The 57671-nt window shown below is 63.5% G+C and carries 59 protein-coding genes and 4 tRNA genes (2 of these 63 only partly in view); 36 read left to right on the top strand and 27 right to left on the bottom strand.

What is annotated here, in order from left to right; translation table 11 throughout:
- The 7 genes from CH294_RS23065 to CH294_RS23035 all read right to left on the bottom strand — a co-directional run.
- Positions 1-951: the 5' portion of a sugar porter family MFS transporter gene (locus CH294_RS23065; protein WP_037153145.1), read on the bottom strand. 447 nt of this gene lie to the left of the window's left edge; only the first 951 of its 1398 coding nucleotides appear in the window; it begins with the start codon at positions 949-951; its stop codon lies off the left edge, out of view.
- Between the two features lie 160 nt (positions 952-1111).
- Positions 1112-1858, bottom strand: coding sequence for an SDR family oxidoreductase (locus tag CH294_RS23060; RefSeq protein ID WP_037153148.1), 747 nt, complete (start codon positions 1856-1858; stop codon positions 1112-1114).
- Between the two features lie 95 nt (positions 1859-1953).
- Positions 1954-2814 (bottom strand): RNA polymerase sigma factor SigJ, encoded by an 861-nt coding sequence (sigJ, locus tag CH294_RS23055; protein ID WP_094739146.1) that lies wholly within the window; start codon positions 2812-2814, stop codon positions 1954-1956.
- Positions 2815-2911: 97 nt separating this feature from the next.
- Complete coding sequence (locus tag CH294_RS23050; RefSeq protein WP_094739145.1) at positions 2912-5017, bottom strand: 3-hydroxyacyl-CoA dehydrogenase NAD-binding domain-containing protein; 2106 nt, start codon at positions 5015-5017, stop codon at positions 2912-2914.
- Positions 5014-6240 carry an acetyl-CoA C-acyltransferase gene (locus CH294_RS23045; protein ID WP_094739144.1) on the bottom strand — a complete coding sequence of 409 codons (1227 nt, stop codon included), beginning with the start codon at positions 6238-6240 and terminating at the stop codon, positions 5014-5016. The genes CH294_RS23050 and CH294_RS23045 overlap by 4 nt, the downstream gene beginning before the upstream one ends.
- Before the next feature lie 72 nt (positions 6241-6312).
- Entirely contained in the window at positions 6313-7608 is a 1296-nt protein-coding gene (locus tag CH294_RS23040) for a ribonuclease D (protein ID WP_094704958.1), read from the bottom strand.
- 40 nt (positions 7609-7648) lie between these two features.
- Positions 7649-8248, bottom strand: a complete 600-nt coding sequence (locus CH294_RS23035; RefSeq protein ID WP_032403309.1) for a DUF3000 domain-containing protein — start codon at positions 8246-8248, stop codon at positions 7649-7651.
- 125 nt (positions 8249-8373) lie between these two features.
- Here CH294_RS23035 and hemE point away from each other — a divergent pair, with 125 nt between their 5' ends.
- The 5 genes from hemE to CH294_RS23010 are packed head-to-tail and all read left to right on the top strand — an operon-like array spanning position 8374 to position 14552.
- Entirely contained in the window at positions 8374-9447 is a 1074-nt protein-coding gene (gene hemE, locus CH294_RS23030; RefSeq protein WP_094739196.1) for a uroporphyrinogen decarboxylase, read from the top strand.
- Complete coding sequence (locus tag CH294_RS23025) at positions 9444-10799, top strand: protoporphyrinogen oxidase (protein ID WP_037153161.1); 1356 nt, start codon at positions 9444-9446, stop codon at positions 10797-10799. The genes hemE and CH294_RS23025 overlap by 4 nt, the downstream gene beginning before the upstream one ends.
- A 4-nt stretch (positions 10800-10803) precedes the next feature.
- The gene (gene hemQ, locus CH294_RS23020) at positions 10804-11499 is read left to right on the top strand and encodes a hydrogen peroxide-dependent heme synthase (protein WP_032377758.1); all 696 of its coding nucleotides are present in this window, start codon (positions 10804-10806) and stop codon (positions 11497-11499) included.
- Positions 11496-12200 carry an HAD family hydrolase gene (locus CH294_RS23015; RefSeq protein ID WP_032403311.1) on the top strand — a complete coding sequence of 235 codons (705 nt, stop codon included), beginning with the start codon at positions 11496-11498 and terminating at the stop codon, positions 12198-12200. Before hemQ ends, CH294_RS23015 begins: the two co-directional genes overlap by 4 nt.
- 30 nt (positions 12201-12230) lie before the next feature.
- Positions 12231-14552, top strand: a complete 2322-nt coding sequence (locus CH294_RS23010; RefSeq protein ID WP_170944822.1) for a molybdopterin-dependent oxidoreductase — start codon at positions 12231-12233, stop codon at positions 14550-14552.
- Here CH294_RS23010 and CH294_RS23005 read toward each other — a convergent pair.
- The 6 genes from CH294_RS23005 to CH294_RS22975 form a co-directional block, all read right to left on the bottom strand.
- Complete coding sequence (locus CH294_RS23005; RefSeq protein WP_170944821.1) at positions 14530-14988, bottom strand: MaoC family dehydratase; 459 nt, start codon at positions 14986-14988, stop codon at positions 14530-14532. The genes CH294_RS23010 and CH294_RS23005 overlap by 23 nt on opposite strands.
- A 293-nt stretch (positions 14989-15281) precedes the next feature.
- Positions 15282-16493: a toll/interleukin-1 receptor domain-containing protein gene (locus CH294_RS23000; protein WP_094739143.1), complete on the bottom strand. Its 1212-nt coding sequence runs from the start codon at positions 16491-16493 to the stop codon at positions 15282-15284.
- A 280-nt stretch (positions 16494-16773) separates the two neighbouring features.
- Positions 16774-17205, bottom strand: coding sequence for a peptide-methionine (R)-S-oxide reductase MsrB (gene msrB, locus CH294_RS22990; RefSeq protein WP_094739141.1), 432 nt, complete (start codon positions 17203-17205; stop codon positions 16774-16776).
- A 27-nt stretch (positions 17206-17232) separates the two neighbouring features.
- Positions 17233-18471, bottom strand: a complete 1239-nt coding sequence (locus CH294_RS22985) for a glycosyltransferase family 87 protein (RefSeq protein WP_094739194.1) — start codon at positions 18469-18471, stop codon at positions 17233-17235.
- 114 nt (positions 18472-18585) lie between these two features.
- Positions 18586-20160, bottom strand: coding sequence for an alpha/beta fold hydrolase (locus CH294_RS22980; RefSeq protein ID WP_094739140.1), 1575 nt, complete (start codon positions 20158-20160; stop codon positions 18586-18588).
- A gap of 46 nt (positions 20161-20206) precedes the next feature.
- A complete protein-coding gene (locus CH294_RS22975; protein ID WP_094739139.1) occupies positions 20207-20995 on the bottom strand; it encodes a pyrimidine reductase family protein in 789 nt (262 codons plus the stop codon).
- A gap of 34 nt (positions 20996-21029) precedes the next feature.
- Between CH294_RS22975 and zapE the strand changes: the two genes are divergently transcribed.
- On the top strand, positions 21030-22043 hold the full coding sequence (gene zapE / locus CH294_RS22970; protein WP_094739138.1) for a cell division protein ZapE: 1014 nt from the start codon (positions 21030-21032) through the stop codon (positions 22041-22043).
- A 7-nt stretch (positions 22044-22050) separates the two neighbouring features.
- Here the strand turns inward: zapE and CH294_RS22965 are convergent, their stop codons facing one another.
- From CH294_RS22965 to CH294_RS22950, 4 genes are read right to left on the bottom strand one after another with little or no spacing between them, the layout of a single operon-like run.
- Positions 22051-22578, bottom strand: coding sequence for a GNAT family N-acetyltransferase (locus CH294_RS22965; RefSeq protein ID WP_094739137.1), 528 nt, complete (start codon positions 22576-22578; stop codon positions 22051-22053).
- Positions 22575-23027, bottom strand: coding sequence for a ribosomal protein L7/L12 (locus CH294_RS22960; protein WP_037153171.1), 453 nt, complete (start codon positions 23025-23027; stop codon positions 22575-22577). Before CH294_RS22960 ends, CH294_RS22965 begins: the two co-directional genes overlap by 4 nt.
- 16 nt (positions 23028-23043) lie before the next feature.
- Positions 23044-23739, bottom strand: coding sequence for an alpha/beta fold hydrolase (locus CH294_RS22955; RefSeq protein ID WP_094739136.1), 696 nt, complete (start codon positions 23737-23739; stop codon positions 23044-23046).
- Positions 23732-24022: a hypothetical protein gene (locus tag CH294_RS22950; protein WP_249305457.1), complete on the bottom strand. Its 291-nt coding sequence runs from the start codon at positions 24020-24022 to the stop codon at positions 23732-23734. The genes CH294_RS22955 and CH294_RS22950 overlap by 8 nt, the downstream gene beginning before the upstream one ends.
- 287 nt (positions 24023-24309) lie before the next feature.
- Between CH294_RS22950 and CH294_RS22945 the strand changes: the two genes are divergently transcribed.
- From CH294_RS22945 to CH294_RS22910, 7 genes are all read left to right on the top strand, one after another.
- Positions 24310-24930 (top strand): hypothetical protein, encoded by a 621-nt coding sequence (locus tag CH294_RS22945; protein WP_094739135.1) that lies wholly within the window; start codon positions 24310-24312, stop codon positions 24928-24930.
- A 47-nt stretch (positions 24931-24977) separates the two neighbouring features.
- A complete protein-coding gene (locus tag CH294_RS22940; RefSeq protein ID WP_094739134.1) occupies positions 24978-25538 on the top strand; it encodes a hypothetical protein in 561 nt (186 codons plus the stop codon).
- Positions 25539-26083: 545 nt separating this feature from the next.
- On the top strand, positions 26084-26335 hold the full coding sequence (locus CH294_RS22930; RefSeq protein WP_094739133.1) for a hypothetical protein: 252 nt from the start codon (positions 26084-26086) through the stop codon (positions 26333-26335).
- Positions 26336-26581: 246 nt separating this feature from the next.
- Complete coding sequence (locus CH294_RS22925) at positions 26582-27199, top strand: hypothetical protein (RefSeq protein WP_094739132.1); 618 nt, start codon at positions 26582-26584, stop codon at positions 27197-27199.
- Positions 27199-28695 carry a hypothetical protein gene (locus tag CH294_RS22920; RefSeq protein ID WP_141216537.1) on the top strand — a complete coding sequence of 499 codons (1497 nt, stop codon included), beginning with the start codon at positions 27199-27201 and terminating at the stop codon, positions 28693-28695. The genes CH294_RS22925 and CH294_RS22920 overlap by 1 nt, the downstream gene beginning before the upstream one ends.
- A 494-nt stretch (positions 28696-29189) precedes the next feature.
- A complete protein-coding gene (locus tag CH294_RS22915; RefSeq protein ID WP_094739130.1) occupies positions 29190-29444 on the top strand; it encodes a hypothetical protein in 255 nt (84 codons plus the stop codon).
- A gap of 10 nt (positions 29445-29454) precedes the next feature.
- On the top strand, positions 29455-30264 hold the full coding sequence (locus tag CH294_RS22910) for a hypothetical protein (protein ID WP_094739129.1): 810 nt from the start codon (positions 29455-29457) through the stop codon (positions 30262-30264).
- 370 nt (positions 30265-30634) lie between these two features.
- On the opposite strand, the gene CH294_RS22905 is transcribed toward CH294_RS22910, so the two are convergent.
- From CH294_RS22905 to CH294_RS22880, 7 genes are all read right to left on the bottom strand, one after another.
- Positions 30635-30937 carry a hypothetical protein gene (locus CH294_RS22905; protein ID WP_094739128.1) on the bottom strand — a complete coding sequence of 101 codons (303 nt, stop codon included), beginning with the start codon at positions 30935-30937 and terminating at the stop codon, positions 30635-30637.
- A gap of 104 nt (positions 30938-31041) precedes the next feature.
- On the bottom strand, positions 31042-31209 hold the full coding sequence (locus CH294_RS27295; protein ID WP_141216536.1) for a helix-turn-helix domain-containing protein: 168 nt from the start codon (positions 31207-31209) through the stop codon (positions 31042-31044).
- A gap of 592 nt (positions 31210-31801) precedes the next feature.
- Positions 31802-32119: a helix-turn-helix transcriptional regulator gene (locus tag CH294_RS22895; protein ID WP_094739126.1), complete on the bottom strand. Its 318-nt coding sequence runs from the start codon at positions 32117-32119 to the stop codon at positions 31802-31804.
- Positions 32116-32262, bottom strand: coding sequence for a hypothetical protein (locus CH294_RS27580; protein ID WP_170944820.1), 147 nt, complete (start codon positions 32260-32262; stop codon positions 32116-32118). Before CH294_RS27580 ends, CH294_RS22895 begins: the two co-directional genes overlap by 4 nt.
- A 174-nt stretch (positions 32263-32436) precedes the next feature.
- Positions 32437-32511 (bottom strand) — tRNA-Val (locus CH294_RS22890).
- 37 nt (positions 32512-32548) lie between these two features.
- A tRNA-Cys gene (locus CH294_RS22885) sits at positions 32549-32619 on the bottom strand.
- Positions 32620-32636: 17 nt separating this feature from the next.
- Positions 32637-32708, bottom strand: a tRNA-Gly gene (locus tag CH294_RS22880).
- Between the two features lie 242 nt (positions 32709-32950).
- On the opposite strand from CH294_RS22880, the gene CH294_RS22875 reads away from it, so the two are divergent.
- The 9 genes from CH294_RS22875 to pdxS all read left to right on the top strand — a co-directional run bounded on the left by CH294_RS22875 (position 32951) and on the right by pdxS (position 41101).
- A tRNA-Val gene (locus tag CH294_RS22875) sits at positions 32951-33022 on the top strand.
- 116 nt (positions 33023-33138) lie between these two features.
- Positions 33139-33540 (top strand): TIGR02611 family protein, encoded by a 402-nt coding sequence (locus CH294_RS22870; RefSeq protein WP_032403651.1) that lies wholly within the window; start codon positions 33139-33141, stop codon positions 33538-33540.
- Positions 33541-33641: 101 nt separating this feature from the next.
- Positions 33642-35702, top strand: coding sequence for a threonine--tRNA ligase (gene thrS, locus CH294_RS22865; RefSeq protein WP_094610464.1), 2061 nt, complete (start codon positions 33642-33644; stop codon positions 35700-35702).
- A gap of 1 nt (position 35703) precedes the next feature.
- A complete protein-coding gene (locus CH294_RS22860) occupies positions 35704-36246 on the top strand; it encodes an HIT domain-containing protein (RefSeq protein ID WP_032403320.1) in 543 nt (180 codons plus the stop codon).
- Positions 36247-36271: 25 nt separating this feature from the next.
- Positions 36272-36955, top strand: a complete 684-nt coding sequence (gene pgsA / locus CH294_RS22855) for a phosphatidylinositol phosphate synthase (protein WP_032403321.1) — start codon at positions 36272-36274, stop codon at positions 36953-36955.
- A complete protein-coding gene (locus CH294_RS22850) occupies positions 36952-37857 on the top strand; it encodes a phosphatidylinositol mannoside acyltransferase (RefSeq protein ID WP_094739125.1) in 906 nt (301 codons plus the stop codon). Before pgsA ends, CH294_RS22850 begins: the two co-directional genes overlap by 4 nt.
- Positions 37854-38978: a glycosyltransferase family 4 protein gene (locus CH294_RS22845; protein WP_094739124.1), complete on the top strand. Its 1125-nt coding sequence runs from the start codon at positions 37854-37856 to the stop codon at positions 38976-38978. Before CH294_RS22850 ends, CH294_RS22845 begins: the two co-directional genes overlap by 4 nt.
- The gene (locus tag CH294_RS22840) at positions 38978-40003 is read left to right on the top strand and encodes an NUDIX domain-containing protein (protein ID WP_032403324.1); all 1026 of its coding nucleotides are present in this window, start codon (positions 38978-38980) and stop codon (positions 40001-40003) included. Before CH294_RS22845 ends, CH294_RS22840 begins: the two co-directional genes overlap by 1 nt.
- A gap of 156 nt (positions 40004-40159) precedes the next feature.
- Positions 40160-41101 carry a pyridoxal 5'-phosphate synthase lyase subunit PdxS gene (gene pdxS, locus CH294_RS22835; protein ID WP_032403325.1) on the top strand — a complete coding sequence of 314 codons (942 nt, stop codon included), beginning with the start codon at positions 40160-40162 and terminating at the stop codon, positions 41099-41101.
- Positions 41102-41108: 7 nt separating this feature from the next.
- Here pdxS and CH294_RS22830 read toward each other — a convergent pair whose 3' ends face one another.
- The gene (locus CH294_RS22830) at positions 41109-41771 is read right to left on the bottom strand and encodes a hypothetical protein (RefSeq protein WP_249305456.1); all 663 of its coding nucleotides are present in this window, start codon (positions 41769-41771) and stop codon (positions 41109-41111) included.
- Between the two features lie 38 nt (positions 41772-41809).
- Here CH294_RS22830 and CH294_RS22825 point away from each other — a divergent pair, with 38 nt between their 5' ends.
- The 12 genes from CH294_RS22825 to CH294_RS22770 all read left to right on the top strand — a co-directional run bounded on the left by CH294_RS22825 (position 41810) and on the right by CH294_RS22770 (position 55016).
- Positions 41810-42661, top strand: coding sequence for an acyl-CoA thioesterase II (locus CH294_RS22825; RefSeq protein ID WP_032377771.1), 852 nt, complete (start codon positions 41810-41812; stop codon positions 42659-42661).
- Positions 42658-43260, top strand: a complete 603-nt coding sequence (pdxT, locus tag CH294_RS22820) for a pyridoxal 5'-phosphate synthase glutaminase subunit PdxT (RefSeq protein ID WP_032403326.1) — start codon at positions 42658-42660, stop codon at positions 43258-43260. The genes CH294_RS22825 and pdxT overlap by 4 nt, the downstream gene beginning before the upstream one ends.
- A 108-nt stretch (positions 43261-43368) precedes the next feature.
- A complete protein-coding gene (locus CH294_RS22815; protein WP_094739123.1) occupies positions 43369-44127 on the top strand; it encodes a YebC/PmpR family DNA-binding transcriptional regulator in 759 nt (252 codons plus the stop codon).
- Positions 44128-44233: 106 nt separating this feature from the next.
- Positions 44234-44851, top strand: a complete 618-nt coding sequence (gene ruvC, locus CH294_RS22810) for a crossover junction endodeoxyribonuclease RuvC (RefSeq protein ID WP_032403327.1) — start codon at positions 44234-44236, stop codon at positions 44849-44851.
- Positions 44848-45453 carry a Holliday junction branch migration protein RuvA gene (gene ruvA / locus CH294_RS22805; protein ID WP_032377775.1) on the top strand — a complete coding sequence of 202 codons (606 nt, stop codon included), beginning with the start codon at positions 44848-44850 and terminating at the stop codon, positions 45451-45453. Before ruvC ends, ruvA begins: the two co-directional genes overlap by 4 nt.
- Positions 45454-45507: 54 nt before the next feature.
- Positions 45508-46536, top strand: a complete 1029-nt coding sequence (ruvB, locus tag CH294_RS22800) for a Holliday junction branch migration DNA helicase RuvB (protein WP_057478785.1) — start codon at positions 45508-45510, stop codon at positions 46534-46536.
- Between the two features lie 138 nt (positions 46537-46674).
- Positions 46675-47085 (top strand): preprotein translocase subunit YajC, encoded by a 411-nt coding sequence (gene yajC / locus CH294_RS22795; RefSeq protein ID WP_032403330.1) that lies wholly within the window; start codon positions 46675-46677, stop codon positions 47083-47085.
- Positions 47086-47248: 163 nt separating this feature from the next.
- Positions 47249-49015: a protein translocase subunit SecD gene (secD, locus tag CH294_RS22790; RefSeq protein ID WP_094739122.1), complete on the top strand. Its 1767-nt coding sequence runs from the start codon at positions 47249-47251 to the stop codon at positions 49013-49015.
- 1 nt (position 49016) lies between these two features.
- Positions 49017-50198, top strand: coding sequence for a protein translocase subunit SecF (gene secF / locus CH294_RS22785; protein WP_032403331.1), 1182 nt, complete (start codon positions 49017-49019; stop codon positions 50196-50198).
- Positions 50199-50230: 32 nt separating this feature from the next.
- Positions 50231-51928: an ABC transporter substrate-binding protein gene (locus CH294_RS22780; RefSeq protein WP_230592488.1), complete on the top strand. Its 1698-nt coding sequence runs from the start codon at positions 50231-50233 to the stop codon at positions 51926-51928.
- Positions 51925-52464 carry an adenine phosphoribosyltransferase gene (locus CH294_RS22775; RefSeq protein ID WP_032403333.1) on the top strand — a complete coding sequence of 180 codons (540 nt, stop codon included), beginning with the start codon at positions 51925-51927 and terminating at the stop codon, positions 52462-52464. The genes CH294_RS22780 and CH294_RS22775 overlap by 4 nt, the downstream gene beginning before the upstream one ends.
- A gap of 218 nt (positions 52465-52682) precedes the next feature.
- Positions 52683-55016 carry a RelA/SpoT family protein gene (locus tag CH294_RS22770; protein WP_032403654.1) on the top strand — a complete coding sequence of 778 codons (2334 nt, stop codon included), beginning with the start codon at positions 52683-52685 and terminating at the stop codon, positions 55014-55016.
- A 67-nt stretch (positions 55017-55083) separates the two neighbouring features.
- Here CH294_RS22770 and CH294_RS22765 read toward each other — a convergent pair whose 3' ends face one another.
- Together CH294_RS22765 and CH294_RS22760 are read right to left on the bottom strand one after the other, a co-directional pair.
- Positions 55084-55884 carry a peptidylprolyl isomerase gene (locus tag CH294_RS22765; RefSeq protein ID WP_094739121.1) on the bottom strand — a complete coding sequence of 267 codons (801 nt, stop codon included), beginning with the start codon at positions 55882-55884 and terminating at the stop codon, positions 55084-55086.
- Positions 55881-56744 carry a peptidylprolyl isomerase gene (locus CH294_RS22760; protein WP_032377781.1) on the bottom strand — a complete coding sequence of 288 codons (864 nt, stop codon included), beginning with the start codon at positions 56742-56744 and terminating at the stop codon, positions 55881-55883. The genes CH294_RS22765 and CH294_RS22760 overlap by 4 nt, the downstream gene beginning before the upstream one ends.
- A 191-nt stretch (positions 56745-56935) precedes the next feature.
- Between CH294_RS22760 and CH294_RS22755 the strand changes: the two genes are divergently transcribed.
- Complete coding sequence (locus CH294_RS22755) at positions 56936-57628, top strand: MBL fold metallo-hydrolase (RefSeq protein ID WP_032403334.1); 693 nt, start codon at positions 56936-56938, stop codon at positions 57626-57628.
- 2 nt (positions 57629-57630) lie between these two features.
- On the top strand, positions 57631-57671 hold the 5' end (the start) of the coding sequence (gene hisS / locus CH294_RS22750) for a histidine--tRNA ligase (RefSeq protein WP_094705278.1). It continues 1231 nt past the right edge of the window; the window shows 41 of its 1272 coding nt (coding positions 1-41); the start codon lies at positions 57631-57633; its stop codon lies off the right edge, out of view.

Genomic DNA, 57671 nt, shown 5'->3' with positions numbered 1-57671 from the left:
GATGGCGACGAATGTCATCGAAACGTTGATGATCGAGGTGATGACCGAGGTGACGAACGACTGGTTCTCGCTGAACCCGACCGACTTCCACAGTGTCGTCGAGTAGTAGAAGATGGCGTTGATTCCGACGAACTGTTGCAGGATCGCCATCGTGATGCCGACCCAGACAATGGGTTGCAAACCGAATTTCGGTCCACGAATGTCGCCGAACGACGACGTGGACTCCCGGCGCAAGGTCAGACGGATTTCCTTGACTCGCTCGTTCGGGTTCACTTCTCCGGAGATCTCACCGAGAATGCGAGCCGCTTCCTCGTCGAGGTGTTTGCCGACGAGGTATCTCGGTGACTCCGGAATCAGTGTGGCGAGAAAGCCGTAGACGAGCGCGGGTGCCACGCCGACGAGGAACATCCATCGCCAGGCTTCCAGACCGAACCACAGATCGTTGGACGGCCCGCCGGCCGCGTTCTGCAGTACCGCGTCCGAGAGGAGCGCGGCGAAGATGCCGACGGTGATTGCCAGCTGTTGCAACGATGCCAATCCGCCTCGATAGCGAGCCGGCGCGATTTCCGAGATGTACGCCGGTGCGATCACCGACGCGATGCCGATGCCGAGTCCGCCGATCACTCGCCAGAGCATCAGATCCGGGACGCTGAAGGCGAACCCGGAGCCCACGGACGAAATCGTGAACAGTGCGGAACCGAGCAACATCACCTTCTTGCGGCCCCAGCTGTCCGCGAGGCGGCCGGCGAACCAGGCACCGACCGCACAGCCGAGAAGCGCGATCGCTACCGCGAAACCGGTGACGAACGACGACAGTGCGAAGTTTTCCTGGATGGAATCGACCGCGCCGTTGACAACGGACGAGTCGAACCCGAACAGGAAGCCGCCGACGGCAGCGGCAATGGTGACTCCGATAACTTTGGCGGTGTACCGATCGGTTGATTGCGTCATCGCGTGACCCAGCTTTCGAGGTGAACCAGCGTCCATGGTGGTCGTTCGCCATCATCGTCCTCGCGCTCGAGACATGGGAGCGAAATGAGCTTCCGTTTCGACTCCGGACGGTTTCGGCCCATGAAAAGGGTGAAATGTCCGATATTCGGCGAGATGCGGCTCAGCCCGTCCGGACGGCCAACCATTGATCGAAGGTCTGTCGACCGTGATCCGAATCGGTTGTGGTGACCAGCGTTCCGTCTCGCATTGCGCGACCGTATGCGCCGGGAATCGGAATCTCGAGCACCAGGCCTCGGGCACCGACGGCCCGGGCGTCGCGCCGCACCATCTCGGCCATGCGTTCTTCACGTGGTCCACCGAGGTCTGCGACTCGGCCGGCCGGGGGCTGCTCTGCCAGGTCGATCAACCGTTCGGCCACCTCTCGTGCGGCGATCGGTTGCGAGACCATCTTCGGGATGACGCTCACCGGACCGAACGACATCTGTGCGCGGATCTGGCCGGCGAATTCGTGGAACTGGGTGGCTCGAAGAATCGTCCACGGCACGGTTCCGGCGCGAACAATCCTTTCCTGCTCCACTTTTCCGGCGTAGTACGCGTGCGGGGCTCGGTCGATTCCCACAATGGACAGCGCCAGGTGATGACCGACACCGGCCTCGGTCTCGGCCGTCAGTAGGTTGCGGGTGACGGCGGCGAAGAACGCCGTCGATTCTTTTGCCGAGATCGTCTGTGTCGACGCGACGTCGATCACCGCCTCGATGCCGGACAATGCGTCGGACAGTCCTGAGCCGCTCACGAGATCTATGCCCGCCGATCGCGACAGCACGACCACGTCGTGTCCGCGTTCACGAGCGACCTCGACGACATGCACTCCGACGGTTCCTGTTCCACCCGCTACGGCTAGCTTCATCGCGTCTCCACCTGTTCATCGATCGAGTGTCGGACCTGCCGAGTGGCGGGTCTCGACTGTATGACGATGCAGCCTCGGAGAATGTATGGCGGGGGTCAGGTCCAGTGTCGGAGTTTGTCCGGATTGCGCACGATCCAGATGTCGGCCACCACCCGGTCCGCAGTGTCGAACCCGACGACGCCGAACACGCCGCCGCCGCGTCGGATCACGATGCCGGACAGGCCGTTGACGGACTCGATGCACCATTCCAGGTCGGTGGACTTGGCGGTGATGCCGCGGACGAAACGAGCGACTCGGTCGGAGCCCACAACAGGATTGCGGGCCGCCGAGACTCGCCCGCCTCCGTCGCTGATCAGGGTGACATCGGGGGCAAGCAACGAGACGAGCGTGGCAAGGTCTCCGTCTCCCGAGGCCATCGCGAAGGCGCGGACGACGCGATCGTGCTCGATGGGGTCGGCGGAGGTGAGGTGGCGGCCGTGCACGTGTTGTCGAGCGGCTGTCGCGAGCTGGCGGCACGCAGCAGGGGAGCGGTCGAGCACGGCCGCGATGTCGTCGAACGGAACTGCGAACGCATCGTGCAGGACGAATGCGACTCGCTGCGCTGGACCGAGCGATTCGAGAACGACGAGTAAGGCTAGATTCACCGAATCCTGTTGTGCGATTTGGTCGGCAGGGTCAGCGGCCGTCGAATTCACCGAGTGCAGACCGGAAACTGGTTCCGGCAACCACTGGCCGACGTAGCTCTCGCGGCGAACGCGGGCCGAGCCGAGCATGTCGAGACAGATCCGGCCGACGACGCGGGTGAGCCACGCGGCGGGAACGTCGATGGCGTCGCGTTCGGCATCGGTGAGTCGGTACCACCGGACCATGGCCTCGGAAGCAGCGTCTTCGGCGTCGCTGTAGGACCCCAACATTCGATAGCCGATGCCGATCAGCCGACTGCGCTCGTTGTTCATCGGATCGCACCATAGCGCGAGCGAACGATGCCGAGTTCGAGGTCATGGACGAAAATCCGGAGAAATCCGTCCACAACCTCGAACTCGACGGGCGGTTCTAGACGCTGGCTACGCCCGGAGCCAGGAAGCGCTGACCGGTTGCGGCCTCGGATGCACCGCTGCGGTCCAGGTACGGGGTGATGCCGCCGTTCCAGAATCCGAAGCCGCCGCCGAGGAGCAGGCAGAGGTCGATATCCTCGGCAGCCGCGACGACGCCCTCGTCGAGCATGATCCGGATCTCGTCGGCGAATGCGTTGCGGGTGCGTTCGAGCACCTGCTCGGCAGTGGACGGCGAATCTCCCTGTGGCCACAGTGCAGCCACCTCGGGATCGACAACCTGGCCCTCGGGGCCGTACGTCCACACGCCCGGCTTCTTCGCCTCGACGAGTGCACGGAATCCGGGGGAGTCCTTGAACCGCTCCGGGTATGCCTCGCCGAGAGTTTCCGCTGTGTGCAGTGCGACCGCAGGGCCGACGAGAGCCAGCAGGGTTAGCGGGCTCATCGGCATGCCGAGTTCGCCCACCGCGCCGTCGGCGACGTCGAACGGCGTGCCCTCGTCGATGGCACTGATGATCTCGTTGGACGCGCGGGTGACGAGACGATTGAAGACGAATCCGGGGAGATCGGCCGACAACACGGCCGACTTCTTCAGTGTCTTGGCCGTCGCGAATGCCGTTGCGAGAGTGGCGTCGTCGGTCTTCTCGCCCTTGACGACCTCGAGCAGCGGAAGAACGGCCACGGGGTTGAAGAAGTGGAAGCCGACGACCCGCTCTGGGTGCTTCAGATCGGCCGCCATCTTCGTGATCGACAACGAGGAGGTGTTGGTCGCGAGAATCGTTTCGGCAGAGACGAATTCCTCGACCTCGGCGAACACCTTCTTCTTGACGTCGAGGTTCTCGAAGACTGCCTCGATGACGAAGTCGGTGTTCGCGAAAGCGGATTTGTCGATCGAACCGGACACCAACGCCTTCAATCGGTTTGCGGCATCGGGGGACAGGCGCTTCTTGCCGAGCAGCTTGTCGATCTCGCCGTGGACGTAGCCGACACCCTTGTCGATGCGCTCCTGATCGATGTCGGTGAGGATCACCGGCACCTTCAGCTGCCGCACGAACAGCAACGCGAGCTGGCTGGCCATCAGGCCGGCACCGACGATGCCGACACCGGAGATCTTGCGGGCGAGGGACTTGTCGGGTGCACCGGCAGGCCGCTTTGCGCGCTTCTGCACCAGATCGAAGGCGTACAGCCCGGCACGTAGTTCGTCCTTGACCAGCAACGTGGACAGGGCCTCGTCCTCGGCCGCGAAGGCCGTGTCGAGCGAGGCGGAGTCGGTGATGTCGGTGCTTTTGGCGAGCTCGAGCAGCTCGACCGCGGCGACGGGGCCGGGGGCGAAGTTGTTGGTCTTGCCGGCCACGATTCCCTTGGCGCGGGCGATGGCGTCGTCCCAGGCTTGCCCGCGGTCGATCTCGGGACGGTTCGGAACGATCTCGCCCTTGATGACCTGAGCAGCCCACGCGAGGGACTGCTCGAGGAAGTCGGCTCCGCCGAAGAGGGCGTCGGCGATGCCGAGATCGAGTGCCTGCTGCGGCTTGAGGACGCGGTTCTGGTTCAGTGCGTTCTCGATGACGACGGTGACGGCGTTCGAGGCTCCGATGATGTTGGGCAGCAACTGGGTTCCGCCCCATCCCGGTACCAGGCCGAGGAAGGCCTCGGGCAAACCGAGTGCGGCAGCGTTCTCCGCGACGGTCCGGTAGTGCGAGTGCAGTCCCACTTCGAGGCCACCGCCGAGTGCGGCACCGTTGATGAAGGCGAACGTCGGAATCGTGGACTCGCGCAGGCGACGGAAGACCTTGTGCCCGAGCTGCCCGATCTGCAGCGCCTCGTCCTTGGTCTTGATGTTCGGCACGCCGTTGAGGTCGGCACCGACTGCGAAGATGAACGGCTTGCCGGTGACGGCGATGGCCACCGGGTTCGCTGCGAAGGCCTCGTCGAGGGCCGCGTCGAACTTGGCCAGCCCGCCGGGGCCGAAGGTCGACGGCTTGGTGTGATCGAAGCCGTTGTCGAGCGTGACGAGGGCGATGGAGCCCTCGAGCCCCGGTACGGAGACGATCTTGGTGAACGCGTTCGTGACTACCTCGTCGCTGAACGCTGTGGTGATGTCACTCATTTGGCTGCTCCCGAGTAGTCAGCGTGGTTGGGGTTCTCCCAGATGACGGTGCCGCCCATGCCGAGACCGATGCACATGGTCGTCAGGCCGTAGCGGACGTCGGGCTGCTGAGCGAACTGGCGGCTCAGCTGGGTCATCAGGCGGACGCCCGAGGACGCGAGGGGGTGGCCACACGCGATGGCACCTCCCCACTGGTTGACGCGGGGATCGTCGTCGGCGATGCCGTAGTGCTCGAGGAAGGCGAGCACCTGGATGGCGAAGGCCTCGTTGATCTCGAACAGGCCGATGTCTTCGATGCTCAATCCCGTTCGGCCGAGCAGCTTTTCGGTCGCGGGGACAGGTCCGATGCCCATGACGGCCGGGTCGACGCCTGCGAAGCTGAAGCCGACCATCCGCATGCCGATGTTCAGGCCGAGTTCGTGCGCGGTGTCCTCGCCGGCGAGGATCGCGGCGGTGGCACCGTCGTTGAGTCCCGCGGCGTTGCCTGCGGTGACGCGGCCGGCAGGGCGGAACGGCGTCTTGAGCTTGGCGAGGTCTTCGACGGTGGTGCCGGGACGAGGCGGCTCGTCCTCGGTGGCCAGGCCCCACCCGGCGGCGGACTTGGTGGCGACGGGCACGAGAGTGTCGGCGATGAAGCCGGCCTTCTTCGCTGCGTCGTACTTGTTCTGGCTCGCGACGGCGTAGGTGTCGGTGCGGTCCTTGGTGATGCTCGGGAACCGGTCGTGCAGGTTCTCGGCGGTGTTGCCCATCACCAGGGCGCTGGGATCGACCAGCTTGTCGGCGAGGAAGCGCGGGTTGGGGTCGACGCCCTCACCCATCGGGTGGCGGCCCATGTGCTCGACGCCACCGGCGATGACGACGTCGTACTGGCCGAAGCCGATGCCCGATCCGGTGGTGGTCACCGAGGTCATTGCACCCGCACACATGCGGTCGATGGCGAATCCGGGGACGCTGCGGGGGAGTCCGGCGAGCAGGGCGGACGTGCGGCCGATGGTCAGCCCTTGGTCACCGGTCTGTGTGGTCGCGGCGATGGCGACCTCGTCGATACGTTCGGGAGGGAGGTTGGGGTTCTTGCGAAGAAGTTCGCGGATTGCCTTGACGACCAGGTCGTCTGCGCGAGTGTCGGCGTACATGCCCTTGGGGCCTGCTTTGCCGAACGGGGTACGGATGCCGTCGACGAAGACAACATTCCTTTGTGAGCTGGTGGACGCGGGTACAGACACGCTTTTCGATCCTCCCGACAGATGCGGACGACTCGCCCGGGTGCCCGGACGCGCCACCTACTGTAGCGGGTATTACCCGCCGGTAACTTGGGAAGGGTGCAGTGCCTTCGCCAGAACCGGTACCACCAGCGAGCGTTGCCAGGGCCGCGCCCCTCCCTCGGTCAGCCGACTGTCGATCAGCTCTCCGGGATCGAGGCCTTCGTCGTCGGGAGTCCGCCAATCCCACACCAATCGACGGAGCAGATCCGGCATCAGGAGGTTCTCGACCGGAACCGACACCGACTCGCTGAGGTCGGTCATCGCCGCTCGTACGTCGGCGAGCCTGGCCGCCGCGTCAGGATCGCGACGCGCCCATCGATTGACCGGGGGCGGGCCGTCGAAAGACGCTGCCATGGAGGGCAACTCGGAGGTCGGTAGGGCCCGCGCACGCGTGAGCGCCGACGCCCACAGGCGGGAAGATCGACGCTGGCGAGGACCGCCGAAGACCGGTAGTTGCTCGAGCTCGCGCGAGGTCTTCGGATCGGCAGTTGCCGCCGCCACGATCGCCGAGTCCGGCAACACCCGGCTCGGCGCCACGTCACGTTTGGCCGCCAATTCGTCTCGGGTGGTCCATAGTTCGCGGACGGCCGCGAGCGTGCGGGGAGACTTGATCGCGTGAATCCCGGATGTCCGACGCCACCTGTCGGTCTTGGGTTTGGGCGGTCCGAGAGAGAGGATGTGGGCAAATTCCTGTGCCGCCCAGTCCGTTTTGCCTTGTCGTTCGAGCTCCGCGGCCATTTCGTCGCGAAGCTCGAGCAGAACTTCGACGTCGAGCGCGGCGTAGTTGAGCCAGGTGTCGGGCAGGGGACGAGTGGACCAGTCGGCAGCGCCGTGGCCCTTCTGTAGCGCCAGTCCGAGGGTGCGTTCGACGATGGCGCCGAGGCCGACGCGTTCGAATCCGGCGAGACGGCCGGCGAGCTCGGTGTCGTAGAGCGTGGCGGGGACCAGGCCGAGTTCGGCCAGCCCCGGGAGGTCCTGATCGGCGGAGTGCAGCACCCATTCGAGCGGGTTGATCACCTCGGCGAGAGGCGCGAGGTCGCCGGTGACCGGGATCGGATCGAGCAGAACGGTGCCCGCTCCGCGGCGACGAAACTGCAGCAGGTAGGCGCGCTGGGAGTACCGAAAGCCCGACGCGCGTTCGGCATCGACCGCGAGAGGCCCGTGACCTGCGGCGAGGAGCTTCGCGGCCGCGAGAACGGCGTCCGGTGTGTCCACGACATCGGGCACACCGTCAGCCGGGGCAAGCAACGGAACGGCGACCGGCTCGTTGACCTGCTCGTCCGACGTGGCGTCGTCCGACGTGGCGTCGGGGGAACTCTCGGCTGACATGGACAGTGACTCTAAGCCCTACGGTCGGTGGGTCCGGAGACTATGTCCGGCTGGAACTGCGTCGACCGAGGGTCGTGATGCCCGCGGGCGGCAGACCTGCCGCGTACGCGAGAACCTCGCAGAAGGCCTCGACGTGTGTCGAGAGGTCCTCGGACGTCGCGGTCCAGGACGCGCGAAGTTCGAGCTGATGGGCCTTGGGGGGACCGGCGATGTCGCCGTAACGCACCGAGCTGGTCGAGGTGACGGTGCCGCCGAGTGCGTTGAGCGGCTCCGACCGTGACTCCAGTGCGTCGACCAGCCAACTCCACCCGACCTCGGGAAGCAGGGGATCGTCGGCCAGCGATTCGTCGACGTCCGCTTGAATGTAGGCAACCAGTCGAAGAGTGCCGTTCCAGGCTTCTGCACCGTCGGGGTCGTACAGCAGGATCAGGCGGCCGAAGGCGTCACCGTCACTCTGTTCGTCGACCTGGTCGGAATCGGGATGCTTGACCTCGGCCCCGATCGCATAGCTGTAGGGGGCGAGACGCTGCGGCGGCCGGATCGGACCGATTTCGATCGCCGGGTGTACCTGGGCCCGATGCATCGCGTCGATGGCGGCGCGGAAAGGCGCAGGTTCGGCGGTGGATTCGGGTTCGGTCACGTGATCGGACGTTAGACGCGTCACGTTGTCCGGCGGCGGAGGCGCGCCGAGCCGTGATGGAACCGAAGTGGGTGTGTCGCCCTTGGTGGCAGAAGCTTTCCTGACGCGTGGCAGCATGGAACTCGATGAACGCCGAAGCACACACCACAGCCCCCGCCCGTCGAGAACTCCCGGACGCGCCGTTCTTGGCCGCGATCGCCGGTGAAACGCCCTCGCGTCGGCCGGTGTGGTTCATGCGTCAGGCCGGCAGGTCTCTCCCCGAATACCGAAAGATCCGCGCCGGCATCGGCATGCTGGATTCGTGCTTCCGGCCGGATCTGGTGGCCGAGATCACTCTGCAACCTGTCCGTCGACACGATGTGGACGCGGCAATCCTGTTCTCGGACATCGTGGTTCCGCTCAAGGCTGCCGGTATCGATCTCGACATCGTTGCCGGTACCGGTCCGGTCGTGGCTCAGCCGGTGCGTTCGGCGGCCGATGTTGCGGCACTCCCCAGGTTGACCGCCGATCAGGTCGAGCCGGTGGCCGATGCGGTGCGGATCCTCACCAGGGAGCTCGCGGGCACGCCGCTCATCGGGTTCGCCGGAGCGCCGTTCACCCTCGCGTCCTACCTGGTCGAGGGTGGCCCCAGTCGCAATCACGAGAAGACCAAGGCGCTGATGCGCTCCGACCCGGCGACCTGGCATGCCCTGCTCGACGCGCTGGCGACCACAACGATCACATTCCTGCAGGCTCAGTTGGCCGCCGGAGTGGACGCGGTGCAGGTGTTCGACTCGTGGGCGGGTGCGCTGTCGCTCGCCGACTACCGCGAGTACGTGCTGCCGCACTCGACGCGAGTGTTCGACGCCGTGTCCTCGGCAGGCGTTCCCAAGATTCATTTCGGGGTCGGTACCGGCGAGTTGCTCGGTGCGATGGGTGAGGCCGGCGCCGATGTGGTCGGTGTCGACTGGCGGATTCCGCTCGACGACGCCGTGCACCGAGTCGGTGGCGGCAAGGTCTTGCAGGGAAATCTCGATCCGGCGGTGCTGTTCGCCGGCTGGGATGCCGTCGAGGCCGAAGTTCGACGTATTGCCGCCGAAGCCGACCGCGCGGTGGCGGCCGGTGCGCGGGGGCATGTGTTCAATCTCGGACACGGCGTGTTGCCCGACACCGATCCCGAGATTCTGACCCGGGTGGTCTCGTTGGTGCATTCGTTGTGACGCTGCGGCGCTACGCCGTGGTCGGCGGCGGGATCTCCGGCCTCGTCGCGGCGTATCGCCTCCGGCAGGCCTGTGGTCCCGATGCGGAGATCACTCTCGTCGAGGCATCCCCTCGCCTCGGTGGCACCCTGCGGACCACCGAGGTCGGTGCCGAGTCGCTCGATGTCGGCGCGGAAGCGTTCATCGGTCGTCGTCCGGAAGTACCGGCTCTGCTCGCCGAACTCGGCCTGTCGGATCAGCTGGTGCACCCGTCGTCGGCGCGTCCGCTGGTCTTTTCGGGCGGCCGAACGCATGCGCTCCCGCTGGGCACCTTGATGGGTATCCCGTCCTCTGCCGATTCCGTGCGGGATCTGGTGGACCCGGAGGAACTGCACCTCATCGAGACCGAAACAACACGGCCGTTCACGTGGACCGCGGGCTCGGACGTCAGCGTGGCCGATCTCGTGGGCAGCCGCTTCGGCTCTCAGGTCGTGAGCCGTTCGGTCGACCCGCTGCTCGGCGGCGTGTACTCCGGCTCGGCGAGCTCGATCGGCGTCCGGGCTGCCCTTCCGACGTTGGCAGCCGCATTGGACGGCGGGGCAGCGAGCCTCACCGAGGCAGTGCTGGCGGCATTGCCCACGCCGTCGCCCGGACCGGTGTTCGGCGGCCTGCGCGACGGCTATGCGGTGCTGCTCGATGCGCTGATCGCCGCGACCGATGCCCGGACGATCGTCGACGCAGGCATCGGCGAGGTACGCCGTGAGGCGAACGGCTGGTACGTCGATCGCGTGGGCGTCGTGGACGGACTGGTCTTGGCGGTACCCGCGCCCGTCCTCGGTCACCTGATCGCCGCGGTGGCACCCGAGGCCTCGCGGGCGGCACGCAGTATCGAGCTGGCGTCGTCGGTGGTCGTAGCGCTGGCCTTTCCGAAAGCGACCGAGCTGCCTCAGAATTCGGGCATTCTCGTGGCCACGGACGCAGGCCTCGATGTCAAAGCGTTCACATTGTCGAGCCGGAAGTGGCCACACCTGGGGGAGCGTGACGCGGTATTGCTGCGGGCCTCGCTCGGCCGGTTCGGCGACTCCACGGCCTCGGACCGATCCGAGGCCGAGTCGATCGAGACGGCGCTGCGGGATCTGCGAACGGTTGCGAACATCGACACCCCACCACTGGCCGCGACAGTGCAGCGCTGGCCGGGCGGTCTGCCGCAATATGCGCCCGGGCATCTCGATCGCGTCGCCGCCGTGGAGTCCGGTGTTGCCGACCTCCCCGGCCTCGAGGTCACCGGAGCCTGGCAGCGCGGTGTCGGTGTACCCGCATGTATTGCGTCCGCCACCACCGCTGCCGCCCGTCTGGTCGAGGTGGCACGATAGGGCCATGGCACGCCTCGATTACTCAGCGCTCAATTCGACACTCCGCTATCTGATGTTCTCGGTCTACAAGGTCACGCCCGGTGTGCTGGGCGACGATCGGGCCGCAGCAGCCAAGGAGGCGAAAGTCTTCTTCGAAGGTCGTGAAGACAAGGGCGTCGCAGTGCGGGGCGTGTACGACATCGCCGGCATGCGCGCCGACGCCGATTTCATGGTCTGGACTCATGCCGAGCGCATCGAGGACCTGCAAGCCACCTATTCCGACTTCCGGCGCACCACCGCGCTGGGAAAGGCAAGCACTCCGGTCTGGAGCAACACCGCACTGCACCGCCCGGCGGAGTTCAACAAGAGTCACGTTCCGGCCTTCATCGCGGGTGAGGATCCGGGTGCGTACATCTGCGTCTACCCGTTCGTCCGGTCGATCGACTGGTATCTGCTGCCCGACGACGAGCGCCGCACGATGCTCGCCGACCACGGCAAGGCCGCGCGTGACTACAAGGACGTGCGCGCGAACACCGTGCCGTCGTTCGCACTGGGCGACTATGAGTGGATTCTGGCCTTCGAGGCTCCCGAGTTGGACCGCATCGTCGATCTGATGCGGGATCTGCGTGCCACCGAGGCGCGACGGCACGTGCGTGAGGAGACCCCGTTCTTCACCGGCCCGCGGGTCGAGGTGGACGCACTCGTCGAATCACTGCCGTGACCACGACGGGCACATCGACGATCGAGGCCGTCCTGTTCGACTTCTCGGGCACGCTGTTTCGGCTCGAGGAGGATCCCACCTGGTTCGACGGCATCCATGACGCAGACGGCACCCCGGTCGACGGTGCCGGAGCCGCGGAACTGATGCGGCGTATGACCGCGCCGGTAGGCGAGACAGTCGAGTTCGACGATGCAACGCGTCATGCCTGGCGAAACCGAGACCTCGATCCGGCACTGCACCGGCAGGCCTATCTGCACGTGCTCGAGCAGTCCGGTGTCACGGACCGTGCGCAGGCGGAATCGGTTTACGGGCGGGTGATCGATGCCGATTCGTGGACGCCGTACCCGGATACCGAGTCGGTCCTGAAAAAGCTTGCTGCCGAGTCGATTCGGGTCGGTGTGCTGAGCAACATCGCCTTCGACATCCGTCCTGCGTTCGTCGATCGCGGTCTCGATCGGTACGTCGACGAGTTCGTGCTCTCGTTCGAGGTAGGTCACGTCAAACCGCAGCCCGAGATCTTCCGGCACGCAGTCGCGAGCTTGGGCGTCGACCCTTCGGTGACATTGATGGTGGGCGACAGCGCCGAGGCCGACGGTGCGGCGAGGGAGATCGGGTGCAGCTTCGCGCTCGTCGATCCCGTACCGACGGTCGAGCGTCCGGATGCACTGCTGGCAGCGTTGAGCGCGTTCGGAATTCGATGACCGGGGTAGTTCGATGACCGGAGTAGTTCGATGACCGGAGTGGCCGGCGTCCAGCACATGGGCCACTGGGGCATGTTTCGTGCCGAGTCGGACGGACGCGATGTCACCGCTGTTCATCCCGAGGTCTCGGACAGCAATCCTTCCCCGGTGTTGGGTAACCTCGTCGGGTCGGTGACCCACCGATCGCGCATTACCTCACCCGCGGTACGCAGAGGCTGGCTCGAGCGCGGCCCGGGGCCGACCGACGACCGTGGCAGCGACGAGTTCGTCGAGGTGTCGTGGGACGAGTTGACCGAGCTCCTGTCCAACGAATTGCGCAGAGTTGTCGGCACTTACGGCAACAGCGCCATCTACGGCGGCTCGTACGGGTGGGCGAGTGCCGGACGCTTCCATCACGCGCAGAGTCAGGTGCATCGATTCCTCAACTGCATCGGCGGTTACACCCGATCGGTGCACAGCTACTCACTGGGTGCGACCGGTGTCATCATGCCGCACGTACTCGGTGCGCACTGGAAGATGTTCTCGCGCTCCACGTCCTGGAACGTGATCGCCGCGCACACCGACCTACTCGTGGCCTTCGGCGGCGTTCCGGTGAAGAACACCGGTATCAATCACGGCGGTACGTCGGACCATCCGACGGTCGATTCGCTCGACGCGATGCGTGGACGCGGCGGACAGATCGTCTCGGTCAGTCCGCTGCGCAACGACATGAGCGGCGACGCTCGATGGATCGCGCCGCGACCCGGAACCGACGTGGCGATGATGTTGGCTCTCGCATTCGTGCTCGCCGACGAAAAGTTGCACGACACAGCCTTTCTCGACACGTATTGCGAGGGCTATCCGGAGTTCGAGCGGTACCTGCTCGGCGTCTCGGACGGCACACCCAAGACCCCGCAGTGGGCGTCGACGATCTGCGGCATCGAGGCTGCGGTGATCGCGGATCTCGCGCGGGAGATGGCGTCGAAACGCACGATGGTCACCGTCACGTGGTCACTGCAACGGACGCAGCACGGCGAGCAGGCCCCGTGGATGGGCATCACGCTGGCATCGATGTTGGGTCAGATCGGCGTGCCCGGTGGGGGATTCGGACACGGCTACGGCTCGATGAACGAGCCCGGTCTGGCCCCGGTTCCGTATCCGTTACCGACTCTGCCGCAGGGAATCAATCCGGTGCCCGATCTGATTCCGGTGGCGGCGGTCTCGGACATGTTGCTCGATCCCGGTGGCCAATTCGACTACGACGGTCAGCGATTGACGTACCCGGACATCAAGGTCGTCTACTGGGCCGGCGGCAATCCGTTCCACCACCACCAGGACCTCGGACGGCTTCGTCGTGCTCTCGGCAGACCCGACACCGTCGTGGTACACGATCCCTACTGGACACCGATGGCCAAGCACGCCGACATCGTCGTCCCGTCGACCACGTCACTGGAACGGTCCGATCTGAGCTGCACACGCAACGATCCGTTGCTGGTCGCCATGGAGCCGGCCGCCGCCCGGTACGCGGACGCTCGCGACGACTACGACACGTTCGCCGAGCTGGCCACGAAACTCGGTGTGGGGGAGCAGTTCACCGAGGGGCGTACCTCGGAGCAGTGGCTGGAGCATCTGTACGGGCAGTGGCGCGGATATCTACGCGCGGGTGGCGTCACGACCCCGGAGTTCGAGGCCTTCCGGCGTGAGGGTTCGTTCCGAATGCAGACCGAGGACGATCTGACGTTCCTCCACGACTTCCGAACAGACCCGGTGGGGAACGCCCTGCGTACCCCGAGCGGCAAGATCGAGATCTTCTCGGCAACGGTTGCGGGCTTCGACTACGACGACTGCCGAGGGCATCCGATGTGGTTCGAGCCGCAGGAGTGGCTCGGCGGGCCACGCGCCCAGCAGTTTCCGTTGCACCTGATCGCCAATCAGCCACGCACCAGGCTGCACAGTCAGCTCGATCACGGCGCGGTGAGCCGACACTCGAAGATTCAGGGCCGAGAGCCGATACGAATGCACCCGTCCGCGGCGGCGGCCAGGGGAGTGTCGGACGGCGATGTCGTGCGGGTGTTCAACGACCGTGGCTCGTGCCTGGCCGGTGTCGTTGTCGACGACGCGATGCTGGAAACGGTGGTCCAGCTGTCCACGGGTGCCTGGTACGACCCGCTCGATCCAGCTGATCCCGGCTCGATGTGCAAGCACGGCAGCGTGAACGTACTCACCGCGGATGACGGGGCGTCCTCGCTGTCGCGTGGATGCACAGGACAACATGTGCTGGTGGAGATCGAACGCTACGACGAACCACTGCCGCCGATCACCGCGTTCGATCCACCAGTTCGATCAGGGGTCAGAACACGACCCGAGAGATGATCTCGGCGACCAGCGCCGGCTTGTCCTCGCCCTCGATCTGCAATGTTCCCGCTGTCACTATCTGCAGTGCTCCGCCGGATACCTCTTCGACGGAGACGAGGGTGGTCTGCAGGCGCACGTGGGCTCCGACCTTCACCGGGTTGATGAAGCGAACCTTGTTGGAGCCGTAATTGATTCCGAGCTTGGTGTTCTCGATCGTGTAGATCTGCCAGTTGAGCATCGACACCAGGGACAGGCTCAGGAATCCGTGTGCGATCGGCGCGCCGAACGGGCTTTCCTTCTTCGCCCGCTCGACATCCACGTGAATCCACTGGTGATCGCCGGTCGCGTCGGCGAAGGTGTTGACCCGTTCCTGGGTGATCTGCAGCCAGTCACTGGTGCCGAGGTCTTCGCCGACGGCCGCTTTGATCTGCTCTGGTGAGGTGAAAGTGCGCATGTTCACAGTATGGAGCAAGCAGAGCGGATCAGGATGCAGGCTTGAGTAGAAACGAATCGGTCGATGCTACGAGCCGGACTTCTTCAAGGTGTCAGTTCTGGCTACGCAAGTAGACATAAATGGCTGTATCATTGGCCAATGAGTATATCTTAATTGGCTTATCTCCAGCAGCAACCCCTAAGTTTGCCGATTAAGGTTTGCTGGGATGGGCCCATTCATGCTTAGCAAGCGCTTTAGGATAGGAGAAAGTTCCCTTTCTAAAAGCCACTTCTTCTCGACTATTTTGCCCTAATTTATTGCGATTCTGGCAGCACATCCAACTCGTTAACAATTTGTGCCTGCTCATCCTGGAGTTCGATCTTGTCAATTCTACGAACCCAATCGTCGAACAATTGTTGGCCATCAAGGAAGCTTTGCGCGCCTTCGGCTAGTGTCTTGAGTGGCCTACGGACATCCCTACTCATCTTAGCAACGTCTTTTACGGTGTCTTGGAATCCCTGTACTGATTCGATGGAAACTCGACCAGAATCGGCCAGGCTTCTTGCGCCGTTAAGGAAACTCTGGACCTGTTGACTAGTGCGTTCGGCCGCTTCGCGCTCACTTATATTCGTGAGGATAACACTCATCAAGCCGTTCATGGTGAACGCTTGTTCGGCGTATTTACTTCCGTTTTCCTTGAACTCATCTGCGACGGGTGTGAGTTCATTTGCGTATTGTTTGGCGACGAAGAGGCGTGCGGCCCCGTTCTTCTTTCCAGCGGCGGTCATCATGGGGTTGTACTTATTTGTGATATCCGCGACTTGACTCATAAGCGCGCCATACTTCTCGATAGTTTTTTGCCACTCTGGAAAGAGTTCTTCCTGGGCGGCGATGGCATCCAGTATCCCCAATGCGTCGTCGGCCTCATCGGTGTCGTCACCGGGGGATAGTGCTTTTGGGTCAGAATCGCGCTCCAGTTTTCCTGGTAAGTACTCCGGACGATTAGCAACTTCAGCTGATATTTCGACTAATCGCTCGGCAAGTTGAGCTACGGCGGTAAGGTAATCTTCGCCCTCTTGGTCTTTTACGCGAAGCTTGGTGAAGTCGACGTACTGACTTGCTGCGATAATCCGTCGTACTTCGTCCTCGGAGTCTTCGACTAGATCGTCGACCGGTGCGTACAGGATCGGAAGCACCAGCTCTGGTACTTGGCGTGCTTCCGCATTTGCCGCGAAGATAATCAGCTCCTTGCGGCATTCTTCGCTGGCTAGGAAGCGCGGTGTAACGATTGCAATGAAAAAAGAGGTCGCTGTGAGTGCGTCGTCAATGGTTACACGCCACTTCTTGCCCCAGGCTAAATCTTCCCTGTCCACAAAAAGGTCAAGACTGCTTCCCGTTAGGAATTCATATTCCTGCTTGAGAAGCTCAGCTAGATTTAGTATTCGGTCGTGCTGCGAGTCGTTGTCTTTGTGGACGTAGCTCCAAAAACCGGTTGGATGAACAATGCTGTCATCTTCGAGTGGCATGGAGGAACCGTACCGGATGGTCCAGTCGAATCGGGCATTTTGCGATGATGCGAAGGTTGGTCGGCAAAATCCGCCGCACCAAGGCCGAGTTTACGAGCGTGCTTGCGGATTGGCTCAAGACAAATCCGGTGAAAAGCACCAGGGGCGATGGCAGTTACGACAGGACTCAGGCCACCGAGAGTGGCACTACTAAGCCCGCCATCGAAGCCTACGCAGACGCTCATTAGACACTAAAGCGCAGCTAGATCGAAGACCGATCTAGCTGCGCAAATGCTGTTTTCTAACTGGCGGACGGGTGCAGAACCAGACTAATCGAGTTGATGCAGTAGCGCTGGTCGGTCGGCGTGGGGTAGCCCTCGCCCTCGAACACGTGGCCGAGGTGACTGTGGCAGTTGCGGCAGACGACCTCGACTCGGCGCATTCCCAGCGTGGTGTCCTCTTTCAGAATCACGGCGTCGCTGTCGGCCGGGTCGAAGAACGACGGCCAGCCGCAGTGGGATTCGAACTTCTCGGTGCTGCGGAACAATTCGGCTCCGCAGGCCCGGCATTCGTAGATGCCTTCGGTGGTGGTGTCGGTGTACTCGCCGACGCCCGGGCGTTCGGTGCCTGCTTGGCGGAGCACCGCGTACTCCTCGGGGGTCAGCTTCTCGCGCCACTGTGCGTCGGTGAGCTGGACGGCGGGAGCGGAGTTGTTGTCGGTTGCTGAACTCATGCTTCCACGCTAATACGATTTGTCTGGCTATGCCGTTTTCGCTGGTGGCGCGCTCGGCAAAAGGTAGTTCGGTTCGATCCCGTCGTCCAGTCGTCCTTCGCTTCGAGCGGCGAAATAGCGTCCGACGAGAACACCGAAGATGACGACGATCAGCAGCGCCCACCCGAACGTGGTTCGGAGGTAATCGAGGGCACGGCCCGTTTCGATCCAGCGCCCGGACAGCCATCGGTCGTAGTTCATGAACCCGTAGATCGCGAGCCAGGCGGGCCAGTTGCGAAGTAGTGAGTTCTTCAGCACCACAGTCATGAGCAGCGGGAACAGCATCATCGAGTAGTACATCTGGCCCAGCGAGCCCAGCAACCAGTGCGCGGTGAGGATCAATCCCGAGGTGGTCGCGCAGAAGAACAGACGGTCCTCGCGGCAGTATCGGTACAGCAGCCACAGCGACACCAGAACCATGATCCCCAGAACCGCGCGGATGCCGAGGGTGAGCAGTTCGGGAACACCGTAGTAGCGGCCGTTGCCGACGACAGCGCTGTTGAAGTAGTCGCGAGTCTGCAGCAGGTACGGGAGCGTCCGGTCGATGAAGTTCATCGGGTCGACCGACAGCGGCCAGGCGATGGCCATCATGACAACTGGGATCGCGATCGAGGTGATGAAGACCTTCCACTGACGCGTCATCAGCGGTAGCAGCAGCAGCGGCGCGAGCATCGGCTTGACCGCCAGAGTCAGACCCATGGCAACGCCGGCCGACAGGTCTTTGCGCTGGAGTAGAAACCCGAGGAACGCTACTTCGCCGAGGAGGACGAAGCCGTTGAAGTTGGTGAACACCAACGTGTTCGTCACCGTCTCGCTGACGAATGCGGCGAGGAGCAGCGCGGGAGCGGCAACCGAATCGAGCCGGAATCCGAAGATGCGTAGCAGGATGTACAGCGCCACGAGAATTGCGATGGTGCTGGCGATGATGAACAGCCAGCGAGATCGCTCGGGGTCGATGATGGCTATGGGGGAGAGCAGCATCGTCGCACTCGGTTGGTACAGGTAGTGCGGATCGACGGAGTCGAAATTCGCCGTGTACACCGGCTGTCGATTCAGGAACGCCAGAGCTGCGCTGTACACGGGATTGAAGTCGTTGGTGATATCACCGTTGACCGCCTTGATGACCACCCGCTGGATCACGGTCATGATGGCGATGGGCCACAGGGCGTACTTGATTACCTCGGCGGTCGTCCGCCCTGAACGCGGCTCCAGAAAGCTAAGTGACACCCGCGAACGGTACCCGAGCCGGTGCCGCACCAGAGAAAGGACACCCCGCAAGTTCAGCGGGCCGACCGACGGAACCTACCGGCAGGTATCGATCGCCGGAGTCCGGTCGAGGAATCAGGCGGGACAGACGGTGCCGTCGGTGGGAAGCGAAGTATCGAGCGCGTAATTCACCGCAGCGCTCTGCAGACACTGCGATCCGCCGAGGCTCGGGTGTCCGCTGCCCTGCCACGCCGCCGACGCCACTGCTGCACCGGTTGCCCCGACCAGCCCGGTGACCGAGGACAGGCCTCCGTTGCCGACGATCGGGTCGCCCGCGTTCGACAGGACCAGTACCGGAACGTCCAACGAGGTGGGCAGGGGGATCGACGGTGCTGTCGGCCAGGAGGAGCACAGCAACGCTGTCAGGGCGGCGTCGGTGCCGTAGACCGGGTAGCGGTCGGTCCATTGCGACGACAGGTCACGCACGCCCTGCGGAGACGGCCACTGCTGGCCGTCCGTGCACCGGGAAACGAACTGCCCGTCGGTGCCGTAGGCATTTCGACCTCGTTCGGCGAGAGCGAGCAGAGCTGCGGTGTCGGAGCCGGCCGCTGCGGACAAGGTCGTGGACAGGGTGGTGGCCCGGGACGACGCGTCCCCTGCAGTCGATGCGAGCGCGAAGGTGATGCCGTCGAGAATTTCGTGAGTGGACAGCGGTGCGAACTCGCCACCGGCGGCGCGTCGGAGCAGCTGCTGCACAGCAGCCGTCGGATCGGCCCCGAGTGAGCAGTTCAGCGCGACGCATCGTTGTGCGAACGCCGCGAAGGCTGCTTCCTTGCCCTGGGTGCGTTGCTCGGCCAGCGTGATCTGATCGGTGTTGACCCCGGGCGGCGAATCGAGAATCAGACGCGAGATGTTGTCCGGGAACTTCGCCGCGTAGGCCAACGCGGTGAGCGCACCGTTCCCCGATCCGATCACTCCGATCTGGTTCACGCCCCAGAGCTGCCGCAGACGGTCGAGATCGTCCGCGGCGTAGGTGGTTCCGAAGGCGAGTTCCTGTGGCTGGAGTGTGTCGGTGCATTCGATGGTGGCGTCTCGGCCTGCGTCGACTGCGCGGTCGGCGGTATCGGCGTCGGATCTGGTGAACTGTCCCAGGGCATCGACTGCTGTCTTGGTAGGGGAGTCGATGGTGTCGTCGATGCAGTCCACAGCGGTGGAGCGGCCGATCCCGCGCCGATCTACGGCGACGATGGGGTGAGCTTCCAGCAGTGTCGAGAGCGGACCGGCTGCCATCGTCGCCAGTGTGGCGATAGAGGATCGATCGGAGCCGGAGGTGAACACCAGCGGACCCGCATCGGCCGGCGTTCCATCGAGTCGGGCGCGCAGAGCGCCGACGGCGAACGTGCCGAACATCTGCCCGCTGGCATCGACATCGGCCTCGTATTCGGCGCACTCGAGTGTCAGTCCGGGCGTGGTCGAGGTGAGCCCGAACGTCCCGAGAGTTGCGGCGGTGCAGTCGGCCCAGTCGAGGTCGGTCGTCGGCACGGCGAGAGCAGCCGGCTCCGGCGGAGCCTCTGCGGACGGCTCGCCGGGCTGACCGGGGGATCGTTGCTCCACCGCGACATCGGGCCGGATCGACGGCCCGGCGCCGCAGGCCGCGCACATCGTGGCCACGACGAGGACGGCGGCGAGCAACGTACGTTTCTGCGTCACCGTGCGAGGCTATCGACTTTTCGATCGATGCCGCACCGAGCGCTGCTCATGGCCGACGCACCCAGCGTGTGAGCAGCGTTCCGTCCGCGTCAGCGAGAACGTGCGCCCGCTGCATCGGTGTGTCGGAGCCACTGACCGAGTGTGCGATGCGGCCCGCCTCTCCGGCGACGAGCATCGGCGAGATCGTCAGGCACAGATCGTCTGCCGCCCCGTCGGATGCGAGTTGCCCGAACAGTCCTGGTCCGCCCTCGCACAGGATGCGACGAAATCCGAGTTCGCTCAGCGTGTCGACGATGTCTTCGGTCGACACCGATTCACCGGACACCTCGATCACCGTTGCGCCCGCGGAACGCAGCGCGCCCACCTTCGCAGCGTCCGCCGCCACCGAGGTCAGCACCACCGGCTGCACTTCGGTGTCGGTGACGAGCCGAGAATCCGCATCGATCGAACCGGAGGCGGTGACCACCACGATCGTCGGAACCGGTGCCAATCCGCCCGCCACCCGCCGTGCCTTTGCTTCGGCGGACAGCGAGACACCGCCGTAGTTCTCGGTGCGAGCAGTTCCGGCCCCGACGAGAACGGCGTCGCACAGCTCTCGCAGAATGCCGAACAATCGTGAGTCTGCGGGGGTTCCCAAGCCCGCCGACTTTCCGTTCGCGGTGACAGATCCGTCGATGCTGGCGACGAAGTTGGTGCGGATCCACGGTCGGCCCAGGTCTGCCGGGTAGGCGTACAGGTCGCGGACGGCATCGTCGACGAGAATCGACCCGACGGTGGACGCGGACTCGGCGGCCTGCTCCGATGTGAAGTAGGTCCCAATATCGAGAAGCTGCATGAGAGAGATCAGACCACGTCGTTACGCTCGACAAATGCCCGCACGCCTTGTCGACCGAAATCCCGTGGTCCCCTCCGATCAGCTGATCGCGCAGATGGTCCCGCCGGCGATGTTCGACGACGTCAGCTTCTCCTCGTACATTCCCGACCCCAAAGAGCCGACCCAGGCTGCTGCGGTCGCGAAGGCCGAGGAATTCGCGAACAAAGTTCAGAAGATCCGCGGCAAGGGCAAGCGCGGACTTTTCGGCAAGAAGACCCCGGCCACCGGTGCGGGTCTGTACCTCGACGGCGGCTTCGGCGTCGGCAAGACCCACCTGCTGGCGTCGATCTACCACAGCGTTCCCGAGCCCAAGGCGTTCGGCACCTTCGTCGAGCTGACCCACGTGGTCGGCGCACTCGGCTTCAACAAGGCGCTGGAAGAACTCTCGGGCCACAGCGTGCTCTGCATCGACGAGTTCGAGCTCGACGATCCCGGCGACACGATGCTGGTCTCGCGGCTGCTGTCCGAGCTGTCTCAGCGTGGAGTGTCCATCGTCGCGACGTCGAACACCCTGCCCGGCCAGCTCGGTGAGGGCCGCTTCGCTGCCGAGGACTTCATGCGGGAGATCAAGAAGCTCGGTTCGATTTTCGAGTCCATCCGCGTCGACGGCCCCGACTACCGCCACCGCGACCTTCCTCCGGCCCCCGAGCCGACGTCCGAATCCGAGCTGGTCGAGCGCGCGGAGACCATCGACGGCGCAACCCTGGACGGTTTCGACGAGCTGTTGGCGCATCTGAGCACGCTGCACCCTTCGCGCTACGGCAAGTTGCTCGACGGCATTCCTGCGGTGTTCCTGAAGAACGTGCACCCGGCATCGGATCAGGCCATTGCCTTGCGCCTGGTGGTGCTCGCCGACCGCCTGTACGACGCGGGCATCCCGGTGACAGCCTCGGGCGGCAAGCTCGACGAGATCTTCACCGAGGAGATGCTGGCCGGCGGTTACCGCAAGAAGTATCTGCGCGCGACCTCGCGTCTGCTCGCTCTGTCCCGCTTCGCCGCAGTCGGCTGAATCAGCGTCACAGTCGTACCTGCATGACGTAGTCGTCGTGTGTCTGCACGCCGACAACGAATGTCTTGGTGCCGACGATCTCGAATCCGTGCTTCGCGTAGAACTTCTGGGCACGCACGTTGAGTTGATTGACGCCCAGCCACGCTCCTGCGCAACCGGATTCGCGCGCGTGGGTCAATGCGAACGAGATCAGCCGTGCCGCCACTCCGCCGCCGTGCTCGGCCGGCCGTACGTACAACTTGCTGACTTCCAGCGTCGGATGGTGCGAGAGGGCTGTTCGGATATCCGGGTCCGCTGGAGCGCCCGACACGAGCATCGCGTACCCGACCACCTCGCCGGTGGGTGTTTCGTCGACCAGAACGGTTCGGTTCGGGTCGGCAACGTAACCCTCGAAATTGCTGACCGACAATACGTTCGAGATGAAATGCTCGATGTCCTCGGTGCGAGTTCCCGGTGGGCAGGCGAGTGGAAAGGTCTGCGCGGCCAATTCTGCGACGTTGGATACATCGGCACCTGTCGCCACACGAACACTCACAGCAGATCCACTGCGTTCTTCGCCTCCCGCAACGACAAGCCGGTTCGATCGCGCAGCAGTTTGATGGCCGAGATCGCCTTGCCCTCCGACTTCAGCGACTGCAACCGCGGGATGAGGTCGTCCCAGGGTGTCGGACCGGACTGAGCCGCGTCGACGATGGTGGACGAGGACGGAAAGGGTTCGCCGCGTTGAACGTTTTCGATCGCGTTCTTCGCTTCGATGAGACCGGCACCTGTCCGTTCACGAAAGATCTTGATGGCCTGGATCTTCTTGTTCGCCGCCAACAACTGATGAATGTCTGCACGGGCGTTGCCATCGAGGCCGATCAGCCCGATGCTGCGCGATGTCTCCGGGCTAGAGCCGGGCTTCTTTCGGGCCAACAACCATGCTGCAAGCACCGCGGCATCGACGAGGACCAGAGCAACGATGAACCATCCCCAGGTCGGCATGCCTTAGTAGACCACTTCAGCGTGACGGGTCGAAGGGCGGGACGACTACCGAAGAATCGGAGAACAACGAGACCGCACCGGCAAGGGTTTTCGTCGCCGCGTCGTATTTGATCGGAGCGAGGTCGTGGCCCGCGCCCTCGATGTCGATGAGCAGTGTGGAAGCCGGGACGAGAGCGAGCGCAGCGCTCAGTTCGGCAGTGGTGCCGAACGGGTCCTTGGTGCCGTGCACCACCACCGTCGGTGTTCGCAGGTCAGGAAGATGCTGTGTACGAGCCTTTTCCGGCTTGCCCGGTGGGTGCAGGGGATAGGAGGTCAGAACGAGTCCGTCGACGAGATCCGGGCGCTCGGCTGCGATCATCGACCCTTGTCTGCCACCGTAGGAATGCCCACCGAATGCGATGAAGCCCGATGTCTCGGCGCGGAGGCGGTCGATCGCCGCGGCGATGCCCAGCCGATCCTCGGCCGACCGAGACGGATGCGGCGGGCCCTTGGGTTTGCGTACTCGAAACGGGAGGTCGAACCGCAGCACCGTGAACCCGGCTGCGGCCCACACCGCAGCGATGCGCTGCAGCAGAAGCGACTCGCAGTTGCCGCCCGCGCCGTGGGTGAGAGCAATTCCGCCACGTGACGGTGTGGACGGGGTGTGCAGATGGGCGACGCCCCCGCCGAGTTCGATGTCGGCGGGGGCGTCGGGACCATCGAGTTCAGGCATCGTTCGAGGACGTTACCTTTTTGTCGGTGTCTGCGTGGCTCGAGTCCGTGCTGCCGGTTTCGGAGCTGTCGGATGCATCCCGATCGTCGGCGTCGACGAGCTCACCGTTGTCGTCGACCATGTCGGCGAATGCAGTGCCGGCGACGGTGCCGTTCGTTCCCGGTAGCGCCACGGTGGGCCGGGCACCGGGTCGATAGCGATCGTCGAGCCCTTCGACGGATTTCTTCGCCTCCTCCATGGTGGCGTCGTCGACTGTGGGTTCGCTCTGAGCATCGTCCGACACGTGAGTGTCCTTCCATCGAAGTGTGTGCGTCATCTCCACTGTGCACTTCTATGGCGTGAATCACCACAATTGATTCGTGAAGCACGAAAAAGAGCCCCTCGAAAGAGGGTCTGATTTGTCGTACTGTGGTGCCCGATACTGGGATTGAACCAGAATCTATGCGGTGAGGCGATAATTCGTCTGACCAGGGAAAGAAGTCCTTTGACCTGGCGATAAAGGGAGCTGTAACGCATGCCACTTGTGGACACAAGCGCACTCTGAAGCTCGCAACGTTCGATTACGAGTCGATGGATGCCGCAGCCGCAGTTCAAAGGGTTCAGCAGTCGGGGTACGCGGACGGCAGCAACTACGCCGCACGCATCGCCGAGGCGGATGCATTGCTCGCAGCATCCGAAGCACGCGGTACCGGGTACGCCACGAGTACAGCAACAGGCTTCGACGGTGCAGCCAACGCGGATTGGGCCGAGAAGGACAAGCTCGCTTTGGATTCCGCAATGGTCGCCGTACGGCAGGCTCAAGAGGACCGAGACGCAACGTTCTCAAACGATAAGAAGACACAAGCTGACTGCGACCAGGCAGACATCAAAGTTGCTCAGGCAGAGCAGAAGGTACGTGATCTGGAAGCCAAGCGGGACACGGCGACTGCATCCAAGGATGACAAGACGCCGGCACCGAATGCACCCGAGCTGACAACGAACTTCACCGATGAAGAGATCGGTCTGAAGTCGGCAGAGTTGGCAGTCGAGAAGGCGAGGCTTGCACGCAACGAGGTGTATGCCGAAGCGGGTGTCACGGAGGCGGAGAAGCTCGATGCCGACCTGTCATTGCAGCGCGCCAAGAATGCTCTCGACGCTGAACGCAAGAGCCAGGCTGAAGGCACTTCAACGGGTGGCAGCAGTGGATCATAACCGCATCGAACGCCGTCGATCTCATCGGCAACGCTGCGAAGTCGTTTGTGACTGGCCAACTGTCGGACGCACTGGGCGTGATCGGCCTGAGCGATGACATGGGCTCGATCGGTGCGCTGGTTACTGGGATCGCCAACTACAAGCCGGTCGAAGGTAGCGAGGCCGCTACAGGCTTGAAGCAGTTGTACGGCAACACATTTGCGGATCAATTGGGTATGGCAGCCGAACTCAATCCTGATATGAAGTTCGACCCTCAGGAATGGATGAGGAAGCTGGCAGATCAATTGCTCGTGCCTGCTGTCCTTCGCGACTCAGGTGGACCACTGCCTCACGGTATGGCCGCACTCAACATGTCCGGCGACACAGAGCACGTCTACACCGGCAAGCAGAACAGCATGTTCAAAGAGCTGGCATCGATCCGTGCGTCAGTCGGCGGACAGAACAGCAGCGGGCAACTTGATCTCAGCGAACTGAACAGGCAAGTCAGTGCGCTGGCCGAGAACGCTTCACGCCCCAACGTCACCTATCACACCGATTCGATCGCTGCCGCTATGCGCGAAGACCGCGTGAGGCAAACACGGCAGTCACTCTCGTACTCGCGGAGGTGACGGAATGCCAAAAGCAGCAAACGCAGTCTGCAACGAACTCGGATGCCCACAGATCATCAAGTCCGGTCAGGGCAAATGCCCACAACACCGCAGAGCAGCCGATAAGAAGCGCGGCACATCCACAGAACGGGGATATGGCGCTGGACATCGACAGTTGCGAGCCATCTGGCAAAAGCGGGTAGCAACAGGCACCGTCCTGTGTGCTCGCTGTCAGCAACTGATCGTGCCGGGCACACCGTGGGATCTCGGGCATGACGACCACGACCGAAGCGTGTACGTCGGACCCGAACACGCAACGTGCAACCGCGCAGCAGCAGGACGCGCAAGCCACCTGTACCGCTAACCAGCACACCGCAGGTCAGACTGACACGTAACAAGTCTGACCTGCGGAAAAGTGGTCTACCCGCCCCGGGATCCCCACGCCCGAACGCCCACGGCAGCCCTGACCGAGTCGTTAGCTTCCGTCTGCTTGATGCTGCTGCGCCGGTGAAGATTGATTCACCGGGACGACCTTGTGTGTCGGTGCGACCTAGTAGCGTCCAAGCATGGCAATCAACGAGAACACCACCCTCGAAGCAATCCTGGCTGCATCTATTCAGGATGCTGGTATTTACTTCAATGATTGGGACCGTGCAGAAGCGGCGAGTGACGAGTTCGGCAAGACAAAGGCTCACGGCCAGATCGATGCCACCCTCCGCATCGTGCGCCGTATCGACGCTGATTCGTTCGACATGTTGAGGGCTGACCGTCTGGCCCGCCTAGGCAACGACAACTGGACTGACGATCTCGATGAGTAGCAAGGCAACCCTGGCGGTATCACCTTGGGGAGTGTGCCCAGCGCGCCCGTGGCTGAGGGCCGTCTTTGGTGCGAGGGGTTCAAAACTTCCGCACGTGACCGATTTCTGGATTCGGTGACGTGGTAATCGCCGAGGTCACCCGTACATTCGCGAGAAACCATGCGGCGTATGCGGCGTTTGGCAACGTCTGACTTCGCATGTTCAAGTAGCGTGACCGCATGCATTCGCGAGTCAGGTGGCAGCCCTATGTCAGGTGAAGCAGAACAGAGGAAGGGTCGCCAGGGTGCCATGCTGGCCAAACGCTGGCTGGAGCGGACCACCCGCGTCAACCGGTCGCTCCTCAACCCTGACGGTATGGCCGCAAAGAAGCTGACTCTGCAGAAGGCTAAGTACGACAACGTAAATTCTGTCTTTTCGTTTGATCTGGGCGGGAGTTTCAGAGGCGGCGATCTTGACGGTCAGGACTTCATGGCCGAGTGCAAGAAATACGCAACGGCCTCTGATCTACCGAAGCATTTTCGGGCGTTTCTAGCTCATTGCTACCGAGCGATAGCGACAGACCATCACATGGCGGACCAGCTTCTCTGGATTTCTTTCGCTCCACATGGCGGGGATAAGTGGGACAAACTCTCAGGAACCGAAGCTGTCAAACAAGCAGTTCTTCATAAAGACCTGGTTGACGTGAACTTCAAAGAGGGTGAAGATCCGGACGAGTCATTCTCGGACGATATTGCCACAGAAGTCTCTAAGCGAGTTTCAATCCTGATCTTGTCCGAATGGCAAATTGAAAACCTCATCATGAGCCAAGAGCATCATGGAGTAATTGAGAAATATATAGTCGAGAACGCGAAGGAAGTAATGTGATGGCCTCGATTGAAGAGATCTTCAACGCCACCGATGCGCTCGACTTCCATGATTCAGTGAGGCGAGTAAAGCGACTGGCCGCAGATGCGCTCCGAGGGGCGGACGAGAATGTAACAATTCTGTCAACCGAAAATTTCAACCATTCGTATCTCCCCGACTTTGTAATGAAGTGGGATAACCGGCCGGTCGGGTCAGATCGATTAGTGTTTCTCCGTGCCTCGTCGTATGCGGAGGAAATAGAAGAGGATGTGCGGACGCTGGCGGACAGGCAACCTCTTTTCGTCAGGTTGAGTGAATTTCGTGAATATGACTCGCCTGTTGGTGAAGCAGTTGAAGCTCTTGACCGTTCAGCCGGCGAAGCGCAGAGCCTCGTCACGAGCATTCCTGCCATCGGCTTCCTCGATGATTCGCCCCGTACCGGGCGCATGTTGTCTTCGTTTGTCATGCGTGGCGGGCGCGGCGTAGTCGAGGACGAAGAGGCGCAATCGTTGTCTCGCCAGGTTGAGGATGGCTTCGCTGGAGCGATGGAGTCTGATCGCACTAGAACAGCTGTCGCGGTCGAAGCGGTTGAAGGATTGTTGAATCCTCGTGCGACTGCAGAATTTTCGCACTTATTTGAGGCTGCTTGGATTAGTAGCGGCGCATCGGCTGCCGATTTCCCCGGTGGTGTTACATCGATTGGTGAGAATCTAACTCCAACCACTTTGCGTCAGTTGTTCGACATAGTGCCAGAGTCAATCGAAGATTTTTGGCAGCAAATCGGCAACTCTATTGCCTCCAATTCCTTCGATGGCATGCACTTAGTCGGAGAACAGACCCGACTGCAATTCATTATGAGGAATGCCGCCAAACGCCTCGTCTCCAACCGTTGCAACGTTAGACGCACAAAGAGGTCGGACCAAGCGAATGACCCCTTCATTTGGCAAGTCGAAGAAGGAATCCTAACGCTTCGAGGCGGTGGCTATCAAGGATGGTTGGGGCAGGTGCCTGCCGCGGAGGCCGGGGACGATGAGTACTCCATCGATGAAGCGCCAACTCTTTCGAAGCTCTCCACTCGCTCAGATGACGCTGATCTCACTCTTGCGGAGATCAGCGTCCAAGACTCCGGGAACATTGTTGTCAGCTTCTCGTCAGTGGACGACAGGAACGTGGCGACGAGCGATTTGGTTGGCAGGGTCTCAGACAGCCTCGGAACCTCAGTACGTGTAACAGAGGCGGTTTCGCGGGTAGAGGGCAAGAATGTTTACATCGACTACGCCAAAGGGCTTGCCAGGCCGAAGACCAGCGCCAAGGTTTCGGTGCCCGGACTGTTCTGGAGCGGCTGGAACTTGATCGCTGAGATGAACGATGATGTCCGCACAGATCTTCAAGTTGCTCTCGGTTTGGATGACGGCAGTTCGGCAGGGCCTCCGGCTGGAACTGGAGGCTTGGCTGTGCCGACCGAATCTACGGCTGTCGCGCAGGAGGCGTCCGCGGAAGATGAGGGCGAAGGCTGAACTGCGATAGCTAGGCGTGCGTAGCGTTTTCCGCTCTTGGAACTGGAGTACCCCTTGGCCTCCCTGCCGATGCCAGGGGGTGCTCCGAAGCCCCACAGTGCGACACGACCTGCGGTGAGGCGGAAAATGGTGTGTACGTATCAGGGGGCCATCGGGACTGTCAGTCACCCGGCCCGTCCGGCATCGACTCAAGGGTCGAAAGACACGCCCATGCATGCGTTTGTTATGGAATCGTTACAGACCGTGATCATCCTGGCGTTTTCTATACCTCCAGGGTTAAACGCATCGGCGTCTCTTAGGCCCCCTGTAACCACACAGACAGATCGCAAGGGCGAGTGGCAAGCCCGTTGTGGGCCGTTCGGCAAACCTCGAATCAGGGCCGAGCGAGCGCCGCAGACGATGAGTTGCCTGGCGCATGGAGGTGCAAAACATGGCTAGCATCGATAGACCGCTTGCAAAAGCTGCCAGACACAAGCGAAAGGGAGTGAGCCGTTATGACCGCAGTATCACCTTACGAGATTGATCAAAAGGACGACGTTGTTGAGTCGGTTGCTAAGGCCTACTCCCGTCGCGACTCCGACGTGGTTGACTCGGCCGTTCGTGAGTACATCGACAACCATCGAGACGACATCCACCAGCAGGTTCGCGCCGAACTTGAGAAGCTGGACGGAACACGGCTTGCGCGAATCTCGCTACTGACAGGACTATCTGCCGAGGAGATCGAAGACTTAGGCGGGGTAGTCGAATAAGGTTCTTCGGGTGCCAGCCAACGAGTCAGTCGCGGTCAGACCCACCAAGCGTGCCCTCGGGGATTTGGGCATACGCGTGCCCAACGCCGATACGCTTCTGCACGAGTTGGAACACGCGTGTGTCTCAGACGCTCAGCGTCTGCCTGAGATTGTTCTGGCCCAAAGCGCTGAACGCATCGTGAGCATCTCAGACCGGGTTTGGTTTAAGTGCCGCTCTGGCGACTCCCGGTCTGCGATTGTCAGGTTGCGGGATGGCGAAGTTTTCCCCGGCATACGGCATGAGGACTGGCTAGGCCGCTGGTGGATCGGCGCTGCCGGTGACCGAGCAGACGACAGCCCACAACGCGACTTCTATTCCAAGCTTTCAGTTGAGTGCAGGCGCAATGGCACCTCCATGCACCTGCTGCCGACAGATTGGGACGAAAATAGGCTAAAGCTTGAGTTGGGCGCTCTGTTCGAGAGGCGTGTCAGAAACTCAGTACTAGATGCAGTTGCGCTCAGCCTTAAGATCGAACGAGGCGTCCGGATGAGGGCGGCCAACCACTACTTCCAAGCCTATGTCTCGCCTGACAGTCAGGACGAGGTTTACCTTTTTGTTGGCGCGGGGGGTATCTACAACGCGGCAGTTCTTGCGGTCATGTTGTCGGCCATCCCTGGAGTCAAAGTTGAGGACTGGCAGCCAGAGCCATCAGGCGAACAGCACGGTGCCGATCCTCAGAGTGGTGAGATCGTGTACTCGACGCTCCTACCAGAGGAAGCCGTTGCGGAATTGCGAAGCAGAGACCTCAGCGGTTTCGATCCAGAGGAGCCTGTTGCATAGCCAAAGCATCCACGGTAGCTAAGCTTGCTCCGTTTGTTCGGCTTCGCCACGTGAGCTTAGCTACCCTGTCAAGCTCTTAGCCTGCTTGAAAAATCTCATTCTCAGCAAGTTCCTTTGCACGAGAGGCGTATTCGCCGCAATCGCCCGACCAAGCCATTGGGTTTAACCGTCTCGTTCCAGTGCTGTCCGGTAGTCATCCAACGGATCGGGCTCCGGGTCAGTGGGAAGTAAACAGAGGTCCGCCAAACGTCTTTCGTCGTGCTTGTACAGCCACCAGTACTGGCGATGACTCATCCACTTCGGCTTTAGGTACGGCCGAGGTTTCTGGGCGGTCCTGTGACGTGTCTTTCGCGTAGGCATACCTCGGTTGCTAGCTGTATGCGTTTGCGATGTTCCATGACGCGGCACCGATGCCAGCTCCGAGCAAGCCTCCGATGATCGCACCGGGGACTGCACCGATTACGAAGAAGGGGAGTCCGGCCAACCCGCCGAGGATGACACCCGCGGCCGCGCCGATGCCACTTCGTACTTCGATGGTGTCACCGGGCGGGAGGGCTACCGGGGTGGTTTCGATTTGGCTCGATCCGGGTGTGTTGACGGGTGCGGCCGAGGCTGCTGTCGCTCCGAAGGGTGCGATGAGTGTTGCGGCGATGATGGCTGCAATGGTTCTCAAAGGGAGTCCTTTACGGTTTGGGGTGCAAAGCATAACCGTCAGTCGGGTTCGACCCGGGTTTTGTCAGTCATTTGAATGACTCGGCTTGAGCCGTCGCCTTTGAGTCATCGTGTGACTTCGGAGCGTTCGATGATCCAACGGCCTTTGTGCATGCGTTGGTAGCCGATCAGGTCGCGCGACCAGAGGGCCTTGTAGACGTATTCGGGGTCGCAGCCGGCCAGGGCGGCAACCTCGTTGGGGGTCACGTACCGGTTGGAGGTGTCAATTTCCAAGGCGTATCCACTTGTAGAGTTCGGCGGGGTCGATGAGCCAGCGCCCTTTCGGCTTCCTGCGTTGGAACCCTTTGAGTTCGCCGGTGAGTAATGCGTCGTAGATGAACGTTCTTGAGCAGCGGGCTATAACGGCTGCTTCGCTAGGTGTCAGATAATCAGTCATCTACCCTCGGCATCCTGCTGCTGATCCATGACGTTAATAGAATCAGCGATACCTGTTGCTAGTCAATCGTTTTGGTGGTTCAAGTTTGGGCCAAAACTGTGGCATTCTGAACCAGTTCTGTTGCGAATGGCAACACGGTGTGACGGCAGAATTGGACGCCTTCCGCGGCTGCAGTCGACCCAATGGAGCTTCGCCCTGTGTCACTGATGCTCCCAGTGACCGCTCCCAGTTTTCCCGCTGACCGATGCAACCCACGCCGTCTAGCCGCTCACGCTTGAGGGCGTGAGCGGCTGTCAGGTGACCTCCCTGCGGATGATCAGTCGGCATGGAGGCTCCCGCGTCTCGGTACGCAGGATTGTCAGCACAAGCAACGAGAGGCCGCTGGTTAGTGTCGGGCTGCCCAGAGAACGACAGGAAGCGTCTACGGGGTCAGCAGGCGTTACGGCATTGCGTGCAGGTGATAGGTACGGGCGGTGCCGGGGCGTTCACGGTCGCCACGTACTCGCCACAACTGGTGCAGTTCAGATCGACTCTGCGCGGGTCTTGGAGGGTGCTAATCGCATGGACGATCTGCTTGGCTGTTGTCGAGGTGCATCGAGCAGCTTGGGTTTCGATGTCCCGGAGTTGGCCGCAGCTCATGGAGGCTGTGTCGGCCACTTGCTGCGCGCTCAGTCCGTGGCTTGTGCGGACATAGCGGAGCGTTTCGCCGGCGATGTTCATGCGGTCGAGGTGATCGAGGATGCTCATGCGTGCCACCCGAGAGCCAAGACGATCTGGCATGTGCCGACGAAGGCCGGGTAGATGCTGAGGCCGGCAAGGATGGTGAGCGCGTAGGCGCGACTCAAGGCGTTCTTGTCGGTGGTGTGAGATACGTTTTGCTTGCGGTTCACGGCGGCTAGTTCCCGTCGTCGGGCCGAAGGCCTCGGAATCGGGAGGGAAGCCCGATCCGGGGCCGTTTTATTCGGCTACCGTCTCACCGCAGAGACCATGAGTTGAGTTGCATGCTTATTGCATGGAACGCAAATGAGGCCCCCTCGAAAGGGGGCCTCACCTGGTCTTTCTTGTGGTGCGCGATACTGGGATTGAACCAGTGACCTCTTCCGTGTCAGGGAAGCGCTCTCCCGCTGAGCTAATCGCGCATGTCCTCGCATCGATTCTGCAATCGATGCACTAGCGAGGTGGAGACGGGAATCGAACCCGTGTGCACGGCTTTGCAGGCCGTTGCCTCACCACTCGGCCACTCCACCATGGGTCGAGACCCTCGAGCGGATGACGGGATTCGAACCCGCGACCCTCACCTTGGCAAGGTGATGCGCTACCACTGCGCCACATCCGCATACCTCGGAGGCGCTCACTGCTGGGCAGTTGTTGTCTCCGTGGTGCGGGGAAAACATTAACCCAACGGGAGTGAAACTCACAAATCTCGTGGTCAGCTGCAGAATTCGCGCGTTCGGCGCCTGTGAACGATGTGAAAGCAGTGGCGTGACGGCATTGGCTGGGCGCTGTGACTGTCGGTTCGGCGATCGGGCAGGCGATTCGGTTCGCCGTGACACCTCGTGTTAATGTTTTGCCTCGTTCGGTCCCGTGGCTCAGTGGGAGAGCGTCCGCTTCACACGCGGAAGGTCGCTGGTTCGATCCCAGCCGGGACCACAGAAAAGAAGGTCCACACCGCCCGTCGGTGTGGGCCTTCTTGCGTTCGAGGCCGGTAGCCTGAGCCGGTGAGCACCGAACAGTCGAAGCCCCAGGGTGTGGCAGACCAAGGTCCGATGGACACAGCGAAGGTCAAGCACCGGCGTTTTCGGGCGCGCATCGCCGAGAACAAGTCTCTCGACCTCGCGTACCGCATCACGGTCGGAGTCGTCGGAACAGTCGTGCTCATTCTGGGTGTGCTTGCCATTCCTTATCCCGGGCCGGGTTGGCTGATCGTGTTCGCGGGACTGGGCATCCTGGCGTCGGAATTCGCGTGGGCCAAGAGTGCACTGCGATTCGTCCGTAAGAGATACGACGCTTTCATGGCCTGGTTCTCGAAGCAGTCGATGTTCGTCAAGGGTCTCGGCGTGCTGTTCACCACGGTCGTCGTGCTCGCAACTCTGTGGCTGCTCGGAACGTTCGCGCTGGTGGGCGGCTGGTTCGGACTCGACTGGACGTGGCTCGAAAGTCCGATCTGATCAACGCGCCGCGCTGAGGGCCGACGAGGGGCTCGATGCCGATAGGCTGTCGGAGGCCTTCCTGGCCCGAAGAACCGATCGAGGAGTACATCGCCGTGAGCATGCCCGTTGTCGCCACCGTTCCACCCGCCCGCATCATGGTGCCGGCAGGAACGACGGCAGGTACGGCGCTCCGCGACACCGGCCTGCCGAACAAGGGACCCGACGCCATCGTCGTCGTGCGCGATCCCGACGGCAAGCTGCGCGATCTGTCCTGGTCGCCGGAGGGTGACATCGAGGTCGAGCCCGTGCCGGCGAACACCGAGGACGGGCGAAGCGTCATCAGGCATTCGGCCGCACACGTGTTGGCGCAGGCCGTTCAGGAGCTCTTCCCCGACGCCAAACTGGGCATCGGACCGTTCATCAAGGACGGCTTCTACTACGACTTCGACGTGAAGCAGCCGTTCACTCCCGAGGATCTGGCCGCCCTCGAGAAGAAGATGAAGCAGATCGTCAAAGCCGGACAGCGGTTTTCGCGTCGGGTGTACGAATCGGTGGAGCAGGCTCGCGAGGAGCTGGCGAACGAGCCGTACAAGCTCGAACTGATCGACGACAAGTCCGGCATCGACGATCCCGAGGTCATGGAGGTCGGTGGGGGAGAGCTGACCGCTTACGACAACCTCAATCCCCGGACCGGCGAGCGCATCTGGGGCGATCTGTGCCGCGGCCCCCACATCCCCACTACGAAGTACGTTCCTGCGTTCAAGCTGACCCGCAGCTCGGCAGCCTACTGGCGCGGCAACCAGGACAACGCGGATCTGCAGCGCATCTACGGAACCGCATGGGAGTCGACCGAGGCGCTCGACGCTCATCTCGAACTGTTGGCCGAGGCCGAGCGCCGCGATCACCGCAAGCTCGGGTCCGAGCTGGACCTGTTCAGCTTCCCCGACGAACTGGGCTCCGGTCTTCCGGTGTTCCACCCCAAAGGTGGTGTGATCCGCAACGAGCTGGAGAACTACTCGCGCCAACGGCACATCGAAGAGGGCTACGAGTTCGTCAACACCCCGCACATCACCAAGGGCCATCTCTACGAGGTCTCGGGTCACCTCGATTGGTACCGGGACGGCATGTTCCCGGCGATGCACCTGGACGCCGAACTCGACGAGAACGGCGACGTCCGCAAGCCCGGCCAGGACTACTACCTCAAGCCGATGAACTGCCCGATGCACAACCTGATCTTCCGTTCCCGCGGCCGCTCGTACCGCGAACTGCCGTTGCGCCTGTTCGAGTTCGGCTCGGTCTACCGGTACGAGAAGTCCGGCGTCATCCACGGTCTGACCCGCGTGCGCGGCATGACCCAGGACGACGCGCACATCTTCTGCACCCGCGAGCAGATGCGCGGCGAACTCACCAGCACGCTGGAATTCGTCCTCGGTTTGCTCAAGGACTACGGCCTCGACGATTTCTACCTGGAGCTCTCCACTCGTAATCCGGAGAAGTCGGTCGGCAGCGACGAGGTCTGGGAAGAGGCAACCAACACGCTCGCCGAGGTCGCGGCGGCGTCGGGTCTGGACCTGGTGCCCGATCCGGGCGGTGCGGCGTTCTACGGACCGAAGATTTCTGTCCAGGCCAAGGATGCTTTGGGCCGCACCTGGCAGATGTCGACCATCCAGCTCGACTTCAACCTGCCCGAACGGTTCGAGCTCGAGTACACCGCCTCGGGCGGAGTCAAGGAACGCCCGGTGATGATCCACCGCGCGTTGTTCGGTTCGATCGAGCGATTCTTCGGCGTGCTCACCGAGCACTACGCCGGCGCATTCCCGGCGTGGCTGGCACCGGTCCAGGTTGTCGGTATCCCCGTTGCCGAGGTGCACCAGGACCACCTCTTCTCGGTGGTGAAGGAGCTCAAGAAGCTCGGGGTGCGCGCCGAGGTGGATGCCAGCGACGATCGGATGCAGAAGAAGATCTTCAACCAGACAGCACAGAAGATCCCCTTCATGCTTCTCGCCGGCGAACGCGACGTCGAGGCCGGTGCCGTCAGCTTCCGATTCCGTGACGGCACTCAGGTCAACGGTGTTCCGGTTGCGCAGGCAGTAGCAACGATCACCGACTGGATCTCCCAGCGCAACAATGCATCACCGACTGCCGAACTCGTGCAGACCAGTACCGCAGGAGTGAGTTGACATGGGCGATCAGGACGAGTCGATCGTCGCCACCGGTGCCGGTGAGCCCGATCGGTTGCAGCGACTGTGGACCCCACATCGGATGTCCTACATAGCCGAGGCCCCACAGGCCTCGGCCAAGTCGAGTGAGCCGTTCTCCGACATCCCGAAGATGAGCGACGAGGACGGGCTGGTGGTCGCGCGCGGCGAATCGGTCTACGCGGTACTCAACCTGTACCCGTACAACCCCGGGCACACGATGATCGTTCCGTACCGCCGGGTCGCGGCACTCGAAGATCTCACGCCCGCCGAGAGCGCCGAGTTGATGGCGTTCACCCAACAGATGATTCGCGTCATCAAGACGGTGTCGCGCCCGCACGGCTTCAACGTGGGCCTCAATCTCGGTGCCGCAGCAGGCGGATCGTTGGCCGAGCACCTGCACCAGCACATCGTCCCGCGGTGGGGCGGCGATGCGAACTTCATCACGGTGATCGGCGGTGCCAAGGTGATGCCGCAGTTGCTCCGCGACACTCGGGCCCTGCTCGCGTCGGCCTGGAACGAATGAACAACAGGCGAGAGGAGCACGCGCCGTGCTGAGCATTTTCGGCCGTGCGCCGGTGTCGAAGGTGACCGCCCCGCTCGGGCGTGCACTCAACAGCACCGGACTGACCCCCGACTCGGTGACGATCATCGGCACCGTCGTCACTGTGACGGCGGCAGTGACGATGTACCCGGCCGGCTACCTGTGGTGGGGCTCGATCGTCATCACCCTGTTCGTACTCTTCGACATGCTCGACGGTGCCATGGCACGGGCCAGAGGCGGCGGAACCAAGTACGGGGCCGTCCTGGATGCGACGTGCGATCGAGTTGCGGACGGCGCGATATTCGGTGGCCTTGCCTGGTGGGCGGTGTATTCCGAGCAGGACAAGCCGCTGCTGGTGGCCACCCTGATCTGCCTGGTCACCTCGCAGGTGATCTCGTACGCCAAGGCGCGCGCCGAGGCCAGCGGACTCTCGGCCGACGGCGGTTGGATCGAACGCCCCGATCGCCTCGTCATCGTTCTCGTCGGAGCCGGCCTGACCGGCGTCGGTCGACACTTCGACATTCCGTGGCTGGACAGTCTGATCTACCCGGCGATGTGGATCCTCGCTGCCCTGAGCATCGTGACGGTGTTCCAACGCGTGCTGGCCGTCCGGGGGTCCGAAGGGGCTCGCGACATCATCGTGCCTCCGACGGCACCGGCCACCGACGATGGTGACGTGGCCGCGTCGTGAACTTCTCCGAACGAGCCAGCGACCTCGGGTACGCAGCCGGGTGGCGACTGGTCCGGTCGCTGCCGGAGGGTGTGGCGAGAGGTCTCTTCGACCGCGGTGCCGATATCGCGTCCACCCGAAACGGTGGCCCGGACCAATTGCGCCGCAATCTCGCTCGTGTCCTCGGAACCACCCCCGGCGAAGTGCCCGACGAGCTGATTCGCGACAGCGTCCGGTCGTATGCCCGCTACTGGCGAGAGGCGTTCCGGTTGCCGTCGATGGATCTGGCCGCCCAGGCCGCCGTCATCGACCGGTGTGTGAACGGACAGGAGCATCTCGAGGCTGCCCTCGCGTCGGGTAAGGGTGCCGTGCTGGCGCTGCCGCACAGTGGCAACTGGGACATGGCGGGAATGTGGCTGGTGCGCAAGCACGGTGGACTCTCGACAGTTGCCGAACGTCTGAAACCCGAATCGCTGTACCAGCGGTTCGTTGCGTATCGAGAGAGCCTCGGCTTCGAGATCTTCCCGCTCAGCGGCGGTGAGCAGCCGCCTCTGCAGGCGCTGAGCGAGCGCCTGCGCGAGAACAAGGTGGTCTGCCTCCTCGGTGAACGTGATCTCGCCAAGCACGGAGTGCCGGTGACCTTCTTCGGTGAACCGACCCGGATGCCCGCGGGGGCCGCGAAGCTGGCGATCGATACCGGGGCGACGCTGCTGCCGGTGCACGGTTACTTCGACGGTGACGGGTGGGGTTTCGACATCTTTCCCGCGGTGGATGTCTCGCACGGAATCGATGTCGCCACACAGGCATTGGCAGATCACTTCGCTGCCGGCATTCGGGCGCACCCGGCCGATTGGCACATGCTCCAACCCCTGTGGATGAGCGACTGGTCGGCCGAACGACGCGCCCGAATCGAGGGCGCGTGAAGATCGGTATGGTCTGCCCGTACTCGTTCGACGTTCCCGGCGGGGTGCAGGCGCACGTCCAGCAGTTGGCGGAGGTGTTCATCGAGCGCGGGCATCGGGTGAGCGTGCTGGCGCCGGCGTCGGACGACGTCGAGCTGCCGGAGTTCGTGGTGTCGGCGGGGGAGGCGCTCGCCATTCCCTACAACGGATCGGTCGCGCGTCTTCGATTCGGACCGGTGACGTATTCCCGCATCCGAAAGTGGATATCGGACAACGATTTCGACGTATTGCACATCCACGAACCGAACGCTCCGAGTCTGTCGATGCTGGCCCTCAAGGCTGCGGACGGTCCGATCGTGGCGACATTCCATACCTCCACCACGAAGTCCTTGGTACTCAGCACGTTCCAGGGCGTCCTACGTCCGTACCACGAGAAGATCAGCGGCCGGATCGCCGTATCGGAGCTCGCTCGACGCTGGCAGGTCGAGGCACTCGGATCCGATGCCGTCGAGATCCCCAACGGCGTCGACGTGCCCGCGTTCGCCGATGCCACTGTGCTGGAAGGCTATCCCCGAGCCGGCCGTACGGTGCTCTTCCTCGGCCGATTCGACGAACCGCGTAAGGGAATGGCCGTTCTGCTCGGTGCCCTGCCCGCACTGGTCGAATCACATCCCGACATCGAGATCCTCGTCGTCGGCCGCGGCGACGAGGACAAACTGCGCAAGGACGCAGGCGCACTGTCGTCACACCTGACCTTCCTGGGACAGGTGGACGACGCGACGAAGGCCTCCGCGATGCGCAGTGCCGATGTCTACTGCGCCCCGAATCTCGGCGGGGAGAGCTTCGGCATCGTGCTCGTCGAGGCCATGGCAGCCGGAACACCGGTCGTGGCAAGCGAACTCGACGCCTTCCGCAGGGTGCTCAGGGACGGCACCTGCGGACTGCTGGTTCCGATCGACGATTCCGATGCCCTCGCTGTAGCCGTCACCTCGATCCTGTCCGACGACACCGTCCGAGACCGACTGGTCGACGCCGCGTCGGTGGCTGTGTCCGCCTACGACTGGCCCGTCGTCGCCGAGCAGATCCTGCGGGTCTACGAGACCGTCACCCTCGGCGGGCAGAAAGTGCGAGCGTCGACCTGATGACCCTGTCTGCCGTCACAATTCTGGTGCTCGGGCTGATTGCAGTCCTGATTCTCGTCGTCGGTCTGTGGGCCTACGGGACGGCGAATCGACTCGATCGCTTGCACGTGCGCACCGACCTCGCGTGGCAGTCCCTCGACGCCGCACTCGCCCGCCGTGCCGTCGTCGCGCGTGCAGTGTCTGCTGCCACCCGCGACTCGGTGCCGTCGAGCAGAGAACTCGCCGCGCTGGCGGACCGAGCCGAGCGAGCCGACCGGTCGCAGCGAGAAGAAGCCGAGAACGCGGTATCGATGGCGCTCGCGGTCGTCGAACCGAATGAGCTTCCCCCGCAACTGGTTGCAGAATTGGCCGACGCCGAGGCTCGTGTACTGATTGCCCGGCGGTTCCACAACGATGCCGTGCGCGACACTCTTGCGTTGCGCATCCGTCGACCGGTCCGGTGGTTGCATCTCGGTGGAACGGCCGCACTGCCGTCGTACTTCGAGATCGCGGAGCGTTCTGCCGCTGCGACGTTCGGCAGCGAGAATCGGGCCACTCCTCGAACCTCCGCGCGAGTGGTGTTGCTCGACGAGCGCGGGCGCGTACTGCTGTTGCGGGGCCACGATCCGACAGTGCCCGACACCTTCTTCTGGTTCACGATCGGTGGGGCAGTGGAGAAGGGGGAATCGCTCCGCGAGGCAGCGGTGCGAGAAGTGCACGAAGAAACGGGATTGCGCGTCGCTGCAGCCGATCTACGCGGTCCGTTGTGGCGGCGCGTCGCCACGTTCCCGTTCAACGGAACCCTGATCAGGTCCGAGGAACTGTTCTTCGCGCACCGAACACAGGAGTTCGAGCCGGAGAGCGCCGGGTTCACCGACTTCGAGCGACGGACCGTGACCGGGCATCAGTGGTGCACCGAGTCCGACATCCGGGCGCTCAGCGCCCTCGGCGAGAACGTCTATCCTCAGGACCTGGCGGAACTGCTCGACGAGGTGAACGTGGCTCTCGCTCGACGCGGCGACCCGGACGTGCGCGCGATTCGGTAGGCATCTGGACCCTTTCGAGCAGTCCAGCAATCTTCAAGTGGTTATGGGAATCGCACGGGCGAAGGCCTATCGTTCTGGGCGCGACATCGCGCCGCGCGCGATCGCACCTATCAGCCCGCAGCGCCGCAACAGCGTCGAAGAACACAGGAGTTTCGCTTGACTACCCCACACGCCTCGAACACGCCCGCCGCATCGGTCGACGGTGGATCCGGCGAGAACGGAGTCGGAACCGCGCGCGTCAAGCGGGGTATGGCCGAGATGCTCAAGGGCGGCGTCATCATGGACGTGGTCACCGCCGATCAGGCCAAGATCGCCGAGGACGCCGGAGCTGTCGCCGTCATGGCTCTCGAGCGCGTTCCCGCCGACATCCGCGCCCAGGGTGGGGTGTCGCGCATGAGCGATCCCGACATGATCGACAGCATCATTTCCTCGGTGAGTATCCCGGTGATGGCCAAGGCACGCATCGGACACTTCGTGGAGGCGCAGATCCTGCAGAGTCTGGGCGTCGACTACATCGACGAGTCCGAGGTGCTCACCCCGGCCGACTACGCCAATCACATCGACAAGTGGAACTTCACCGTTCCCTTCGTGTGCGGTGCCACCAACCTGGGTGAGGCCCTGCGTCGAATCACCGAAGGCGCGGCAATGATTCGCTCCAAGGGTGAGGCCGGCACCGGTGACGTATCGAATGCGACGACGCACATGCGCAAGATTCGCGACGAGATTCGTCGACTCACCTCGCTGCCCGAGGACGAGCTGTACGTGGCGGCCAAGGAACTGCAGGCACCGTACGACCTTGTCGTCGAGATCGCCAGGGCAGGCAAGCTACCCGTCACGCTGTTCACGGCCGGCGGTATCGCCACTCCCGCCGACGCGGCGATGATGATGCAACTCGGTGCCGAGGGAGTCTTCGTCGGATCGGGAATCTTCAAGTCAGGCAACCCGAAGGAGCGCGCCGAGGCAATCGTCAAGGCCACCACGTTCTTCGACGACCCCGACGTTCTCGCGAAGGTCTCGCGTGGCCTCGGTGAGGCCATGGTCGGTATCAATGTCGATGACCTCCCCGTCGGACACCGGCTCGCCGAGCGCGGTTGGTGACTCGCTTCTAGGGTCGGTGTTCCAAGGCCGGGCGGTCCGGATGGTCCCATCGGACCAAAAAATCCGGCCGGCCGGCGGAACGGTCCGACCGATTCAGGCTGTCGTAGTACGTCGCCAAGGGCTCGCAGGTCCATTCTTCGGCCGCATCGGTTCTGCGCCGTAGCGCAGTCTCGGACAGCCGGAGGTGCACCGACAGATCGACGTCGAGGCCTCGCCCGAGCAGCATGGGACCGGCAATCAGCACGATCTCGTTCGGCGCTGCCGGGACGCTGCGGGCGCGAGCCGATCGATCGGTTGCCTCATCCCACAAGCGAGGCAGGAAGTGACCTCGGCCACCGGGTCGCAGCGGTGCGATGACCTCCCGAGATACGGCGTCGTAGTCGAACCACAGTGTGCGATAGCTCAATTCGTCGTGGCGTGAATACTCGAATCGGATCGACGCTGGTCGGACGTAGTCGTGCAGATCGATCACGGTTGCCGAACGACCGCCGGAGCGGACGTGTTCTGCTGTGCGCGAGGCGAACTCGACCGGCCGCGCAGCATCGGCACCGTCGACCACGACGATCGTTCGGGCGCCGGCCGGACAGGATTCGACGATCGATGCCACGAGGAGATCGGGAAAGATCGGCACAGGTTGACCCACACCGACCATCTTGCCTGGTCGATCCATTGTTAGCCTGATCCACTGGAGAAAGGTGGGCACCAGCCATGGCCAGTATCGAGGACATTCTCGAATTGGAACGGATCGAGAACGACATCTATCGGGGACGGACTTTCCCGAGTCGTCTACCCCGGACGTTCGGCGGCCAGGTTGCGGGCCAGGCGCTCGTCGCGGCGGTGCGCACAGTGGCCCCCGAGTTTCGTGTGCACTCGTTGCACGGCTACTTCCTGCGTCCGGGCAACCCCAACGAACCGGCCGTGTTCATGGTCGATCGAATCCGTGACGGACGGTCGTTCTGCACGCGCCGCGTCACCGGAATTCAGCACGGCAAAGCAATATTCACGATGTCTGCGTCGTTCCACGGCGACGACGACGGTATTTCTCATCAGGACCTCATGCCCGAGGTCGTCGGCCCGGAGACTCTGCCCGATCCGACTACCCTCGCCGAGTACGACAACTCGTACTACAAGGAGTGGTCGGAATGGGACATCCGTCTCATTCCCGATGGCCAGACCGTCAAGCATCCGAGTTTCGCTGCGCAGCAACGTGTCTGGTTCCGCTATCGCGATACGTTGCCCGACGATCAGGTCTTCCACGTCTGTGCACTGGCCTACATGAGCGACATGACGCTGCTGGGTTCGGCCAAGGTGCCGCACCCGGACGCCGTCACTCAGACCGCCTCCCTCGACCACGCCCTGTGGTTCCTCCGGCCGTTCCGTGCGGACGAGTGGTTGTTGTACGACCAGACGTCACCGTCCGCCGATTTCGGGCGGGCGCTGACTCAGGGCCGAATCTTCGACACCTCCGGGCGCATGGTCGCCGCGGTGGTGCAGGAGGGGCTGATGCGGTACGAGCGAGACACCAGCAAATCCAACGTCGATCCGTTCGGCCTGAAGTGACCTCTCCGACCATCGGAGTTCTGGCACTGCAAGGCGATGTTCGCGAACATCTGGCAGCACTCGAGTCGAGTGGTGCGAACGGCATCACGGTGCGGCGTCCGGCCGAACTCGCACAGATCGACGGGCTGATCATCCCCGGTGGGGAATCGACGACCATGAGCAACCTGCTCGGTGTGTTCGATCTTCTCGACCCGTTGCGTGCCCGATTGGCCGAGGGCATGCCCGCATACGGATCCTGCGCGGGGATGATCCTGCTGGCGTCCGAGATTCTCGATACCCGACCCGACGCGCGGCATCTGGACTCCCTCGATATCACCGTGCGGCGCAATGCTTTCGGCCGTCAGGTCGACTCCTTCGAGACCGATCTCGACGTCATCGAGATCGACGGCGGCCCGGTGCGCGCGGTGTTCATCAGGGCACCCTGGGTCGAGCGTGTCGGCGAAGAAGTCGAGGTCCTTGCCACCGTGCCCCATGGACCGGCCGCGGGACGTGTGGTGGCCGTGAGGCAGAACTCGGTGCTGGCGACGAGCTTCCATCCCGAGGTCACCGGGGACGATCGTGTGCACCGACTGTTCGTCGACATGGTGCGTCGCAGTTAGAAACGGTGTGCCGCCGTTTCGAACCCGCCGGAGCAGGTCGGTCCCGAGCGCGGTAGCGGGCGAGTAAAGTCGACAACACTGATTTCGAGCAGGAAGGGGCTCTATCGCATGAGCGGCCACTCAAAATGGGCCACCACCAAGCACAAGAAGGCGGTGATCGACGCCCGACGCGGCAAGTCTTTCGCCAAACTCATCAAGAACATCGAGGTGGCGGCCCGCACGGGTGGCGGTGACCCCACGGGCAACCCGACTCTCTTCGATGCCATCCAGAAGGCGAAGAAGACCTCGGTTCCGATCGACAACATCGAGCGGGCCCGTAAGCGAGGCGCAGGCGAAGAGACCGGTGGAGCCGACTGGCAAACCATCATGTACGAGGGCTACGGCCCCAACGGTGTGGCGATTCTGATCGAGTGCCTCACCGACAACCGCAACCGCGCCGCAGGCGAGGTACGCGTGGCAATGACGCGCAACGGCGGAAACATGGCAGACCCGGGTTCGGTCTCGTACCTGTTCTCGCGCAAGGGCGTGGTGACTCTCGAGAAGAACGGTCAGAGTGAGGACGACGTCCTGATGGCCGTTCTCGAAGCCGGTGCCGAGGAAGTCAACGACAACGGCGACACGTTCGAGATCGTCAGCGAGCCGACGGACCTGATCGCAGTGCGCACCGCGCTGCAGGAGGCCGGATTCGACTACGACTCGGCCGAGGCGAGCTTTCAGGCCTCGGTCAACGTTCCGGTGGATGCGGACGGCGCGCGCAAGGTCTTCAAGCTCATCGACGCGCTGGAAGACAGCGACGACGTGCAGAACGTCTGGTCCAACGTGGATCTGTCCGACGAGGTCATGGCCCAGCTCGACGAAGAGGACTGACCGCCTCGACTCGATCGAGCCAACAGGCCGGGTGTCGTATCCCTGATCCGTCGGTGCGCTCCGCTACGCTATCGAACAACAGTTCGTAAGCGGAAGGTGTGGTGGCGTGCGGGTGATGGGTGTCGACCCCGGTCTCACCAGGTGTGGGCTCAGTTTGATCGAGGGTGGTGTGGGTCGATCGGTGGTTGCTCTCGACGTGGATGTGGTGCGCACGCCCGCGGACATGGATCTTGCGCAGCGGTTGCTGCGCATCTCCGAGGCAGCAGAATATTGGCTCGATACCCACAAGCCCTCGGTGGTGGCCATCGAGCGGGTGTTCGCGCAGCACAACGTCCGCACCGCCATGGGAACCGCGCAAGCCGGCGGAGTGATCGCGCTGGCGGCGGCCCGGCGGGGCGTCGATGTCTGCTTCCATACCCCCAGTGAAGTCAAGGCCGCGGTCACCGGCAACGGTTCGGCCGACAAGGCCCAGGTCACTGCGATGGTCATGCGCATTCTCGGTCTGCAGACTGCCCCGACCCCGGCGGATGCCGCCGACGCACTTGCGCTGGGCATCTGTCATTGCTGGAGAGCTCCGATGATCGCTCGGATGGCGAAAGCGGAAGCCATGGCGGCAGAACAGAAGCGCAAGTACGACGCGCGCCTGGCCGAGGAGCGTAAGGCTCGCGCTGTCGTTGCACGCAGGATCGAGAAGATGGCCAAGAAAGAGGCGGGCGCACGATGATCGCATCGATCAGAGGCTCGGTGATCGACATTGCGCTCGATCACGCCGTGCTCGAGGCTGCCGGCGTCGGCTACCGCATCAGCGCCACTCCGGCGACGCTGGCCACGCTGCACCGCGGGAGCGAATCGACGCTCCTGACAACCATGATCGTGCGCGAGGACTCGCAGACGCTGTACGGGTTTCCGGACAAGGAGTCACGCGAGCTGTTCGAGTTGCTTCTCACCGTGTCCGGCGTCGGACCGCGGATCGCAATGGCCACGCTGGCCGTGCACGAACCGGACGCGCTGCGAACGGCGTTGGCGGACAGTGACATCGGAGCACTGACGAGGGTTCCCGGAATCGGCAAACGTGGCGCGGAGAGAATGGTCGTCGAGTTGCGCGACAAGGTGGACGCAGTGGTCGGCCGCGCTGGTAATTCGGTTCTGCCGGGATCCGGTGCCGGAAATTCGGTGCGTGACCAGATAGTCGAGGCGCTGATCGGGCTCGGATTCCCGGCGAAGCAGGCCGAGGAGTCCACCGACGCGGTACTCGCCCAGCAGCCGGAGGCCACGACGTCGATTGCGCTGAGGTCGGCCCTGGCGTACCTCGGAAAGTCCAGGTAGGCCGGCGTGGACGAGGACGACCAGGTCGCCGAATCACAGGTGGGCGCGGACGCCATGTCCGACGACCTGGATGTCGAGACGAGCCTGCGTCCGAAGAACCTCACCGATTTCATCGGTCAGCCTCGGGTACGTGAGCAGCTTCAGCTCGTACTGTCCGGTGCCAAGATGCGCGGCGGCACTCCCGATCACATCCTGATGTCCGGGCCTCCGGGGCTCGGCAAGACCAGTATGGCGATGATCATCGCCGCCGAGTTGGGAACCTCGCTGCGGCTCACGTCCGGGCCGGCGCTCGAGCGCGCTGGTGACCTGGCAGCGATGCTCAGCAACCTGGTCGAGGGAGACGTGCTGTTCATCGACGAGATCCATCGCATCGCCCGTCCGGCCGAGGAGATGCTGTATCTGGCGATGGAGGACTTCCGCGTCGACGTCATCGTCGGTAAGGGGCCGGGTGCGACGTCGATACCGCTCGAGGTGGCTCCGTTCACGCTTGTCGGTGCGACCACCAGGTCGGGTGCTCTCACCGGGCCGCTGCGTGACCGATTCGGATTCGTGGCGCACATGGATTTCTACGAGCCGAGCGAGCTCGAGCGCATCCTCATGCGGTCGGCCGGAATACTCGGGGTGCCGATCGACCGAGACGGCTGCGCCGAGATCGCCGGCCGTTCGCGTGGCACTCCACGTATCGCGAACCGATTGCTCCGGCGAGTGCGCGACTACGCGGATGTGCGGGGCGATGGCACCGTCACCCGGGAGACGGCCAAAGCGGCTCTGGTGGTGTACGACGTCGACAAGCTCGGCCTCGACCGACTCGACCGTGCCGTCCTCAGTGCACTCATCCGGAGCTTCGGAGGGGGACCGGTCGGCGTATCGACGCTGGCGGTCGCCGTCGGGGAGGAACCCTCGACGGTCGAGGAAGTGTGCGAACCCTTCCTGGTGCGCGCAGGCATGATCGCCCGCACACCACGAGGACGCGTTGCCACTGCCACCGCGTGGCAACATCTCGGTCTGACCCCGCCGCCGGACCTCGCGGTAGGGGGAATTTCGGTCCGATCCTCGGAGGCTGCGCAGGGATTATTCGACTGAATCGGGCAGAACACGAGACGAACGGACCGGATCGGTTCCCGGTGATGGCACACTGGGTAGCTGCGAGGCCCACACCCACGGCGTTCTCGCACGAGACAATGACGATTTTCGACCCGAACTTCGAGGACTGACCTTCCGATGGATTTGCTGTTTCCGCTGCTGATCGTGGCCCTTCTGGTACCGCTGTTTCTCAATGCGCGTCGACAGAAGAAGGTGCTGGCCAAAACCACGGAGATGCAGGACTCGCTCAAGGTCGGTGACGAGGTCGTCACCACGGCAGGCCTGTACGCCCGCGTGGTTCTGGTCGAGGACGACACGATCGACCTCGAGATCGCGGACGGCGTCATCACCACCTGGTCTCGCGCCGTAGTACGCGAGGTGCTGCCCGACGGCTCCGAATTCGACGACACCGAGTTCGAGACCACCACCGACGCCGACATCGCGGCCCTCGACTCGAGCACCAGCGCAGGGCCGTCGTTGCACAAGACCGACGTCAGCGGGCCCGACGAGACCGTGGAACAGACGGCGAAGCGGCTCGAAAAAGAGTGAGCAGCCGTTGATCCGAACCGCTGTCGGAGACTTCGATCCGGCAGCGGTTTCGTCTGCGGTGACCGATGTGGTGCACAATCGCAGCGCTCGCCGCTGACATATCGGGCCGACAGTCCCCGCAGGAACCGACACTTTCCATCGCCTTAGAGGAGAAACACTCACCGTGGCACCTACCAGCGGACCGGTGCGTCCCGCCCGCTATCTCGCCGTTTTTGCGGTGCTGATAGCAGCGGTGTATGCCCTGGTCTTCTTCACCGGAGACAAAGACCCCTCGCCGAAGCTGGGAATCGACCTGCAGGGCGGCACGCGCGTGACACTCACCGCGCGAACCCCCGACGGCAATGCGCCGACGCAGGACAGCCTGAAGCAGGCGCAGCAGATCATCGAGACTCGCGTCAACGGTCTCGGTGTCACGGGCTCCGAGGTGGTCGTCGACGGAGACAACCTCGTCATCACGGTGCCCGGTGACGACAGTTCTCAGGCGCGCACTCTGGGCCAGACCGCACGACTGTTCATCCGACCCGTGGTGGGATCGGTTGCCCCGTCGGCGGGCGAGGGTGCAGGGTCGCAGCAAACGCCGGCCGACCCCGCCGCGCCGGTCGATCCGGCCGCTCCTGCTGCAGATCCCGCCGCACCGGCCGCTCCTCAGAGTCGGGTCTTCCCGGCGCAGGATCCGTCTGCGGTGGATCCGACGCCCGCTCCCGCGACCGATGCACCCGCGACCGATGCACCCGCGACCGATGCACCCGCTACCGACGATCCCGCCGCGGATGCGTCGCTGTCGGACGCCGATCGTGCTGCCCAGGAGATCGCCGACGCCAAGACGCTGCGGCAGAGCGAGGATCAGCAGATTCAGCAGTTGGCGATGCAGTCCCTCGACTGCAACGCGGCCGACCCCCTCGCTGGCAACGACGATCCGGCTCTTCCCCTCGTTGCGTGCTCGACCGACGGGACGGCCGTCTACCTGCTCGGCCCGACGATCATCGACGGGCAGCAGATCGCCGACGCAACCTCCGGATTCGACAGCCAACAGGCCCAGTTCCAGGTGAGCCTGACGTTCGACTCGGACGGTTCCAACACGTGGGCTCAGTTCACCGCCGCCAACCTGCAGAAGCAGGCCGCATTCGTGCTCGACTCGAAGGTGATCAGTGCGCCGGTGATTCAGGGTGCCACCCCGGCGGGCAGCGCCACCTCGATCACTGGAAACTTCAACGCCCAGAGTGCCTCGGAGCTGGCCAACACCCTCAAGTACGGCTCTCTACCGCTGTCCTTCGTATCCTCCGAAGCCGAAACTGTCTCGGCCACACTGGGATTGGCTTCGCTGGAAGCCGGCCTCATCGCCGGAGCCATCGGACTGGCGCTCGTGCTGGTCTACTGCCTGCTCTATTACCGCGCCCTGGGTCTGCTCACGGCGCTGTCGTTGGCGTTGGCGGGTCTCGTCGTCTACGGAATCATCGTTCTGTTGGGCAGGTGGATCAGCTTCACCCTGGACCTCGCAGGAATTGCCGGACTCATCATCGGCATCGGTATGACCGCGGACTCCTTCGTGGTGTTCTTCGAGCGCATCAAGGACGAAATTCGTGAGGGTCGCAGTTTCCGGTCGGCGGTACCACGCGGTTGGGCACGCGCACGCAAAACCATCCTGTCCGGCAACGCGGTCAGCTTCATCGCGGCCGCGGTGCTGTACGTACTCGCTGTGGGGCAGGTCCGCGGCTTCGCCTTCACCCTCGGTCTGACGACGATCCTCGACATCATCGTCGTGGTGCTGGTGACCTGGCCACTGGTGTACCTGGCGTCGAAGTCGAAATTCTGGTCCAAGCCGTCCGTCAACGGTCTCGGTGCCGTCCAGCAGATCGCGCTCGAACGCAAGCGTGCTGCCAACAAGGCGCTCGCCGTCAAGACCGGCACCACGCCGTCGAAGGAGGCATGACATGTCGGATACGACCACGTCGACCCCATCGCCCCTCGACGACTCGAGTGTCGATCAGTCCACCCAGCCCAAGCACAGCTGGCTGTCCAGGCTCTACACCGGAACCGGTGCCTTCGACATCGTCGGTCGTCGCCGCTTCTACTACATCCTCACCGCTGTCATCGTGTTGGTGTGCCTGCTGAGCTTCCTCGTGCGCGGATTCACGCTGGGCATCGATTTCGAGGGCGGGACTCGGATTGCCCTGCCGGCCGCCGACAACATCTCCACCGAGCAGGTCGAAACCGTGTACAACGACTCGCTGGGTATGCCCCCGGTGTCGGTGCAGACGGTCGGCTCGGGCGCGGCAGCAACGGTGCAGATTCGCTCCGAGGCTCTCGACCCCGGTGAAGTGGACAGCTTGCGTCAGGCGTTGTTCCAGGCTTTCGAGCCGCAGGACAACAGCGGCACCGCTACTCCCAATGCGATCAGTGTGTCCGACGTCAGTGAGACCTGGGGTGGCCAGATCACCCAGAAGGCGTTGATCGCGCTCGCGGTGTTCCTGGTCATCGTCAGCATCTACATCGCTGTCCGATACGAACGGGATATGGCGTTCGCCGCTCTGGCTGCTCTGGGATTCGACCTCGTCGTCACGGCAGGCGTGTACTCGATCGTCGGGTTCGAGGTGACTCCTGCGACGGTCATCGGACTGCTGACGATCCTCGGTTTCTCGTTGTACGACTCGGTGGTGGTGTTCGACAAGGTCGAGGAGAACACCCGCGGGATCTTGAACCTGCACCGCAAGACGTACGCAGAGCAGGCCAACCTCGCTGTCAACCAGACCCTGATGCGCTCGATCAACACGACCGTCATCGGCGTTCTGCCGGTGATCGCGCTCATGATCGTCGCCGTCTGGCTGCTCGGGGTCGGCACACTCAAGGACCTGGCGCTGGTGCAGCTCGTCGGCATGATCGTCGGTGCCTACTCGTCCATCTTCTTCGCTACTCCGCTGCTGGTGACGCTCAAGGAGAAGTGGGGCCCGGTTGCTGCCCACACACGCAAGGTCCACTCCAAGCGGGCCGATGCCGCTGCCCGCGCGGCCGGTCTCGCTCCCGAACCGGTGGCCGTCGGAGTGTCCACCACCAAGGCGTCCACTCCGCAGCCGGGTAACCGGCCCACCGGAAAGCGAAACAAGAAGCGACGGTAGATATCCACCCTCGACTGGGACGGAGAGTGCACGTGAAACGCAGGTGGAGCGCGGCACTGGTGGCGGCCGGTGTCGCTGCGGTGTCCATCACCGCGTGTTCGTCGCCCGAGGACAAGGTTCCCTCGATCGGCTACTCGTTCGACAACGTCGTCGACACGTACAACGCCAGAACGGTCGACGGCGCGGCGTCGGGAGCTCGGCAGGCGTTCACCCGGGTTCAGGTGGGCTTCAGCTACCTCGGTCCCGAGGGGGATGCGTTGTCGGACAACGATATCGGGACCACGGAAGTGGTTCCCGGTGACACGTTGACCGTGCAGTACTCCATTGCCCCAGCGGCGAAGTACTCCGACGGTGCACCGATGGCCTGCGATGACCTCGTGTTGGCCTGGGCTGCGAACAGCGGCCGATTCGCCACCGACGGTCCCATGTTCGACGCGGCGTCGTCGGCCGGGTACTCGGACATCCAACGCATCGACTGTGTCCCCGGGGCCAAGGAGGCCACGGTCGTGTTCGCTCCAGGGCGCAGTTACCAGAACTGGCGCGCCCTGTTCGGTGCCACCGATCTGTTGCCTGCGCACGTTGCGGCCCGGGCGGCAGGAGTGCCGAACGTCGTCGATCCCATCCTGGCCGGCGACAACGATGTGGTGGGCCGCATCGCCGAATTCTGGAATACCGGGTGGACACTGACGCCGGGCGCGATCGACACCTCGTTGCTGCCCTCGGCCGGGCCGTACCGCGTCGAGTCGTACACCGCCGACGGAGGTCTTGTTCTCGTCGCGAACGAGGCTTGGTGGGGAATTCCGCCCGAAACCGAGCAGGTAGTCGTCTGGCCCAAGGGCACCGACGTGGCTGCCAAGGTGGCGGACGGCTCGCTCGACGTGCTCGACCACGGTGCGGGCGCCGTCGATCTCGGCACGACCGAGGGATTCGCGACCAGCGAGGAGCCGTCACGAGGCCTCGAACAGCTGACCTTCGCCACACAAGGGGTACTGGCCGACGCGAGCGCGCGACGAGCGGTCGCCGCGTGCATCCCGAGATCGGATCTGTTCGACACGCTCGGGCATCCGGGATCGGACGCTCCAGCGGCCGGGCTCGGCTCGGGAATCGTCGATGCTCGACTGGTGCAACTGGACACCCTCGAGTATCCGGCGGTCGCAACCGTCGTCGGCGATCGGTATCGGCGCTCGGACCTGGATCAGGCGGGCAAGGAACTTGCTGCGGCAGGCGAGAGTGCCCTCACCGTTCGCGTCGGCTACCGGGGACCGGATGCTCGTCGCGCACAGGAAGTCGGCCGCATGGCTGCCGATTGCGCTGCTGCCGGCATCACCGTCGTCGATGCGAGCTCGCCGGAGTTCACGCCGTCCGCCCTGCGCGGCGGTGCCGTCGACGCGGTGCTGGGCAGCAGTGGTTCTCTGCCCGGGCCATCGGGGTCGGCAGGTGGAGCTGTCGCACGGTATTCGCTCAGGACGGGAATCGGACTGAACGTCGGCGGCTACAGCAACGGCAGGATCGATTCCATCGTCGATCAGCTGGCGGTGACCGATGACCCCGAGCGAGTGCTGGCTCTCGCCACGGAGGGCGAGAACATCCTGTGGAACGACATGCCGTCGCTTCCCCTGTACAACGAGCCGCGCACCACCGTCGTCAGCGACGGAATGCAGGATGTGGTGCCCAACCCGACGGCCGCTGGTGCCGGATGGAACATGGATCGGTGGGTTCTTCTTCGATGAACGACGCAGGTGATCGGGCAGACGCAGTCGCTGCCGTGGCTCGGCTGACGCGGTGGGTCGACGACTTCCCCGTTCCCGGAGTGCGTTTCGGCGATCTGACTCCGGTGTTCGCAGACGGCAGCGCCTTGCGCAGCGTCGTGTCGGAGTTGGCGCAGGGCCACCACGATGTCGATCTGGTTGCGGGAATCGACGCGCGTGGCTTTCTGCTGGGTGCCGGTGTGGCCCTGGAGCTGGGCTGCGGTGTGCTGGCAGTGCGCAAGGCGGGCAAGCTGCCACCTCCGGTGCATTCGCGGGCCTACGACCTCGAATACGGGACCGCCGAGTTGCAGATCCCGACGGCGATCGAGCTGGCTGGACGGCGGGTGTTGGTGATCGACGATGTACTGGCGACGGGCGGTACCGTCGACGCGACCGCACGGTTGTTGGCCGATCAGGGTGCGGTGATAGTCGGTGCCGCCGTCGTTCTCGAGATCACGGCCCTGGGAGGGCGTGAGAGGTGCAGTGACTACCCGCTCGCCTGCCTGGTTCGAGTATGAGGACTAAAGTCTCTACATAATGCGTTCTCCGGATGCGTCCGGCGACAGCGTGGAGCGCGTGGCAGGAGGTGATGAGAGTGACCCGTTACATCGATCAGCCCTTGCCGGATGGGCCCGCCGTCCCCGAAAGGCCTGACGTTTCCGATCAGGCCGGAGTCGACGTCGTGACCGAGGGCGAGACCGGCTCCGGTGACACCGGTCCCGCAGTCGAGTCCCCGATGTCCCGTGATTCTGTTTCCCCCGATTCTGTGCCGAACGACGCGCAGGCTCCGTCCGGTACGCGCAATTCGGCACCGGTACCGACGTCGGCGTCGCGGCGGGTGCGGGCCCGTCTGGCGCGCCGCATCACCGCCGGACGCAGCGCCGCCGTCAAGCCGGTGCTCGAACCTCTCGTCAGCCTGCACCGCGAGCTCTACCCCAAGGCCGATCTCGCGTTGTTGCAGCGTGCCTACGACGTCGCGGACGAGTTGCATGCATCGCAGATGCGTAAGTCCGGCGATCCCTACATCACTCATCCGCTCGCCGTGGCGAACATCCTGGCCGAGCTGGGAATGGACACCACGACGCTGGTAGCGGCGTTGCTGCACGACACGGTCGAGGACACCGGGTATTCGCTCGCCAAGTTGACCGAGGAATTCGGCGAGGAGGTATCCCATCTGGTCGACGGGGTGACCAAACTCGACAAGGTGGTTCTCGGAACCGCGGCCGAAGGCGAGACCATCCGCAAGATGATCATCGCGATGGCGCGAGATCCGCGGGTGCTCGTCATCAAGGTGGCAGACCGACTGCACAACATGCGCACCATGCGTTTCCTGCCGCCGGAGAAGCAGGCCCGCAAGGCGAAAGAAACGCTGGAAGTCATTGCGCCGCTTGCGCATCGGCTCGGAATGGCAACGGTCAAGTGGGAGCTCGAGGACCTGGCGTTCGCCATCCTGCACCCCAAGAAGTACGACGAGATAGTTCGTCTCGTTGCCGATAGAGCACCATCACGCGACACGTACCTCGAGAAGGTGCGGGCCGAGATCAACGCGACACTGGCGGCGTCGAGAATCAGCGCCGTGGTCGAGGGGCGGCCGAAGCACTACTGGTCGATCTACCAGAAGATGATCGTCAAGGGCCGCGACTTCGACGACATCCATGACCTCGTGGGTGTACGGATCCTGTGCGACGAGATCCGCGACTGCTACGCCGCCGTGGGCGTCGTGCACTCGCTGTGGCAGCCGATGGCGGGCCGCTTCAAGGACTACATCGCTCAACCGCGCTACGGCGTCTACCAGTCTTTGCACACCACGGTGATCGGACCCGAGGGCAAGCCTCTCGAGGTACAGATCCGCACGCGGGACATGCACCGGACGGCAGAGTTCGGAATTGCTGCGCACTGGCGGTACAAGGAGACCAAGGGCAAGCACTCTCAGGACAACGCCGAGGTCGACGACATGGCGTGGATGCGCCAACTGCTCGACTGGCAACGTGAAGCGGCCGATCCCGGAGAGTTTCTCGAGTCGCTGCGGTACGACCTCGCGGTCAAGGAGATCTTCGTCTTCACGCCCAAGGGCGACGTCGTCACCTTGCCCGCCGGTTCGTGTCCGGTCGACTTCGCCTACGCGGTACACACCGAGGTGGGCCATCGCTGTATCGGCGCACGCGTCAATGGTCGACTTGTCGCACTCGAGCGCACCCTGGACAACGGTGAAGTGGTCGAGGTGTTCACCTCCAAGGCCGCCACCGCCGGACCGAGCCGGGACTGGCAGGGATTCGTGGCATCGCCGCGAGCGAAGACCAAGATTCGTCAGTGGTTCGCCAAGGAGCGCCGCGAGGAAGCACTCGAGGCCGGCAAGGACGCCATCGCGAAGGAGGTGCGCCGAGGCGGACTACCGTTGCAGCGGTTGATGAATGCCGAATCGATGTCGGCCATCGCGCACGAACTGCGGTACGTCGATGTCTCGGCGCTCTACACCGCGGTCGGCGAGAATCACGTGTCCGCTCGCCACGTGGTGCAGCGTTTGGTCGCTCATCTCGGCGGTGTCGGCGATGTCGAGGAAGAACTCGCCGAGCGGTCGACTCCGTCGACAATTCCTACCCGTCCTCGCCAGGTCGGCGATGCCGGGGTGTTGGTCACCGGTGCGGACGGCGTCGTCGCGAAACTCGCGAAGTGCTGTACTCCCGTGCCAGGAGACGAGATCCTCGGATTCGTCACCCGCGGCGGTTCGGTCAGCGTGCATCGCACCGACTGCACCAACGCTCGCTCACTCGAGGAGCAGTCCGAGCGGTTCATCGAGGTTCAGTGGGCACCGTCGGCGTCCTCGGTGTTCCTGGTGGCCATCCAGATCGAGGCACTCGACCGCCACCGACTGCTTTCCGATGTGACCAAGGCGCTGGCCGACGAGAAGGTCAACATCCTCTCGGCATCCGTCGCCACGTCGGGAGACAGGGTTGCGATCAGCAAATTCACGTTCGAGATGGGTGATCCCAAGCATCTTGGTCACGTGCTGAACGTGGTCCGCAATGTCGAGGGCGTCTACGACGTCTACCGGCTGACATCGGCCGCCTGAGCGGTCCCGACAACGACGAGAGGGTGAGCAGAGATTCTCTGCTCACCCTCTCGTATTTCGAATCTGTCTACACCGTTGCCGATTCCAGGATCACCGGGTTCGCAGGCGCGCCGTCCTCGGAGCCTCCGGTCACCCCTCCCGCTGCGATGGCGTCGAGGGTGGCCAGTCCGCTCTCGGAGATGGTGCCGAACACCGTGTACTGCGGCGGCAGCACAGAATCGGCGTACACCAGGAAGAACTGGCTGCCGTTGGTGTCGGGGCCGGCATTGGCCATCGCGAGCGTCCCGCGGGGGTAGACCACCGGATTCTCGGCCTGTGCGGGATCGCCGGTGTATGTCGTCGTGGGGTACTCGTTGGCGAAGCTGTATCCGGGTCCGCCTCGACCGGATCCGGACGGATCGCCGCACTGGAGCACCTCGAGGCCCGGTGACGTGGTCAACCGGTGGCAGGGAGAGCCGTCGAAGTATCCCTGCTGGACGAGGCTGACGACGCTGTTGACCGTGCACGGTGCCTGCGTCCGGTCCAGCGTGATGTCGATCGGCCCCTGGCTGGTGGCCAGTGCGACGTCGACGGTTCCGTACACGTCGACATTGTCGACGGGAGGTGGATCGACCTCCTTCGCGGCCGGCGTCTCAGCCGGATAGGCGCAGGACACAGTGTCGGTCGTCGGCTGTGGCACGGCTGGCAGCGCACCGAACCGAGACAGGTCCAACGCCGGCCGCTGTGTTGTCGTTGCCGCCGGAGCGGACGACGTCGTCGACGAGGTTGCTGCAGCAGGCTGGGCAGCGGGTTCGGCCGAACTGGAGCAGCCGGCCAGCACCAGAGCGGTAGCCGAGAGCCCGGTCAGAAGGACAGAGGTGCGGTTCACAGGTCGCTCAGCATGTTCGTGATGTCGACCGGCTCGGCGGGTGCTCCGTCGGATGCGCCGCCCTGCACTCCCTTGGCCGCGATGGCGTCGAGCGTGGCGAGGCCGGTCTCGTCGATCGTGCCGAACGCGGTGTAGGCAGGCGGCAGTTCCGAATCTCCGTAGACCAGGAAGAACTGGCTGCCGTTGGTTCCCGGACCTGCGTTGGCCATCGCCAACGTGCCGCGCGGGTACGCGATCGGTGTCTGCGCAGCGGGGTCGCCCTCGGCGAACGTGTCGGTGGGGAATTCGTCGGCGAACTGGTAGCCCGGTCCACCGCTTCCGGTGCCCGTGGGATCGCCGCATTGCAGCACCTGAAGACCGGCACCGGTGGTGAGTCGATGACAGGTGGTGCCGTCGAAGTAGCCCTGGTTGGCGAGCGAGACGAAACTGTTCACCGTGCACGGCGACTCGGGGTTGTTCAGAGTCAAACCGATATTGCCCTGGTTCGTGGTCATGCTGTAGCTCAGCGGCTCGTCGCTGGTGGGGACGTTGTCGGTGCGCGGGGGAGTGTTCTCCTTGGCTGCAGGCTGTGCCGCAGCGGGATAGGAGCAGTTCACCGTCTCGGGCAAGGGCTCGGAACGTCCCGCCGCGATGAGGGAGTCGGCGGGTGCGGACGTCGTCGATTCCTGGGCGGTACTCGCATCGTCGTCACCGCGGGTCACCACGTACACGACCGAGACGACGGCCACGACTGCGACGACACCGAGAATGGAACCTGCAATCGTCAATTGCTTACGACGCCGTGCGCGCTCCGCACGGCGTACGAGTTGGCGTTCGAGCTTTCGTTTGGCAGCCTCGCGCCGTTGCTCGTTGCTGGGCAATTCGTGTTCCTCCCGCTTGTCCGAAAATCGACCTTGCCCGCTCGCTGCACGGACCGATCGTGTGGTAACAGGCCGAAATCGGCCAACGCGAGTGTGCCATCAATGCCTGAGAGCATGCTGGGGGGACCCGATCCGAACGGCCCCACTAAGCTTGTTCGGTACTTCGGCCTCAGCCTTTAGGAGCGATTGGTTTGCTCGTCACCGGATTCCCCGCAGGCATGTTTCAGACGAATTGTTACATCCTGGCCCAGGACGACGCGTCCGAGTGCGTCGTCGTCGATCCCGGCCAGGACGCCGCCGATCCGCTGATCGATTTTCTGACGCGATCCTCGCTCACTCCCACCGCTGTGCTGCTCACGCACGGCCACCTCGACCACACGTGGTCGGTCGAGCCGATCTGCGAAAAGTACGGCATTGCTGCGTACATCGCACCCGAAGACCGATACATGCTGTCGGACCCGATCAAGGGAACGGGTCCAGCGTTGGCTGCCGTGCTGGGTGACATCGAGTTCCGCGAACCGGCCGAGGTGATCGAACTCGCCGACGGCGAGCAGCTCGATCTCGCCGGAATCGAGTTCTCGGTGGTGCACACGCCCGGGCACACCCAGGGTTCGGTGGTGTTTCTCGCTCGGGCCGACGGGCCGGACGGTGCGGTCCCGCTGGCGCTGACCGGAGACACCCTCTTCGCGGGGTCGATCGGTAGGACGGATCTACCCGGCGGTGACCACGACCAGCTACTGCGGTCCATCGCGACCCGGTTGCTGCCGCTCGGTGACGACACCGTGGTACTGCCCGGACACGGCGGCCAGAGTTCGATCGGCCAGGAACGTGCGTCCAATCCGTTCCTCGTTGGACTCGGCGACCCCGAGCAAGGGAAGCTGTGAGCGTGAGCAAGCCGACCACCTTTTCTGCGCCCAAGGGCATTCC

The organism is Rhodococcus sp. 14-2483-1-1, from assembly GCF_002259335.1.
Lineage (GTDB): Bacteria > Actinomycetota > Actinomycetes > Mycobacteriales > Mycobacteriaceae > Rhodococcoides.
The sequence above is the reverse complement of the archived record's forward strand: the minus strand, read 5'-3'. Positions and strand labels throughout refer to the sequence as shown.

Coding starts and splice junctions, on each gene's coding strand:
- thrS (WP_094610464.1), top strand. CDS start 33,642: ATGCCCGTTGTCGCCACCGTTCCACCCGCCCGCATCATGGTGCCGGCA.
- CH294_RS22925 (WP_094739132.1), top strand. CDS start 26,582: ATGTCAGGTGAAGCAGAACAGAGGAAGGGTCGCCAGGGTGCCATGCTG.
- CH294_RS22860 (WP_032403320.1), top strand. CDS start 35,704: ATGGGCGATCAGGACGAGTCGATCGTCGCCACCGGTGCCGGTGAGCCC.
- CH294_RS22955 (WP_094739136.1), bottom strand. CDS start 23,739: ATGCCTGAACTCGATGGTCCCGACGCCCCCGCCGACATCGAACTCGGC.
- CH294_RS22930 (WP_094739133.1), top strand. CDS start 26,084: ATGGCAATCAACGAGAACACCACCCTCGAAGCAATCCTGGCTGCATCT.
- CH294_RS22945 (WP_094739135.1), top strand. CDS start 24,310: ATGGATGCCGCAGCCGCAGTTCAAAGGGTTCAGCAGTCGGGGTACGCG.
- yajC (WP_032403330.1), top strand. CDS start 46,675: ATGGATTTGCTGTTTCCGCTGCTGATCGTGGCCCTTCTGGTACCGCTG.
- zapE (WP_094739138.1), top strand. CDS start 21,030: ATGCCCGCACGCCTTGTCGACCGAAATCCCGTGGTCCCCTCCGATCAG.
- ruvA (WP_032377775.1), top strand. CDS start 44,848: ATGATCGCATCGATCAGAGGCTCGGTGATCGACATTGCGCTCGATCAC.
- CH294_RS23040 (WP_094704958.1), bottom strand. CDS start 7,608: ATGTCAGCCGAGAGTTCCCCCGACGCCACGTCGGACGACGCCACGTCG.
- CH294_RS22775 (WP_032403333.1), top strand. CDS start 51,925: ATGAACGACGCAGGTGATCGGGCAGACGCAGTCGCTGCCGTGGCTCGG.
- CH294_RS23005 (WP_170944821.1), bottom strand. CDS start 14,988: ATGCGCACTTTCACCTCACCAGAGCAGATCAAAGCGGCCGTCGGCGAA.
- CH294_RS22825 (WP_032377771.1), top strand. CDS start 41,810: ATGGCCAGTATCGAGGACATTCTCGAATTGGAACGGATCGAGAACGAC.
- sigJ (WP_094739146.1), bottom strand. CDS start 2,814: ATGAACAACGAGCGCAGTCGGCTGATCGGCATCGGCTATCGAATGTTG.
- CH294_RS22975 (WP_094739139.1), bottom strand. CDS start 20,995: ATGCAGCTTCTCGATATTGGGACCTACTTCACATCGGAGCAGGCCGCC.
- msrB (WP_094739141.1), bottom strand. CDS start 17,205: ATGAGTTCAGCAACCGACAACAACTCCGCTCCCGCCGTCCAGCTCACC.
- CH294_RS22840 (WP_032403324.1), top strand. CDS start 38,978: ATGACCCTGTCTGCCGTCACAATTCTGGTGCTCGGGCTGATTGCAGTC.
- CH294_RS22770 (WP_032403654.1), top strand. CDS start 52,683: ATGTCCCGTGATTCTGTTTCCCCCGATTCTGTGCCGAACGACGCGCAG.
- CH294_RS22830 (WP_249305456.1), bottom strand. CDS start 41,771: ATGGATCGACCAGGCAAGATGGTCGGTGTGGGTCAACCTGTGCCGATC.
- ruvB (WP_057478785.1), top strand. CDS start 45,508: ATGTCCGACGACCTGGATGTCGAGACGAGCCTGCGTCCGAAGAACCTC.
- hemQ (WP_032377758.1), top strand. CDS start 10,804: ATGGCACGCCTCGATTACTCAGCGCTCAATTCGACACTCCGCTATCTG.
- CH294_RS22920 (WP_141216537.1), top strand. CDS start 27,199: ATGGCCTCGATTGAAGAGATCTTCAACGCCACCGATGCGCTCGACTTC.
- CH294_RS22870 (WP_032403651.1), top strand. CDS start 33,139: ATGGACACAGCGAAGGTCAAGCACCGGCGTTTTCGGGCGCGCATCGCC.
- CH294_RS23050 (WP_094739145.1), bottom strand. CDS start 5,017: ATGAGTGACATCACCACAGCGTTCAGCGACGAGGTAGTCACGAACGCG.
- CH294_RS23000 (WP_094739143.1), bottom strand. CDS start 16,493: ATGCCACTCGAAGATGACAGCATTGTTCATCCAACCGGTTTTTGGAGC.
- secF (WP_032403331.1), top strand. CDS start 49,017: ATGTCGGATACGACCACGTCGACCCCATCGCCCCTCGACGACTCGAGT.
- CH294_RS23060 (WP_037153148.1), bottom strand. CDS start 1,858: ATGAAGCTAGCCGTAGCGGGTGGAACAGGAACCGTCGGAGTGCATGTC.
- CH294_RS22815 (WP_094739123.1), top strand. CDS start 43,369: ATGAGCGGCCACTCAAAATGGGCCACCACCAAGCACAAGAAGGCGGTG.
- hemE (WP_094739196.1), top strand. CDS start 8,374: ATGAACGCCGAAGCACACACCACAGCCCCCGCCCGTCGAGAACTCCCG.
- CH294_RS22915 (WP_094739130.1), top strand. CDS start 29,190: ATGACCGCAGTATCACCTTACGAGATTGATCAAAAGGACGACGTTGTT.
- CH294_RS22960 (WP_037153171.1), bottom strand. CDS start 23,027: ATGCCGACCTGGGGATGGTTCATCGTTGCTCTGGTCCTCGTCGATGCC.
- CH294_RS22895 (WP_094739126.1), bottom strand. CDS start 32,119: ATGAGCATCCTCGATCACCTCGACCGCATGAACATCGCCGGCGAAACG.
- CH294_RS23010 (WP_170944822.1), top strand. CDS start 12,231: ATGACCGGAGTGGCCGGCGTCCAGCACATGGGCCACTGGGGCATGTTT.